The following is a 46,085-nucleotide window of genomic DNA, read 5'->3' as shown; positions in this document are numbered from 1 at the left end:
ATGGTGGGTGATGACGGGCTCGAACCGCCGACCCCCTCCGTGTAAAGGAGGTGCTCTACCAACTGAGCTAATCACCCTTCTCGTGTGGAGGTGCATTATAGGGAACCGACCAATTGAGTCAATTGTTTTTTCATTGAATATGATTGTTCGTCGTAAATTTAGTCAGTTGAGTCTAGGTTTTGAGTTTTAAATCACTTTTGATTGCGCCTTGAACGTTGAGGATTCAGCGCGTAGTGATAGAATATGGCTACTCAGGTTAAATTCAAATATCAAATTCAATTTGCCGACTAAATCTTGCAACAAGGCTAATGCTCAATGTCCATGAAAATAAAAACACGTTTTGCTCCGAGTCCGACCGGTGATTTACACGTAGGCGGAGCGCGTACTGCGCTTTACTCTTGGCTTTTCTCCCGTCATTTTGGCGGTGAATTTGTTTTACGTATTGAAGATACCGATCTGGAGCGTTCAACTCAGCAGGCGATTGATGCCATTATGGACGGGATGAACTGGTTAGGTCTGGATTGGGATGAAGGTCCATATTTCCAAACTAAACGTTTTGACCGTTATAACGGCGTGATTGATGAAATGCTGGCCGCGGGTACGGCGTATAAGTGCTATTGCTCTAAAGAACGTCTTGAAAAGCTGCGCGAAGAGCAAATGGCTCGCGGTGATAAAGCGCGTTATGACGGACATTGCCGTGATGCTAAATGTGCGCATGGCGACAATGAGCCGCACGTAGTGCGTTTTCGTAACCCTCAGGAAGGCTCGGTTATTTTTGATGATAAAATCCGTGGCCCGATTGAGTTTAGCAATCAGGAACTGGACGATTTAATTATTCGTCGTACTGATGGCGCGCCAACCTATAACTTTTGCGTTGTCATTGATGATTGGGATATGGAAATTACCCACGTTATTCGCGGTGAAGACCATATCAATAATACTCCACGCCAGATTAATATATTGAAAGCGCTAAATGCTCCGGTTCCTGAATATGCCCACGTATCGATGATTTTAGGTGATGATGGCCAAAAATTATCTAAACGTAATGGTGCTGCCAGCGTAATGCAGTACCGTGATGCCGGTTATTTGCCTGAAGCCTTACTGAACTATCTGGTTCGTTTAGGCTGGTCTCATGGCGATCAGGAAATCTTTACCGTTGATGACATGAAGCAGTTCTTTACGCTGGATGCGGTCAGTAAATCAGCCAGTGCATTTAACACTGAAAAACTTCAGTGGCTCAATCATCACTATATCAACCACCTGCCGCCAGAGTACGTTGCGGTGCACTTGTCATGGCATATCCATGAGCAAGGCTTTAATACTCAAAACGGCCCTCAACTGGTCGAAATTGTTAAGCTGCTTGGTGAGCGTTGTAAGACATTGAAAGAAATGGCCACCGCCTGCCGTTATTTTTATGAAGAGTTTGACGAGTTTGATGCTGATGCCGCTAAGAAGCATTTGCGCCCGGTAGCTAAAGAGCCTCTGGAAGCTGTACGCGCCAAGTTAAGCGCCATCAGTAGCTGGACAACAGAGAATGTGCATCAGGCTATTGAAGGGGCTGCAGCTGAGCTAGGCCTTGGTATGGGTAAAGTAGGAATGCCTTTACGGGTTGCCGTTACTGGTAGCGGCCAATCTCCGTCTATGGACGTCACCGTGCACGCTATTGGTCAGTCTCGCAGCTTGGCTCGTATCGATCGGGCTTTGGCTTTTATTGCTGAAAGAGAAGCTCAACAGCAATAATCATTGATTGGTAATGAAAAGTCGGGTGCATGTCTGACCCGGCTTTTGTTGGTTATAACCGTGTGATACCGGTTGTCCTTCACGCGACATCTTTGTTGGCTGTGCTTGCTCGCCCGAATCACTTACTTGAGTCGCCCCGATGAGGTCGCTGCATGCAGCGATGTAACTCAAATTATTCTGGGTATATTGATGATAACAGGCCTGAATTGCTCTCTTTTTCGACGCTCGGTCTAATTGTACTAATTAGCCGTTGACAGGCATCCCCTATGTTTCATATTATGCGCCCGTCCTATTTTATATAGTGATGATTTATGTTGTGGGGTTATAGCTCAGCTGGGAGAGCGCTTGCATGGCATGCAAGAGGTCGACGGTTCGATCCCGTCTAGCTCCACCAAATCTTCTGTTATCAGAAGTCGCTGCGAAAACAGCGTGTTTTATTCCAGTATTGTGGGGTTATAGCTCAGCTGGGAGAGCGCTTGCATGGCATGCAAGAGGTCGACGGTTCGATCCCGTCTAGCTCCACCACATTAGGTTCATTGATAGTTATTGGTCAGTGAATATAAAAAACCGGTTAATATAAATATGTTAACCGGTTTTTTTACGTCTGTTATTTGGTTTTTTCTTTGTGTCTTAATCGATCCGTTTTTCTTCGTTCCCTGATAATTCGTAGTTGTTTCAGTGCCCGTCGGGTCTGTTGGTTTGAGTAGCTAAGACCGGATACAGCCTGTTTTAACGTTAACATCTGTCGGCGATAGCCCCACATAACTAACTGCATCAACAGGTATCCATACCATTCAGTGATTTTTATCACCACATATGTATTTCGCAGAGCGTAGCATTTTTTCATTGTTGACTCCTCAGATCCAGAGATCTCAGGTAGGGCGATTCCCCGGGTGAGCCCGGGGAATGTCGTTATGATTAGAACCACTGACCGAAGCGGCGGATATAAAAACGCTTCATCATTTGAGCAACAATGCAGTAGCACAGGAGCGTACCGGCTAACCAAGGGAAATATGACCAAGGCAGCGGCTCCAGCCCGACGATATGCCCCAGAGGAGAGAAGGGGATATAAATACCGATAGCCATGACCAACCCCGTCATCAGCATGACCGGAAGCGCAGCCCGGCTCTGGATAAACGGAATTTTTTGTGTACGTAGCATATGAACGACCAGCGTCTGTGAAAGAAGACCTTCAATAAACCATCCTGACTGGAACAATGACTGCTGCTCAACGGTATTGGCGGAGAACACAAACCACATCAGTGCAAAGGTTGTGATATCAAAAATAGAGGACGTTGGTCCGACCCAGAGCATAAAGCGACCGATATTTTTGGCATCCCACTTACGCGGTTTACGTAAAAACTCCTTATCCATTTTGTCCCATGGTAGTGACAACTGGGAAATGTCATACATCAAATTTTGCAGAAGTAAATGAATCGCTAGCATCGGCAGGAATGGAATAAAGGCGCTGGCGACTAAAACTGAGAACACATTGCCGAAGTTTGAGCTGGCAGTCATACTGAGATACTTAATGATGTTACCGAAGGTCTCTCTGCCTTTAATTACCCCTTCTTCTAATACCATCAGGTTTTTTTCCAACAGAATAATATCTGAGGATTCTTTGGCAATATCAGTACCGGTATCGACGGATATACCAACATCGGCATCTCGTAATGCAGGCGCATCGTTAATGCCATCGCCGAGAAACCCTACCGTATGTCCGTTAGCCTGCAGCATCCGTAAAATACGGGATTTTTGCAGCGGTGACAGCTTCGCGAATATGGTGCGCTGCTCGGCCTCTATTGCGAGCTCTTTATCGGTGAGCTTATCAATATCAGCACCTAACAGTGGAGTGCCCGGCTCCAGGCCGACATCTCGACAAATTTTAGCGGTGATTATCGGGTTATCGCCGGTTAATACCTTCACTTCAACGCCATTTTCACGCAGCGCAGCAATGGCTTTTTCTGCACTTTCTTTTGGCGGATCGAGGAAAGTTAGAAAACCACGCAGGATTAGGTCGTGCTCATCACGAGCGCTGAATGGCGTTTGGCATTCTTGCTCAGTCAGTTCTCTGACCCCCAGAGCAAGTACTCGAAATCCCTGCTGATTATAGTCATTGGCTAAGGCGAGCAGCTCATTGCGGCGTACTTCACTTAACGGTTGAATTTGGCCATGCTCTTCTATCTGGCTACAGACCGAAATCATTTCTTCGACGGCACCTTTACAGATTAACAGCTGATTTTGTGCCTGATCTTGAACGACAATGGATAACCTGCGACGAATAAAATCAAAGGGCACTTCATCTATTTTGGTGTAATGGCGAAGGGCATCAATGCCGGGAGCCTGTTCACCAAAATGAACGATGGCCCGATCCATAAGATTTTTCATTCCATCTTGATGAAAACTGTTTAACCAAGCTAAATGCAATACTTGTTCATCGACATGGCCGTTCACATCCAGATGCTGTTCAAGAATGATTCTGTCCTGAGTCAGCGTACCGGTTTTATCAGTACACAGGATATCCATTGCGCCAAAATTTTGGATAGCATTTAAGCGTTTGACCACGACTTTCTGACGGGACATCGCGATAGCCCCTTTAGCTAAGTTAGCGCTGACTATCATTGGCAACATTTCTGGCGTAAGCCCAACGGCGACGGCTAAGGCAAACAGTGACGCCTCGCCCCAATCGCCTTTAGTAAAGCCGTTAATCAGTAAAACGATAGGGACCATAATCAGCATAAAGCGGATTAGCAGCCAACTGACGCTGTTCACCCCACGATCGAAGGAAGTTTGTGAACGAGTGCCCACAATCGATTTAGCCAGAGAGCCAAAGTAAGTTTTGTCACCGGTAGCGACCACGACTGCGCTTGCTGTTCCGCTAGTAACATTGGTCCCCATCAGACAGATGTTGGGTAATGCTAAAAGGTTACTTTCACCTTGAGCCATAGTATCACTATCAGATTTAGAGGCGACGGCACTCAGAACATCATATTTTTCAATCGGTAGTGATTCACCGGTCAGAACTGCCTGACTGATAAATAAGTCTCGAGATTCGATCAGTCTGATATCGGCAGGAACCATATCTCCGGCTGAAAGATAGATAATATCGCCGGGAACTAACTGCTGAATATCAATCTCATCTTTCTCCGGCAATGACGTATTCTGACGCCGGCGCAGCACGGTTGCCGTTGTGCGCACCATGGATTTCAGTGATTCAGAGGCTTTATTGGTGCGAAATTCTTGCCAAAAGCGTAAAAAAGCGCTGAGTAATACCATGACGACAATAATAATGACTCCGGTTAGATCGGTTTCCTCTCCCTGCTTAAGCGGCATCCAGTAGTCGGTATAGGTACTGATGGCGGCCAGAACGAGTAAGATAAAAATAAACGGATTATTAAAAGCCTGTAATAACTGGTACAGCGCCGGAGGTGCTTTCTCATGGACTACCTGATTTTTACCATAGAACTCCTGACGTTCAGCAACGGTGGCTTCATCCAACCCCTGACGGTCAGTCATCATGTTGGATAGCGTTCTTTCTAAGCTATTTTTAGACTCTGTTTCAATGATAAAAATAGGGGTGTTTTTATCATTACGTGCTGATTTTTTCAGCCCGCTGTCTTTATTTATATAGGTCATAATACGTATCTCATATACGATTTTTATATTTTATAGACGTAGCTATCCCGCCTTATTAAATAAGGTGAAATGCCTATATCTATGAATTTTCCTTTACCAGAGTAATTATTTTATATATACCTGATAAATTAAGTTGCGCATATCCTCGGTGGTTCAGTCATAGCTAACTCCTTATTCAGTTAGTTATTATTTTGATTTATATACTTGATGAATATAAATCGCAGAATTAGGTCATTATTATGCAGGCAGCTCAGAAACTACCTGCCACTGAATTGCGCTAACGCTTTTTTCTAGGCTAACCCGACAGACAATACCTTCTATTTCTTTTTGTGCTGCCGGTGTACCCATTATTTCCGCACATACGCTTAATAAGTCAGGCTCAACAAGATCAGCGCTATATAAAGATCGCAGGCGGATAGCCATATTATTCATGGCCTGTAATATTAAGGTCCTGACCAGAATCTCATCCTGAGAATGGCAGGTGACCTGAATCCGGTAACGCACTTCCAGGTCTACGGCATGCTGCTGAGGTTGTTGATTAATTCGTTGAGCGGCTTCGCGCAATAATATGTTGGCACTCAGGATTACCGAGGTACCAATTACCGCTTCCCAATATTGATTCAAGCCACAGAGCACGCCAATAGCGGCTGAACACCATAGCGTAGCTGCCGTATTTAAGCCGCGGATATTCATGCCTTCACGCATGATGACGCCTGCACCAAGAAAGCCAATGCCGGAAACAACCTGTGCTGCAATGCGACCAGGGCTATCGGGTGAGGTTGTTGCCGCGCTGAGAATAAAAACGGCGGCACCTGTAGAGACCAGGGCATTAGTTCGAAGACCTGCCATACGTTGGCGCCACTGGCGCTCAGAGCCAATCAATGCACCCAGGCTCATTGCGAGTAATAAATTTAAAACAAAAGGGGTCAATGCCATGATTCTCTCCAATAAATACAGGAAGAATAATCATGTGCTGTACACGCCATACTTCAGTTTCAGGTGCGCTAGCTGTATTTGATTACCGCAATCACTTACTTAATTGATTAAGCTTATCGGAATAATTTCTTGCTTACCGCTTTCCTGAATATCGAGTTATTTAGAGTATATATAGCACACAGAATAATATGCTCAGAAAACACTGAGTATTAAGCTGCGATATGGCCCGGAGGGAAAAGAGAATTATTGAAAAATGTCATATTAAATATCCGATAACATGCATGACGGATTTATTCCATCAGGCAAAAATATATTTTCGGGAATACAACATGTTAAAAGAGGTTGTGTGCCCGCCGAATTCGGCAAGCAACAAATCACGCAGGAGGAGTTAGCTTGCCTTACTTATGTCGCTATAGTTTGTACTGTCCAATTATTTTATTTCCTCACATGAATTTCCGAAGAAATATAACAGCGTATCTTTATGGTGTAAAGCCTTGATTCCTTAATAAGCAATCAATTAAGCAATATATGCATCTATATAAGGCATTTATAGGACGGATAATATAAATTCAAACACATTGAAAACAACCGTTTAGTGTTGATTTTAGGCATTTTTCTATCGGTATTATAATTTTGAATGAATCTGGCGGTAATTGAACGACTAGCTTGATGGGCTTCGCCGTTGTATGAGATCAATATTATCGTTACTTTTTATCGATATGATGGATAAAACTGATTCTGAAGGAACATTGATAATGGCAAGACCTACAGACAAACAGCAGCTTTTAGCATTGAGTGAGCAAAATTTTACTAAGATGTTATGCCTGATAGATTCCTTTCCTCCGGAGGCTATGGAACAAGAGTTTCCTTTTGAAGACAGGGATCGAAATATTCGAGATGTTTTAGTTCATTTATATGAATGGCATTTGATGATGTTAGGTTGGTATCGGTGCGGCATGGCGGGAGAAAAGCCGCTAATGCCGGCAGCAGGGTATACCTGGCGTACACTGCCTGAATTAAATCAGGTCATTTGGCAAAAGTATCAGGATATGAGCCTGTCCGTTGCACGTAACCGGCTGGATGAAAGCCATCATCAGTTACAATCGATGATGGCCGGTCATTCCGAAGAAGAATTATTCACTAAAAAACATTATCAGTGGACGGGTTCAACTTCGTTAGGCGCCTATTTTATTTCGGCAACGTCCAGCCATTATGATTGGGCATTGAAGAAATTAATCCGCTTTAAGAAAAGTAGATGATGATTTAGCGTGATAACAAAGCTCCTGTATGGAGCTTTGTTATACTCAGATGCTTTACCGCAACATGCTCGACATAGCCGAGAAGCAATTCAGTATTCTAATGGCTGATTGCACTGAGTCGGCTTCAAAACGCAGTAAATCGCCCTCTAGACGCTCTACAATAGGTAATTGACCGAACAGGTCGGCAAGGGCCGGCGTTTGGGTTTGAAGGCGGCAGGTAATCGGTGAGGTGATTTTAAACGGATGCCAACTGCTTGGGTTTTCTATCAGAATTCTGACGGCATCATAGATTGCTTCACACGATTGAGCCGGCGTCAGGGATAAACCGCCGTTCTGGCCTTCAGCCTGTTTTGTTTCAACAAAGGTTGTACCCGGGAACAGCGGCAGGGTTTCTTGAATAAACACATCATCGCCAGCAATCATGGCGACAGGTACATCAAACTCTCCGGCTAATGCGCCATAAAGCCCGGCTTCACCCAGTTCCATATCATTGAGCCAGATGCGCGAGAAGGCAAAGCTATTAATGGTATGGGCTAAAATCCCGCGGCTTTTAGATTTTGCATGATGCCCAATTAAAAATAGTGCATCAGGCGATCTTTCCACTCCGGAGACCATACTTAAATAACGCGGCTTCCCCTGAAGCAGCAAGGCGCGAGGGTCCATTTTGTCTGCAATAATATTGCGGAAGCTTCCGTGGGAGTCGTTCACCACCACCTCTTTTGCTCCGCCGTCAAAAGCGGCTCTAACGGCCGCGTTGGCTTCATTGGTCATCCAAACTCTGGCGCGTTCATATTCTCCGTTACCGGGGCGGACCTGCTCAGGATGAAATACACCGGCAACGCCTTCAATATCAGTAGAGATTAAAATTTTCATTGTATGATTCCCGTTTAGTTCATAACTCAGAGTAAATTACGTATATCTGGGGCAATATCTAACAGAGAGAAACGACGGTGGCCGTCACGGCCAACGGTTGTTTCTGCATGCCATAACGCATTGATAATAGCTTGTTCAACGCTGTCGGCCGTTGCCTGAAACAGCGGATCGATCAACGCATCATGGATAAATGAAATTGCGGGCATTGGCCTGTCAGTTTGCTGGGGAAGGGTATAAGCCGTCGAAAATGCTAAAGCAATATCGCCACTGCCATTACCAAAGAAAGCCCCGGTGCGTGATAAACCAACGCCGGCACGTAGTGACAAACGCTTTAACTGGCGAGAGTCCAGTGGAGCATTGGTTGCAACAATGATAATGATTGAGCCTTTTTCTTCCGTCAGCGGTTTTTGCGATGCCAGCCGTTCTTGCATTAAGGGGCCAAGATGTTTTCCTGCGATAGTCAGGGTGGGTAACCGGCCGAAGTTAGACAGAACTAAGGCTCCAACCGTATACGACTCACCGGATTTTAGCGTTACCCCTCTGGAGGCGGAGCCAATACCCCCTTTCAATTCGAAGCATGACATTCCGCGGCCGGCACCAACTGCACCCTGAATAAACTGGGCTTGTGTATTATTGAGTGCCTGTTGGTAATGTTCATCACCCAATACCATTGCTTGAATATCATTGAGATAGCCATCATTACATTCGAATACCAGCGGATTAACCGTAGACCATTCCCTGCCAATTTCAGGATTTTCTTTTATCGACTGACGAATCTGAGCCTGTGCCATGGCGCCGACGGAAAACGTATTGGTCAGGACTATCGGGGTTTCCAGCACGCCTAACTCTTCAACCTGAACTAAACCAATGCTTTTACCAAAGCCGTTAAGGACGGTTGCAGCCGCAGGGACTTTATCGCAAAACAGGTTTCCGCTATGTGGTTTGATTAAGGTTACACCGGTTTGGTGATCCCGGTTGTTTAACGTGCTGTGGCCAACGCTGAGCCCGGGAACATCGGTAATTAAGTTATGACGACCGGCAGAAAGCTGGCCGATAAAAGGAATGGAATCTGGGGCACTCATCGCGGGCATCCTTTTGGTACAGTGATGTGATGGAATGAATGATATCGATATTAAATTAGCCAGTTATCGTATCGCAACTTGGGTGAGCAGATTGCGATACGACACTGAGTTTCTATTATTTTCTGTCAATTTTCGGGTCTAATGCATCACGCAGACCGTCACCTAACAGGTTAAAGGCCAGCACCGTGAGGAATATGGCTAAGCTTGGGAAGATCGCGACGTGCGGCGACATCACCATATCGGCTCTGGCTTCATTCAACATCGCACCCCATTCAGGCATCGGCGGTTGTGCACCCATGCCTAAGAATGACAGGCTGGCAGCCGTGATAATTGAAGTACCAATACGCATGGTGAAATAGACGACGATAGATGAGATGGTTCCCGGCAGTATATGACGCATAATGATGGTCCAGTCTGACGCACCTAAGCTGCGAACGGCTTCTACATAGGTCAGTTGTTTAATCACTAGCGTATTACCGCGGACCAGTCGGGCAAATGCCGGAATGCTGAATATCGCAACGGCGATAATCACGTTGGACATGCCGTTACCCATAATTGCCACCACGCCGATCGCTAACAGAATACCCGGGAAGGCAAACAGAACATCAGAGATACGCATAGTGATGCGATCCCACCAGCCCTCATAATATCCCGCCATCAGTCCCATAAAGGTTCCGATTAGTGCGCCCAGAGCCACGGAAAAGAAGCCGGCTGTCAGAGATATGCGGGTTCCGGCCAGAATGCGGCTGAAGATATCCCGGCCCAATGAGTCAACCCCAAACCAGTGGAGGGCGGAAGGACCTTCATTCAATCGCTCATAATCAAAGTAGTTTTCCGGATCGAAAGGGGTAATCCACGGGCTTAAAATAGCAATAAGGACTAAGAACAGGACAAAAACTCCGGCGGCAACTGCAATATGCTGCTTCCGAAATTTACGCCAAAACTCACTCCACGGAGTACGGACATTTTTATCGGCAGAAGCGGACACGATGGTCGGTTCGACAGTGCTTGATGAACTCATATCTGCTCCTTATTTATATTTAATGGTTGGGTTTATCGCGGCATATAACATATCAACGATTAGGTTGATAAGAATAAATTCCAGCGAGAACAGCAGAACTTCTGCCTGAATAACCGGATAGTCGCGGGCTTCCACCGAGTCGACTAACAGGCGGCCAAGGCCGGGCCAGTTAAACACTTTTTCAACAACGATAGAGCCACCGAGCAGGAAGCCGAATTGCAGGCCCATCATAGTGACAACCGGTATCATGGCATTGCGTAATCCGTGTTTAATGACGATCACGCGTTCTTTAAGACCTTTTGCACGGGCGGTACGGATAAAGTCTTCTTGCAGAACTTCGACAAAAGAGGCTCTGGTAAAGCGGGCCATAACGGCGGCTACCGCAGCGCCCAAGGTAATCGACGGTAATATATAGTGTTGCCAGCTATCGGCTCCGACGGTCGGCAACCAACCGAGATTAACGGAGAATACCTGCATCAGCAGCATACCTAATGCAAAGGAGGGGAAGGAGATTCCGGATACGGCAAGCGTCATTCCTGCCCGATCGGGCCAGCGGTTGCGCCATACGGCAGAAATAATGCCGATCCCCATTCCAAAGATAACGGCCCAAGTCATACTGGTAACCGTTAACCAAAATGTTGGCATAAAGCGCACGGCAATCTCTTCACTCACTGGACGTTTGGTTCGCATTGACGTGCCAAAATCACCCTGGATGATATTGGTGAAGAAACGAACGAACTGCTGAGGAAGTGGTTGATCAAGGCCTAAGTCTTTACGGACCATATTGACAACGGTTTCGTCAGCCTCGGGACCTGCCGCTAAGCGAGCCGGGTCGCCAGGGAGCATATGAACGAATAAGAATACTAAAACCATGACGATCAACAGCGTCGGTATTAGTCCAAATAATCGTTTTATAAAATAACTCAGCATGATTCAGACTCAGAAAACTACGTACAACGACGTAAACAATAACCACTGCCGGTTTATATCAGTGATGAATATAAAGGGCTTGAAAGCGCTCTCTGCAGAGAGCGCTGATACTGATTGATCACAATATTGCAGCTTACTTCAGCTGAATATCTTCGTAGTTAAATGACCCGTCCAGCATGACATACATGCCGCTTAGGTCTTTGCTATGAACATACAGTAGCTGGTCGGTTAGCAAGAAGGCCCAAGGAGCATCAGCCCAAATTTGGTCCTGAGCTTCTTTGTATAATTTTGCTTTAGCTTCTCTGTCTGTGGTTTTCAGGGCATCTTCTAGGTTCTTATCCACCGCCGGGTTGCTGTAATAAGCGGTGTTAAACATTTTTGGTGGCCATGAAGCCGTTGCTAGCAGCGGTGTTAACGCAAAGTCAGATTCCATCGTCGATGATGACCAGCCAGCATAGTACATCCGCACGCCGGCTTTATCCGGTGACTGAATACTTTCGACTTTAGCAACACGTTGACCCGCTTCCATCGCTTCAATCTGGACTTTAATTCCAACCTGAGAAAGCTGCTGTTGAACAAACTGAATGACTTTTTGAGCCGTGGTGCTGTTACCGTTAGCCCATAATACGGTTGAGAAACCGTCCGGGTAACCCGCTTCTTTTAACAATGCTTTTGCCTTGGCCGGATCGTAGGGCCATGGACCGTAGCTGGTAGCGAAGTCTACGCCTTTAGGCACCACGCCCTCAGCCAGATTGGCATAGCCGGCAAAAGCGACTTTCGCCAGCGCTTCTTTGTTAATCGCGTAGTTAATTGCCTGACGAACTCTTACATCATCGAAAGGTTTTTGCGTCACATTGAAGCTGATATAGCGTTGAATGATTGACGGCGCAGAGACCATTTCCAGCTTAGGATTTTTTTCTAATAGCTTGGCTTGCTCATAAGGAATCGGATAAGCAAAGTGAGCCTCACCGGTTTGCATCATGGCTGCGCGGGTATTATTTTCAACTACCGGACGCCAAGTGATGGAATCGACCTTCGGCAGATCTTTCTTCCAGTAATTATCGAATTTTTTGACCTTCATATAGTCAGTGGCATTCCATTCAGCAAACTGGAATGGACCGGTGCCGACCGGATGGAACGCAATGTCTTTACCGTATTTTTGCAGAGCGGTAGGAGACATAATCACAGCGGCCGGGTGAGCCAGTGAGTTAATAAAGGCTGAGTAAGGTGCCCGTAGTGTCATTTTTACTGTGTACGGGTCAATCACTTCAGTTTTAGCTATGCGGTTGAACATATTAAAACGCTTAAGGTGATTTTCCGGATTAGTGACCCGATCAAAGCTGGCTTTTACTGCATCAGCATTAAAGTCAGTACCATCGTGGAATTTCACACCCTGACGCAGTTTGAAGGTATATTCCAAACCGTCTGGGCTAACGTCATAGCTTTCTGCCAGAACATTGACTAATTTTGCATCTTTATTAAAGCCAAACATTCCCTGATAGAAAGACTTAGAGACCGCCTGAGAGAGGGTATCGTTAGCATCATACGGGTCTAAGGTAGTGAAGTTCGAGGATACGGCAATAACCACATCCTTATCAGCAAAGGCTGGCATCGCGCTAAAGCTGGCTAGTGTAACAATACCAGCGGCGAGCAACGTTTTACGTGGAAGCGTAAGTTTAGACATAAATCGTGTTCTCCATACATGTTGTGTTGTTGATCTAGTTTTAATAAACGCCGGCAATCCGGTGGTGTGCTACAAAATGGTTCTCACTGACCTGAACCAGGGGTTCAACCTTAGGTTCATCATTTAATGCCCTGATAGGGCTGGGTATTTCATCCGACAACAGTTCACGTTTTAGATGTCTTCTGGCCGGATCGGCAATCGGAACTGCGGCCATCAGCTTTTTAGTGTAAGGATGCTGAGGGTTTTCAAAAATCTCTTTCCGTGGGCCAATTTCAACAATTTGGCCTAAATACATCACCGCAACCCGGTGGCTTACCCGCTCAACAACTGCCATATCGTGAGAAATAAACAGGAAGGCAATGCCGAATTCCCGCTGTAGATCTAACATCAGATTCACCACCTGCGCCTGAATAGAAACATCCAGCGCTGAGACTGATTCGTCAGCGATAATGACTTTCGGATTGAGTGCCAGGGCGCGGGCAATACAAATCCGCTGGCGCTGACCGCCGGAGAATTCATGAGGATATCGCTTAGCATGTTCAGGCAATAATCCGACTTTTTCCAGCAGCCATGCTACACGCTGTTCGGCTTCTTTGCCCGAGGCGACTTTATGGATCAGCAAGGGTTCCATAATGGAAAAGCCAACGGTAACCCGCGGGTCTAATGAGGCGAAAGGGTCTTGGAAAATAAACTGAATATCTCTGCGTAATGCCTGCAGGTCTTTACCTTTCAGACTGTTAATTTTTTTACCGCAGAACTCAATGCTGCCGCCTTGGCTTTCGACGAGCTGGAGTAAAGAACGGCCGGTGGTTGATTTACCGCAGCCTGATTCACCAACCAGCGCTAAGGTTTCTCCCGGGTAGAGATCGAAGCTTACTTTCTCTACCGCATGAACCCGGCGTTTAACCTGATTGAATATGCCGCCGCGAATGTCGAAACGGGTAATTAAGTTTTCAACTCGTAAAATCGGAGAACCCGAATGGTCTACGGTTTTTTGAGCTACCGGCGGAGTGCCGTCATCTAGGCCATCAACATTAAGTAATGGGAACTTGGCCGGGTAATTTGTCCCTTTCATTGCGCCAAGTTTAGGTACGGCAGATAGTAGTGCTTTGGTATACGGATGTTTTGGTGAGGCAAACAGCGTGTCAGAATCACCTTCTTCAACTTTTTCACCTTTATACATCACCAACACGCGATCGGCGACTTCCGCCACTACGCCCATGTCATGGGTAATAAAGATGACAGCCATTTCCATCTCATCCTGTAGTTCACGGATAAGCTGTAAAATTTGTGACTGTATAGTCACGTCTAACGCGGTAGTAGGCTCATCGGCAATCAATAGAGAAGGGCGGCAGGATAGCGCCATCGCGATCATCACCCGTTGGCGCATACCACCCGAAAGCTGGTGGGGATAACGATCCAATACATTTTTTGCTTCAGGAATTCGAACCCGCTCCAGCATCTTCAATGCTTCAGCTCTGGCCGTTGCTCGATCTTTTTTCTGATGTAAGCGAATTGACTCGGCAATCTGTTCGCCGACCGGAAAGACCGGGTTCAACGAGGTCATTGGTTCCTGAAATATCATGGCGATATCGGCACCACGAATGGTACGCATGGTTGAGCTATTCGCCTTCACCAAATCAAGCGTTTTACCATCATGATTAAATAGAATACTGCCCTGAGTAATTTTCCCTCCACCCTGTTCGACTAAACGCATCAGGGCCAAGGAGGTTACCGATTTACCTGAACCGGACTCACCAACAATTGCCAGCGTTTCTCCTCGCTTCACGCTAAAGGAGAGATTTTTTACGGCACTAACAGTATGTTCGGAGGTTTGAAACTGAACGGACAAATTATCAACCAGAATGGCGCGGGGATCTTGTTGGGCTTCCGGCGTGGAGGGAGCCTTATTTAAATTATTCGGGCTTGGAGTATGTTGTGTCACAGTTTTTCTTATCCCTGCCAATGTTTACTTTATTCAATGAAATTGATCCATTTGGATTTGCTTCAAAAAATAAAATAGGGCGTAATGGTTATATTAATAAATACGATATAAATAGCGGCTTCCCAAGGCGTGGGATGAATAAAACCTCTGATTAGATAATCGTTGCTTTTATTCTGTGGCTATATATTTTCTCTACCCGAGAATAGTCATCGGGCAGGTACGTTAATTATTAACGATAAATATCAACCGATGCTGACTGACCAACTTTAGCGACGCCGCGATACATGCCTTCGGTATTAAATGGCATTGCAACATTACCTTCACGATCAATGGCGATAATTCCGCCATGACCATCAATCGCTAATAGCTTTTCCATCACGACTTTATCGGCGGCAGCTTCCAGTGATAAACCGCCGTATTCCATCAGGGCTGATACATCATAGGCAGCAACGGCCCGGATAAACATTTCGCCAGTGCCTGTCGCTGATACCGCAACGGTACGGTTATTGGCATAACAACCGGCCCCGATAATTGGAGAATCTCCAACCCGCCCGGCCTGTTTGTTGGTCATTCCGCCGGTGGAAGTGGCTGCCGCAAGATTACCGTTAACGTCTAAAGCAACGGCACCGACGGTACCAAATTTTTTGTCCGGATCGATAGGATCGCCTTGAGGCTGTCGGGCGCTTAAGCTAGCGGCATCGTGATCCAACATGGTACCGCTTTGTTCCAGAATGGCTCTTTGTAGCTGTTCATAGCGTGCAGTTGTGAAGTAGAAATCAGGTTCAACCATTTCAACTCCACGGCTTTGGGCGAATTGCTCTGCGCCTTCACCAATAAACATAACGTGATTGCTATGTTCCATAACTTCACGGGCGGCAATGATAGGGTTACGGATGTGGGACACGCCGGCAACGGCTCCGGCATTTAGCGTGGCACCGTCCATGATCGAGGCATCTAACTCATTAGTACCTGCATGGGTAAATACCGCACCTTTGCCCGCATTAAACAGGGGATTTTCTTCTAGCAGCCGTACGGCTTCGGTGACTGCATCAAGAGCACTGCCACCGGCAGCCAGAATAGTTTGGCCAGCTGTAACTATGGCGGTTAAAGCATTCCGATACTCTAGCTCTTTTTCTGGACTCATTGACGATCGCGTGATTGCTCCCGCGCCGCCATGGATAGCGATTACTGGTTTGAATGTCATGTTGTGCCTAACGAGAGTGTCTGGTTTATTAAAATTTTTATCAGATAAAACACTGTCTGATAATTTATTTTTTATTTTCTAAGCCGTTATTTTATCCGTAAATTCAATCAATTCTTTTTCGGCTTTTTTCGACTATAGAATTTTGAACATCGCTCGTAAAGTAAAAAATTTACATCAATGTTCTTTTTGACTAATCAGATAAATGTACGCAAAAAAATAAAGTTAATTAATAACAAAAGTACAGTTATTAGATACAACATATATCAAATGTTATTTTTTAGATTAGTCTTCTTAATAATAGCGCGTTTATCAGATATAAAGTTGGGGCTGATAATTTATGCCAGTACTAATGGTGGTTTTTGTATTAAAAATCAGATTAATTAGTAGCCTTTTTTTTAGGCGTTTATGGTGGAAAACAGCCTGGACATGGATAAATTATATTATCCCGTATGATTTTCAGGGATAAGTATCGCTTAAGTTCTATACGCATTTTAAGTTAAAATCTAAATGCAATATTGTTGCAAAATGTTTCCTTATTGTTATTAAATTGATGCATTAGAAATGGGTGTATTATAATGACCCTATAAAAATCGTTGATAAGACGAGAGTCGACCTCTTCTGACCTAAGTAAATAGTGACCAGAATCGTTGTGTTACAGCATTTGAGCGATTTTCTTAACCCTCTTGTTATTTGAATGATAATCATTATCATTAAGTGGGTGATATTGATTAATATGGGAGGCGCAAAAATGTCGGATTCAGGTACTGTGGTACCGCCAGAGATTCAGCCAACGGCTGAATCAAATAGAGCGTCCCGAAAAATGCGCCTTTCTCTGATGGGGCCCGCGTTTATTGCCGCAATTGGTTATATCGATCCCGGAAACTTTGCCACTAATATTCAGGCTGGTTCAACGTTTGGATATCAACTGCTGTGGGTGGTTGTTTGGGCAAATATTATGGCTATGGTAGTTCAGCTATTTTCAGCTAAGTTAGGCATAGCAACAAATAAGAATCTGGCGGAGCATATTCGCGATCGTTTCCCTCGTCCGGTGGTTTGGTTTTATTGGGTTCAGGCCGAGCTTATTGCTATAGCGACTGATTTAGCTGAGTTTATTGGTGCAGCTATTGGTTTTAAACTGCTGCTGGGCATCAGCCTATTGAACGGTGCCATTATTACCGGTATCTGTACGTTCCTGATATTAATGTTGCAAAGCCGGGGGCAAAAGCCGCTGGAGATGGTTATTTGTGCCTTTCTGCTGTTCGTTGCTGGTGCCTATGTTATTGAACTGGCTTTTTCCCGACCTGATATAGGCAGTTTGGCTGTAGGAATGCTGATTCCCGGCCTGCCTAACAATGAAGCCGTTTTTTTGGCTGCGGGCGTTTTAGGTGCAACGATTATGCCTCATGTGATTTATCTGCACTCGGCATTAACTCAATATTCTAAAGGCACTCGTGAGCAACGTTATTCTGCGACAAAGTGGGATGTTGCCGTTGCAATGACCATTGCCGGATTTGTTAATTTAGCCATGATGGCGATGGCCGCGGCGGTGTTCCATTTCAACGGGCAGACCGGTATTACTGAATTAGATCAAGCTTATGTCACTCTCGAACCGTTATTGGGTAAATTTGCTGCCGTCACTTTTGGTTTAAGCTTGGTGGCTGCCGGGTTGTCTTCAACGGTGGTCGGGACTTTGGCCGGGCAAGTGGTGATGCAAGGATTTATCCATTTCAAAATTGCCTTATGGGTACGCCGTAGCGTCACCATGTTGCCATCATTTATCGTGATTATGCTGGGTATGGATGCCACTCGAATTTTGTTAGTCAGTCAGGTGTTTTTGAGTTTTGGTATTGCATTAGCCTTGATTCCTTTACTGAGTTTTACGGGCAATCGCCAATTGATGGGGGATATGGTAAATACGCGGTTTATGCAAGGAATCGGGCGGGTGATTGTAGTCTTAGTCGTCAGTTTAAATCTTTATCTTATAGTCGGTTTTTTTATTAGTTAGTCGTAATGAGTGAGGAGAAAACACTGCGGACAGGCTGCCCGCAGCATTGCTATTGTTAGCTATCCGGCCAGAATGTTCTCTATTTCACTGAGTTCCTGTTGACTGAATGTCAGATTATCCAGTGCATCTACCGCATCGACAATTTGACTAACCCGGCTAGCGCCAATTAGCGCTGAAGTTACTTTATCTCCCCGCAATACCCAGGCTAGTGCCATTTGAGACAGTTTTTGTCCCCGCTTTTGGGCCAGTTGATTCAATAGCTTTATTTTACGTAGCCTTTCTTGTGTTAATTGCTCTGTGGTTAATGAAGGGCTACTGCTGGCTATGCGTGAGTCATCGGGAATGCCATTGAGATAACGATCTGTCAGCAGGCCACCCGCTAGCGGAGAGAAAGCGATAGAGCCCACGCCTTCCTCCTGAAGTACATCTTGCAAGCCATCTTCAATCCAACGTTCGAACATGGAATATTTAGGCTGGTGAATCAGGCAAGGGGTTCCCAATGAGTTCAGAATACGCATCGCTTCTTTTGCCCGGTCTGCCGGGTAGTTAGATATCCCTACGTAAAGCGCTTTACCTTGGCGAACGATCAGATCTAATGCTGACATAGTTTCTTCCAGCGGCGTATTCGGATCGGGACGGTGATGATAGAAGATATCGACATAGTCTAAATCCATTCTTTTCAGGCTTTGATTCAGGCTGGAAATCAGATATTTCTTAGTCCCCCAGTCACCATAAGGACCCGGCCACATGGTATATCCTGCTTTGGATGAAATAATCATTTCGTCACGATAAGTACTAAAATCCTGTTTGAGAATTTTACCAAAGTTTGTTTCTGCAGAACCGGGAGGAGGGCCGTAGTTATTGGCTAAATCGAAATGGGTGATGCCTAAATCGAATGCGGTACCGATCATCTGGCGGCTGGTTTCATATTGAGTAACATCACCAAAATTATGCCACAGGCCAAGAGAAATTCTTGGCAACTGTAAACCGCTGCGCCCACAGCGGATGTATTGCATATTTTCATATCTTTTCGGATTAACATTGTGGGACATAACGTTTCCTTAAAATTATTCAGGTACAGTAACTACCATGGCTGAAAAAGATCACTCTTTAGCTATCTGAATCACTAGTTTTCCGAAATTCTTACCTTCCAGCAGGCCGATAAATGCCTGAGGTGCATTTTCTAGTCCGTCGACGAGATGTTCACGATATTGAATTTTTCCTTCAGCGACCCAAAAGCTCATTTGCTGGATAAATTCACCATAGCGGTGAGCATAGTCATCCGTGATGATGAAGCCTTGCATGCGGATGCGTTTTTTTAAGATGATGCTTTCAAGTAGCGGCAGGCGATCGGGGCCTTCAGGCAGGGATGTGGCATTGTATAGTGAGATAACCCCGCAGACCGGAATTCGCGCTTTAGGATTGAATAACGGCAGTACTGCGTCAAAAACTTTACCGCCGACGTTTTCGAAATAGACATCGACGCCTTTCGGGCATGCTTCGGCTAAACGCTTATTCAAATCAGATTGATAGTGATCGAGACAAACATCAAATCCTAAGGTTTCAATAGCATGACGACACTTTTCTTCACCGCCGGCAATACCCACTACCCGGCAGCCTTTTAATTTAGCAATTTGCCCAACGGTTGCTCCGACCGGGCCTGTTGCTGCTGCAACCACGACAGTTTCGCCAGCTTTAGGCTGGCCGATATCTAACAGCCCCATATAAGCGGTGAAGCCCGGCATGCCGAGAATGCCTAATGCATAAGATGGACGAGGGAATTTACTGTCGAGTTTAAGCAGGTCGCTGCCGTTTGAAATCGCATAGTCTTGCCACCCGGCCTGGCTGATGACCCAGTCACCGACCTGATACTCGGGATTATTTGATATTTCTATTTTGCTTACGGTGCCACCGATCATCACTTCGCCAATTTCCAGCGATTTAGCATATGAAGGAGCATCGCTCATTCGACCGCGCATATAAGGATCTAACGAAAGATAAATATTACGTAGTAATACTTCTCCTTGACCCGGCGTTGGGATTGGTTGCTGTTTTAATGTGAAGTTATCTGGCGTAGGTGCGCCGTAAGGTCGAGATGCGAGAACGATACTACGATTGACTTGTGGGCTCTGACTCATAATGACTTCCTTTAATTTACGGTGTTAAGGAGAAACTGAGTTTGAATGTGTATGCCGTCGTCGGTGAATGAGAAATGACCGCCTAATAATGACTGATGAAGAGCGGCCAGATTTGCCAAATAGAGCTGAGAAAATTAATGTTAGTCCTTAGGTCGCTGTTTAGCATCATCTTATCAAATAGTAGGTAATAAAACGCCGCTATTGAAGCGGCGTTTGAGGGAGGACTAATTTAATGCTTTAACCCATAAGAACTAATAGGTAAGCAAAGAACAATGCAAGGTGGGCGGTACCATTCAGTACGTTGGTCCGGCCGGTGGCGAAAGAGCTTTGACATAAAAGCAGTACGCTGACCAAAATAACAATGTTAGCCGGTTCAAGACCAAAGACTAACTCTTGGCCCTTCAGTAACGCGATAATAACAACGCAAGGAACCGTCAGAGAAATAGTGGCAAGGACAGAACCAAAGAATAGGTTCATCGCCCGCTGGACCTGATTTGCCATAACGGCTTTTAGTGCACCTAAACCTTCAGGCGAAAGTATTAATAGCGCGATCAGAAAGCCGGTAAATTGTTTTGGTGCATTTAATCCTGAAAGTAACGTTTCTAATGAGCTGGCATTAATCTTAGTTATGGCGATAACGGCAACCAGATGCACAACCAGCCAGAATCCATGCCATTTATTGCTGTGTGAAGAGGGTTTTCCGTGGTGGTCATCGGGGCCATCGCCGTCATCTTCGTGCTCATAAACAAAAAGGCTTTGGTGTGTTTTAGTCTGGATGACCAGAAACACGCCGTACATAGAGGCTGAAATTAGGGCAACAAAGATAAGCTGTACTGAGCTAAACGTACCGGATTCAAACATCGCCGGTAATACCAGTACAATAATGGCTAATGGCATTATTGCCATCAGATACTGTTTTATACCGGCTAAATTAACGTGCTGAGTAGCAAATTTACGCCCGCCCATAAGTAACGATAATCCAACTAATCCGCTGGTCACAATCATAATGACGGAGTAAAGCGTATCTCTCATTAATGTCGGGCCGGCATCTCCGGTTGCCATTAATGCAGAGATTAAGCTGACTTCAAGAATAACGACGGCCAGGCTTAAAATTAATGAACCATAGGGCTCACCTAAGCGGTGCGCCAAAACGTCAGCATGGCGAACGACGCTAAATGCGCTGCCTAAAATAGCGGCCAAAGCCAGAAGGTTAAGTAATATAACGACAATAAAGCTGGCGTTGTGTTGTAAAAATAGCAGTACAGGAATGGTGAACATCGCGAGAATCAGCGAATACTCTTTATGACGGGTCTTCGCTACGGGAATCTGTTGTGTGTTATCCATATTATTTCTCGGTGACTAAAACGATGGCCAGACAGCCGGACTAAGTTCTATCTATTGTCAGAAGGGACTAATCAGTTACCCGGACTTAAATTAATAGAACCTCGTAAATCATAGGGTAGTATCAGTCCGGCTGCTTAATCTGCCTGAAAATAATTAAGCAGTCCTAGAACTGAGATATTGCTATTGCCGGTTAAAACTGCCATCTCGCCCAAGTGAATAGTACGTTGCCATTATTATAAGTTCCTGGAATATAAGTGTTTTGCAGTGCGAATTTCTTATATTCAATCGAAAATAGCGGTAACGGCAATGGTATTGGAATATAGTCATAATCTTGGCGGGCTGTTATCGCCGCGGTAAAGCCTAAGCCTAAACGCCAATCGTTACCTTCACCGAAGTACCAGTTTTTTTGATAACCATAGCCAATAATAGGCTGAAACATATCATGGGAATCCTGAAAACCCATGGCATAAATAGAATGCCAGTCACCATCTTCATCAAATCGTGATACGCCATAGCCGATTCCCCAAGGTCTTTCATTGTAGGAGTCAGTTTTTTCTTTATCGTACATAAAGCGGGCATGCCAGGTATTTAACGGAACGTATAAGTCACGAGTTGGTGAGTTCCAAGTCGTTCGGACGTTATCTTTTATTCGATACCAAAGACCATTATCTGCCGCGTCACCGGCCATGACATTAAATGATAAAGTAGCAAGTAGGGCGGCAGCGCCGATAGTTGGTTTCATAAAGCTTAGCTTCTCTTCCTGTGTGTTATGTTGCGCATTTCCATACTCATAAAAGTAGCGCATTGTCTGAATATTGTTCACTCGATAAAAATAGTCGGCCATTGTAATGAAATTACAGCATTAATTCATTAAAAGATGTGTGTTAGCCACATATTGATAATTTGATTGTAGCCTAAATTGGGAGTAATCCGCTGAGCTGACAGCATTTTTTCTTTGTGAGATAAATGTAATAAATGGTGACATGTTGCGTTGTACTTAACGGGGTTTACCAAGGGAACTCTTTGAGCGACATTAATTTCGTTTTGCGATAAAGTAACCGACAAGTTTGCAATCTGTTATCTAAATTATATGGGGTCCGTCATGTATGATCGCTATCAGGGGTTGATCTTTGATATGGATGGAACGTTGTTAGATACGGAAGCCGGGCATAGACAAGCCTGGGATGAAGTTCTGGCAAAGTATGGTATGAAGCTCGATCTTGAAGCGGTTGTTGCGCTAAACGGTTCCCCATCATGGAAGGTTGCACAGTTTATTATTGATAGCTATCAAGTCGATATGGACCCTTATAAATTGGCCCAAGAGAAATTTGATATTGTTGGTGATATCGTTTTGGCTATGGTTAAACCTTTACCTATTGTAGAAATCGTTAAAGCCTATAAAGGTAAACGACCAATGGCCATTGGTACCGGCAGTATGCATGGTTTCGCTGACCGATTGTTACAGCACGTTGGCCTGCGCGACTGCTTTGATGCAATAGTGGGTGCCGATGATGTGCAAAACCATAAGCCAGCGCCGGATACCTTTTTACGCTGTGCAGAACTGATTAAAGTGAATCCGGGTTCTTGTGTGGTTTTTGAAGATGCTCCTTTTGGGCTTCAGGCGGCTAAAGCTGCCGGAATGGATGCAGTGGATGTACGTAATTTGTGAGTGACGGTTTAGCATTGCTGACGCTGTTTAGCAGTAGTTTTCTCAGCGCAACATTGTTGCCCGGCAACTCTGAAGTTCTGCTGGTAACGTTGTTAACAACGGTAGAAACAAACCCTCTACTATTGCTGGTGGTAGCAATTATAGGGAATACGCTCGGTGGATTGACCAATGTTATTATTGGTCGTTTGGCCCCGAGCCCAAAGCACCACCAACGTTTAGAATTAGCGATGACTTGGCTACAGCGTTACGGTTCTCCGGCGCTGCTATTAAGTTGGTTGCCCATTATGGGCGATCTATTGTGTCTGCTGGCGGGCTGGTTACGTTTGCCCTGGTGGTCTGTAACATTCTTTATCTTAGTTGGAAAATCATTGCGTTATATTGTTCTCACAGTGATTACACTTAAAGGTTTGTCTTTTTTTAGCTAAAAAAGACAGTATTACAGACGTGGTAGTTTGTCTTGGCAGGTTATATGAACATTGATAACGGGAGGTCGATTTGATCCCGGACGTATCGAAAGCACTTTCTTGGCTGGAAGCGCACCCTCAGGCTTTAAAAGGTATTCAACGCGGTATTGAACGCGAAACCCTTCGCGTGACGACGGATGGTCAGTTAGCCACCACGCCACACCCTAAAACCTTAGGATCTGCATTAACCAATCGTTGGATAACGACCGATTTTGCTGAGGCACTATTGGAATTTATTACTCCGGTTGACGATAATGTCGATCACCTACTGGCATTTTTGCGCGATATCCATCGTCATGTGAGCAGAGAGCTGGGCAGTGAACGAATGTGGCCATTAAGCATGCCATGTTTTATCAGCTCTGAAGATAAGATTGAGTTAGCTCAGTACGGTACTTCTAATATCGGCCGCTTTAAGACTCTGTATCGTGAAGGGTTAAAAAACCGTTACGGTGCGCTGATGCAGACTATATCCGGGGTTCATTATAATTTCTCGTTGCCATTAGAGTTTTGGCAAGCGCGGGAAGGGATTGCTGACGCTGAAAGTGGCAAAGAGAAAATCTCCGAAGGTTATTTCCGTTTGATCCGAAACTATTATCGTTTTGGCTGGGTTATTCCTTATTTGTTTGGCGCCTCTCCGGCTGTTTGTTCATCCTTTATTAAAGGACGGGACGTAAAAATACCTTTTGAAAAGCTCAAAAACGGAGCCTGTTACTTACCTTACGCCACTTCGCTGCGTATGAGTGATTTGGGCTATACCAACAGCTCTCAAAGTAATTTAGGTATTACCTTTAATGACTTGAATACCTATGTTGAAGGGCTGAAAAAAGCAATTTCAACGCCGGCAGAACAATTTAAGCCATTGGATGAAAAGAAGAAGGGCCACTATCAGCAGCTTAATAGCAACATATTGCAGATAGAGAATGAGTTCTATGCCCCTATTCGACCGAAACGCGTTACTCGTGATGGTGAGTCACCATCCGATGCATTACTGCGCGGTGGCGTTGAATATATTGAAGTCAGAGCGTTAGATATCAATCCGTTCTCACCGATTGGTATTGATGCCGATCAGGCGCGTTTTCTGGACCTGTTCTTGATCTGGTGTACTTTAGCTGATGCGCCAGAAATGAGTAGCGATGAGCTTCAGTGTACGCGTTATAACTGGAATAGGGTCATTCTAGAAGGCCGTAAGCCGGGTCAGACTATCGGGATTGGTTGTGATACCGCCCGAGAGCCTTTGGACGTGGTGGGTAAATCATTGTTTGCTGATTTACTGCGGGTTGCCGAGGTTCTGGACAGCTCGAATAAAAATTCGCAATATCAGGATGTGTGTAATAAATTAATATCATCCTTTGATAATCCTGAACTGACGTTTTCCGGCAGAATGTTACAGGCAGTAAAAGATGTGGGTATTGGCCGCTTTGGTTTGGCCTTAGCTGAACAATATCGTCAAATGTTACAGTCTGAACCACTGAGCGTATTGACTGAGAAAGATTTAGAAGCGGAACGAATTGCTTCACTTCAACGCCAAGAAAAGATGGAAATGCAGGATACTCAAAGCTTTGATGAGTACTTAGCCGCACAGAATCGCCGATAATTGGATAAAAGAAAGGCCACATATCTAGTGGCCTTATAAACATCTCTGTACGAGGGATGATAATAACGAGTGTTGTTCTAATAGTTAGGACTCGTGTATATCTAAAAGGTTTCCTGAAAAAGTAAAAAAAATTCATTTTTTTTGAAAGGTGACGAAAATGCCATTGTTAGATAGTTTTACCGTTGATCATACTCGTATGTTAGCGCCGGCCGTCCGGGTCGCAAAAACAATGAAAACTCCTCATGGAGATACGATTACCGTATTCGATCTTCGTTTTTGTCGCCCGAATATGGAAATTCTACCGGAGAAGGGCATTCATACGCTTGAACACCTGTTTGCCGGTTTTATGCGCGACCATCTGAATGGAAATGGGGTTGAGGTTATCGATATTTCACCTATGGGATGCCGCACAGGTTTCTATATGAGCTTAATTGGCACTCCGGATGAAACTCGTGTTGCTCAGGCGTGGTCTGCGGCAATGGCTGATATCTTAAAGGTTCAGGATCAGAAGAAGATCCCTGAATTAAATGAGTACCAGTGTGGTACTTATGAAATGCATTCGTTGGAAGAGGCTCACGCCATCGCGAGTGACATTATCAGCCGGGGTATTCGAGTAAATCAAAATGATGAGCTTGCTTTGCCAAAAGATAAGTTGGCCGACTTACATCTGTAAATTCGATGTCTATACCCGTCATACTTCAAGTTGCTTGGGGTATATAATTAAAAAGCCCGAATACCGTTAACCGGTTTCGGGCTTTTAGTTTTTTCTTGTTACTAAAACGCTTAATGCTTTATATTTTTACTCAATAAATCACCGTTACGCGGGGTGATTCTTACCTGTTTAATCATGTTATTACTTACCTGAATAATATCCACGATGTAGTGTTTCAGCTCAACATGAGTACCGGCAGATGGAATGTCTTCAAGGTATTCAAGCAGCAGGCCATTGACCGTTCTGGCGGCTGAGGTAGGAAGATTCCAGTTAAATGCTTTATTGAGTTCACGAATACTGGCGCTGCCATCAACTAATATTGAACCGTCGGCCTGTGGAATAACTTCTTCAGCCAGCGAAGGGGACATGGATGTCGTGAAGTCACCGACAATCTCTTCCAGAATATCTTCTACGCTGACCAGACCTTGAATATCGCCGTATTCATCAACAATGATGCCAACCTTTTCCCGATTGCGTTGAAACTTAACTAACTGGACGTTCAGCGGTGTGCCTTCCGGAATAAAGTAGATTTTATCCGCAGCCCTCAGCATGGTCTCTTTAGTGAATTCACTTTTTTCCATCATCAGCCGATAGGCTTCACGAACGCGTAGCATACCGATAGCATCGTCGAGAGAGTCACGGTACAACACAATGCGCCCGTGGGGGGAATGGGTTAGTTGTTTAAGAATATCCTTCCATTCGTCATTGACGTTGATACCGATGATTTCACTACGCGGCACCATAATATCGTCAACGTTGACCACTTCCAGGTCAAGCACGGATAACAGCATGCTTTGATAGCGATGAGAAATCAGCGGATTAGACGCATTAACGATGGTACGTAATTCATCTTTACTGACGGCGTCTGTTCCTCGTACGTCAGAGCGTAATCCGAACAGGTGCATGATAATCCGGGTAATGCCATTGAGCAGCCATACCAGCGGAGCCATAATCTTTTGTAATGGTTTAAGTAGCAGGCTGCTGGGAAACGCAATACGCTCAGGATAGAGTGCGGCAATGGTTTTGGGTAATACTTCTGCAAATACCAATATGATAAAGGTCAGTACGCCGGTTGCGATAGCGACGCCCATATTGCCATATAGGCGTAGGCCTACGACGGTAGCCAGCGATGAGGCCAGAATATTAACCAGGTTGTTACCGATAAGCACTAAGCTTATCAATCGGTCTGGGCGTTGAAGAAGTTTCTCGACCCGGCGGGCTTGGCGATTACCTTTGCTGGCTAAGTGGCGCAACCGATAGCGGTTTAGCGTCATCATGCCGGTTTCTGATGCTGAGAAATAGGCTGAAATCAGCACCATAACGATAAGAATAATGATAAGTGTACCGGTTGATACATCGTCCACCGATCTATGCCCTCAGTTAATTCATGGTATCAGTTAAGTGAAATATAAGGACTGATTGTCAAAAATCTAGCTTAATGGGCTAGAATTTCCTGAATCAACCGACTGCCAAAATATCCCAGAGTCAGTAAAAATGCGCCCGCCAGGCTAAACCAAACAACTTTACGACCGCGCCACCCTTTACGATGATGACCCCATAATAAGATGATATATACCACCCAAGCCATAATTGACAGGGTAGTTTTGTGGATGTTTTCCCGGCCAAAGATGTTATCCAGATAAACGACACCGGTGATTAGCGTCAGCGTCAGCAGAATTAGACCAACCTGAGTAATATGGAACATGATGCGTTCAATGGATAACAGCGGAGGCATTTCACTGTTAAAAAACATTTTTTTATTTTTTAGCTGGTAGTCGATCCACGCGAGCTGTATCGCATATAAGGCAGCAATAATCAGCGTTGCATAGGAGAATAGAGCGAGCACAATATGGATAAGTAGTGTCGGGCTATCTTCCAGATGGGTAATAAATTCCCACGGGCTAAAGCTGGCTAAAGCCAGATTAATAATAGAGAAGCTGTAAACGATCGGTAGCAGAACCCATCCGCGATCTTTTGATGCGACAAAGGTCATGATGGCGCTGATCAATAAGCTGGCTACGGAAGCCATATTGAGCAAACTTAAATTTTGTCCATAATCGACATTAAAAATGCTTTGCTGCAGCGTTATGGCATGAAAAATAAGCGCAAAAACGGCTGAGATCAACGTCCAGCGACGATGAACACTCTTTTTTCTAAGCAGGCTGGGAATCACAAGCCCCAGGCTGGTTAGATAAGCGATCAATGATAGTATGGCGAAAACAGGCATAATGTTGATATTTGCATAGGCCATGGAAAAAGTATCATCAGTATAGCGTTAGTGACGCCACCCTCCAACAATTCTCACGAAGTATCGATAACAGACCTACGGATTGTTCGTGTTATACTGGCGAAAATTTGTTGCCGCCTAGGCGGTTTATCATAACGTTGAGCATGAGACAGACGATGTTTGAAAACTTAACCGATCGATTATCGCACACGCTGCGTAATATCAGTGGCCGTGGGCGGCTGACTGAAGACAATATTAAAGATACTTTGCGTGAAGTTCGCATGGCTTTACTTGAAGCTGATGTGGCTCTGCCGGTTGTTCGCGACTTTATTAGCCGAGTAAAAGAGAGTGCGGTAGGGCAAGAAGTTAATAAAAGCCTGACGCCGGGGCAAGAGTTCGTCAAGATTGTTCGCCAAGAGTTAGTGGCGGCAATGGGTGAAGAGAATAACGAACTTAATTTGGCGGCTCAGCCTCCGGCTGTAATTTTAATGGCCGGTTTGCAAGGTGCAGGTAAAACAACCAGCGTTGCTAAACTGGCTAAATTCTTAAAAGAAAAGCAAAAGAAAAAGGTATTAGTTGTTTCTGCCGACGTTTATCGCCCAGCGGCGATCCGTCAGTTAGAAACGCTGGCTGAAGCTATCGCTATCGATTTCTTCCCGTCAGACGCTCAGGAAAAACCGGTTGATATCGTTAATAAAGCCTTACAACAGGCTAAGCTAAAATTTTATGACGTTCTGATCGTCGATACCGCAGGTCGCTTGCACGTTGATGAAGCGATGATGGACGAAATTAAACAGGTCCATGCAGCCATTAACCCGGTAGAAACGCTGTTTGTTGTTGATGCAATGACCGGTCAGGACGCGGCTAATACGGCTAAAGCCTTTAATGAAGCGCTGCCGCTTACCGGTGTTGTATTGACTAAAGTGGATGGTGATGCCCGCGGCGGTGCGGCATTGTCTATTCGCCATATTACCGGTAAACCGATTAAGTTTTTGGGCGTCGGTGAGAAGACCGAAGCGCTGGAGCCTTTCCATCCTGACCGTGTTGCATCACGCATTCTCGGTATGGGGGATATGCTCTCGCTGATCGAAGACATTGAAAGTCGTGTCGATCGTGAGCAGGCTGAAAAGCTAGCCACTAAGTTGAAAAAAGGCGATGGTTTTGATCTGACCGACTTCCTCGACCAGTTAAAACAAATGCGTAATATGGGCGGCATGGCCAGTATGATGAGTAAGTTACCGGGGGCTGGTCAGATTCCGGATAACGTTAAATCTCAGATGGATGACAAGGTGCTGGTGCGCATGGAGGCAATCATTAACTCTATGACCTTCAAAGAGCGGGCTAAGCCTGAAATTATCAAAGGTTCCCGTAAGCGTCGGATTGCGGCCGGTTCAGGTATGCAGGTACAGGATGTTAACCGCCTGCTTAAGCAGTTCGATGAAATGCAACGCATGATGAAAAAGATGAAGAAGGGCGGTTTAGCTAAAATGATGCGCGGCATGAAAGGTATGATGCCACCGGGATTCCCGGGCCGTTAACTTTTAATTTTTTGTGATGATTAAAACCCCCTTTAACTGATAGGTTAAAGGGGGTTTTTATTAAAGCCGGGTAATGAGTTCGGCCAGTAGCGCAGAGCGCTTTGGCAGATCTTCAATAATAATATGTTCGTATTCGGCATGAGGACCCGCGCCGGTAGCGCCTAATCCATCCAGCGTTGGGATTCCCATTGCTGCGGTAAAGTTACCGTCGCTACCTCCGCCGACTGATGCCTCTTCTACTTCAAATCCTAGCGCCTTGGCAGCCTGCTGAGCGATACCGAACAGTTTACCAGCAGCTTCATTACGTTCCATTGGTGGACGAACCATACCGCCGGTGATAGTTAATTCAATACCCGCAAGCTTGGCCTGTGAACCGTAAATCGCCTTATGGATTCTCTCTGCTTCATCTAAACGGGTAACGCGAACATCAATGCTTAGATTGGCCTCTTCAGCAACGACGTTAATTTTATTACCGCCGCTGGCAACGCCAACGTTGACCGTAGTACCGTTTTGAGGGGCATTCAGCGAGTGGAGATATTGAATCTGATAAGACATTTCTTGAATCGCGCTAATACCGTCTTCAGGATTGTTTCCTGCATGAGCCGCACGGCCTTTAATATGCACATAAAAGCGGCCAGTACCTTTACGCCCGGTCTTTAACGCATGATTGTTGGCAGTGGTTGGCTCGGCAACTAATACCTGTCTGCAATCTTTTGCCTGCGCTTCAATCCATTCGCGTGAACTTGGGCTACCGAGCTCTTCATCAGCATTACACAGGAAACGAATATGATGATCTGCCAGTAACTCCAGCTCTTTAAGGGCTTTTACTGCCCAGATAGCCTGAATAAGCCCACCTTTCATATCGAGTACGCCGGGGCCATAAAGTTTGCCATCTTCACGGCGAAGAGAGAGCCGGCCAATATCCCATACGGTATCAAAGTGGCCCATAATTATTGTCTTTCGCGTTCCGTTGCCTATATCAAATGCCAGATGGTTGCCATATTCGCTACGGGGAAAAACTTCAGCCTTTACGCCTAAATGCCTGATAAACAGCTGTTGTAATACTTGCCCGCAGGCGTCTACCGCAGATTTATCATGTGAAGGTGATTCCGCTTTGGCCAGTAACTCCAGGTCGGCCAGAATATCATCCTGATGCTGAGTGAGATAAGAAAGGATTGCAGACATAATAATTGCCTTGTTTTTATAAAGGATTTTTGAGTATAGCGTCTGTGTAATGGAAAGATAAAACGCTTTAGGTGCTCTTTTTATATTTAATTATGCATCCCTGATGTTGCTTTTGCATCGGCTTCATTTTATTTGCATTGTTGCTTTTTGACCGGGGTTGTTAGTCTTAGCGTTCAGGCTAGTGTGTGCGGCGAACACCTTAAAATAACGACAAATAAGAGCCAGAAGTTGATGCCGGTAAGTTGGTAATGGTAAGGAGCGAAGTATGTATCTTTATGATTTAGTGATTAAGCAGGTTGATATTAAAGATCCGATTAACGGCGTTGATGGCGTGGCAGATATCGGGATTTCTGACGGACTTATTGCGGCTATTGAAGCGGATATTCCGATGCATCAGGGGCGTAAGCTTATTGACTTATCCGGGTACACCGCCATTCCGGGAATTATCGACCCGCATACCCATGTCAGTGAGTTTTGGGGAAGTCATAACGGTCAAAGCATGCTTGCTAAAGCGGGCGTATGTACCACGCTGGATATGGCCGGGCCGCTGGACGATATTCTGAAATCTATTCCTGAACATGGGGCGGGGCTAAACGTTGCCATATTACAGTTTGCCAGCCCGCCTTACACCTTTACCTGCTCTAATCCATCTCAGGAAGAAATTCACTCACTGGTCGAATCCAGCCTGCGGAATGGGGCTTATGGCGTTAAATTACTCGGCGGACACTATCCGCTGACGCCTGATGCTTCCGGACTATTGATTGCCGAAATAGCCAGGCAGGGCGGATATGTTGCCTGGCATGCAGGAACGACCGAGCATGGTTCAAATATAGAGGGGATGCGCGAAGCCATCGCTATGGCTGACGGGCATTTTTTACATCTGGCTCATATCAATAGTTATTGTCGTGGTACGGTGATCAGTGAGTTGGAAGAAACTTATGAAGCTATCAATTTATTGTTGAAACATCCTCATATCTATAGTGAATCCTACATTTCCCCTCTAAATGGAACCAGCCTTGCCTGTAAAGATGGCGTTCCTATCAGTAAGGTGACATGTAATAGTTTGCTCAAGCTAGGGTTTGAGGCGACAGAAGTCGGAATGGAAAGTGCATTTCGAGCCGGTAAAGTCGGTTGTGTCATTAATGGCGGCAGTGAGAGTGTTCGCATCAGCGGCGAGCAGGGAATAAAAATTTGGCGTGAAAACGGCACATCGTTGGGCGGCATGTTTCCGGTAAACCCGCCATTGCCCAGAATTATGTTGGCCGAAGCTAAACGCCCTGAAGGTGACTTTGTGGTTGATTGCCTTTCAACCGACGGCGGATGTCTTCCGCGTAATGTGTTAGTTGAAAAAGGCCTGGGGTTAGTTTTCTTGGATGTTATTACGCTAAATGAATTTATTCTTAAAACATCTTGGAATCCGTCCCGCATGTTGAGATTACCGAATAAAGGTAGTTTAGGGATTGGAATGGATGCGGATATTACCGTATTAGATGTTGAAAGCCGAACGCCGGTAGCCACGATTGTGGGTGGTAACATTGTGATGTTTAAGGGCTTGGTATGTGGCAGTGGCACCACAATAATCTGTACTTCACAGGGTGAAGATGCGTTAAAACGGCGTGGTATTAAAACCTATCTGGCGGATCCGTCACAAAAGCCACTGGCGATGAGTCAGACCCGATAATTAGCCATGATTATTAGGTTTAGGCTTTTAATTTAATTTATTACTAAGTTTAAAGCTCAATAGATGAGATACTCCTATATTGGCGATTGAATTTTAGAGTCAGTTTGTTGAATTATCAGCAATGCCGGTTAAATTCAGGCTTTCTTTTAAAGCAGAATCACTAATATCAGGCGCTTTAAGTTGCTTTTTGCGCCAGAATGAGTAAACTTTTCGGGCTTTTTATATTGCACCGGACCCCGTTCCTCGATGGGGTCCGTGTGTTTTATTAACTAAAGAGGATGTTATGGTAACAATTCGTTTAGCTCGTGGCGGCGCAAAAAAGCGTCCGTTTTATCAAGTTGTTGTGACCGACAGTCGTAATGCACGTGACGGTCGCTTCATCGAACGCGTAGGCTTCTTCAACCCGCTAGCAGCTGGTCAAGCAGAACGTCTGCGTTTAGATCTGGACCGTATTAGTCATTGGACTGGTCTGGGTGCAACCGTTTCTGATCGCGTTTGTGCGCTGATCAAAGACGCGAACAAAGCAGCATAATTTGTCTGGGTGGCAACAATGAGCAAACTACTAAATCCAATAGTACTCGGGAAACTGGGCTCTACATATGGTATTCGGGGTTGGCTCAGAGTCTTCTCATCCACTGAGCAGTCTGAAAGTATTTTTGATTATCAGCCGTGGTATATCCAGCAGGCTGGTGAGTGGCGCGTTGTAGAGCTGGAAGGCTGGAAACGCCACAATCAGGATCTGATTATCAAGCTGAAAGGTATTGACGATCGTGAGGTTGCTAACGGGTTAACCAATCGAGAGATTGCCGTTGACTCTGAGCAACTGCCTCCACTGGAAGACGGTGATTACTACTGGAAAGACCTTATGGGCTGCCGTGTAGTAACAACCGAAGGTTATGAACTGGGTAAAATCACAGACATGATGGAAACTGGTTCAAATGACGTTCTGGTGGTCAGGGCTAACCTGAAAGATGCTTTTGGCGCTAAAGAACGTTTAATCCCGTTCTTGGATGGACAAGTTATCAAGAAAGTCGATCTCACTGCTCAACTTGTTGAGGTAGATTGGGATCCTGGTTTCTAGCTCCGTAGTTAATGCATTTAGCATCAAACGGTAGTAGCGGATGGAACGTTAACTATGTGGATTGGTGTAATAAGCCTGTTCCCCGAAATGTTTCGCGCGATTACTGATTATGGAGTAACCGGCCGAGCAGTAAAGAATGGCCTGCTGAGTGTAGAGTTCTGGAGTCCTCGCGATTTCACGCACGATCGGCATCGCACAGTGGACGATCGGCCTTACGGCGGTGGTCCCGGCATGTTGATGATGGTTCAACCCTTACGGGATGCCATACACGCAGCAAAAACAGCGGCAGGCGAAGGGGCGAAAGTCATTTATCTTTCGCCACAGGGGCGCAAACTTGATCAACAAGGCGTTTGCGAACTGGCGGCTAATCAGAAGTTAATTTTGATTTGTGGCCGGTATGAAGGAGTGGATGAGCGCGTAATCCAAACCGAAGTCGATGAAGAATGGTCTATCGGCGATTACGTACTTAGCGGTGGTGAACTTCCCGCGATGACATTGATTGACTCAGTTTCCCGTTTTATACCGGGTGTTCTGGGGCATCAGTCGTCAGCAGAGGAGGATTCGTTTGCCGACGGTTTGTTGGACTGTCCGCACTATACTCGCCCTGAGGTGTTAGACGATATGGAAGTACCGGCAGTTCTGCTTTCGGGAAACCATGAACATATTCGCCGCTGGCGCATGAAACAGTCGTTGGGTCGAACCTGGCTTAGAAGACCTGAGCTTCTAAAAAGCCTAGCTCTGACTGATGAGCAAGCAATGCTGCTGAAACAGTTCCAACAGGAACACTCGCAGCAAGACTAATAAGGGAAGGTTAATCGTTCCCGCAGTTTCAGTTTACCTAGGGTAAGAGAGAAATTATGAGCAACATTATTAAGCAAATTGAACAAGAACAGATGAAGCAAGACGTACCTGCATTCCGTCCGGGTGATTCCCTGGAAGTTAAGGTATGGGTCGTTGAAGGTAGTAAGAAGCGTCTGCAGGCATTCGAGGGCGTGGTTATCGCTATTCGTAACCGCGGTCTGCACTCTGCATTCACTGTTCGTAAGATTTCTAACGGCGAAGGCGTAGAGCGTGTGTTCCAAACTCACTCTCCAGTTATTGACAGTATTACTGTTAAGCGTCGTGGTGCCGTTCGTCAGGCTAAACTGTACTATCTGCGTGAGCGTACTGGTAAGTCAGCTCGTATCAAAGAGCGTCTTGGTAGTAAAGCTTAAGCAACATCCAAAAGCTATTAGTTATATCGGGGTTTGGCTATTGCCAGACCCCTTTTTTTTATCGGCCTATAATGTGGTTATAGCTGTCACTAAACCCAGCCTTTAGCTCGAAATTCCGTCAGTACGCTAACGAAAGCCGTCATCTCTTCAGGTGTACCCAACGTCAGTCGGTTCCATCCTTTAGCTGGCAAAAATTCCCGTCCGACAAATACGTGATATTCCTTCATTCTGTCCTGATAGGTTTTAACATCCCCACTGACCTTATGAAAAATAAAGTTTGCCTGCGATGGTAAATAAGCCAGACCTAGCTTATCCAGCGCATTAGTGACAATTTTTCTCGATGTCTCAATTGAGGTTCGGCTAATGGTCAGGAAGGTCTTATCTTCTAATGATGCCAACGCTGCGACGGCCCCGGCAGTATTGGTATTATCCATAGAAACAAAGGGTTCAATCTGCATAATAATATCGGGATGTGCTAGCGCATAACCGATACGTAATCCGGCCAATGCATAGATTTTTGAGAATGTACGGGTCACGATAACATTCTTGTGATCTTTGGCAACTAACTCAATTCCGCTACGGAATCGAGGGTCAGTGACAAATTCAGCATAAGCCTCATCGAGGATAAACAGTACTCGCTCAGGAGCAGCCTTGATCCATGGTTCAATCAAATCTGCTGGCGTAATCGTTGCGGTGGGGTTATTTGGGTTACACAGATAGACAATCGAATAGCCGGGAAAGTCCTCTGCGGCTTTTTTCATGGTATCGATATCAAACGCCAGCTTCTCCGTCAGAGGGACCTTAATCGTTGGTACGCCCGAGGCTTTGGCATACAGTTCTGCATAATTAAAGGTTGGATCGGGCGCAATGACCTGAACTTGCTGACCGGCTTTTTGTGCGCGGTAAATGGCCATTTGTATGGCGGCTTGAATTGACTCTGATGAACCATTGCCCAATGATATTTGGTTAGATTCTAATTTATGAGATTCAGCAATTTTTTCTATCAGCTGTTCTCTTGCGGCATCAGGATAACGAAATGCATTAGGCAGGGCATCAATTACCGCCTGTTGTGCTTTTGCTGACATTCCCAGTGAATTTTCATTGAAGTTGAGCAATAAGGGTTGCTCTTTGGTTGGTTGAATCAGTAATTTTGTTGCTTTGTCAGCCGTCTGATTATCAGCACTGGCTTTCGCTACATTAGTGGCTAAATTGCCTAATGTTAGACCGCCGAGCAATAGGCCGGAAGATTTTAATAGGGTGCGCCTGTCCATTAAGTTTCTCGCTGTTGTTGGTTTTATTTTTAGCCGCAGATCGCGGTGTTAATAAAATTAACCAGTTCTCTAGACAAAGTAAATAAGGATTAGCGGTATAACGGGGAGTTGAATCAGAAGATAGGCTTGATAAATAAAAATACCGAAATATATCAATCACTACGCAGGAGGTAGTGATTGATATATTGTGATTAACCGACGATTAGTTTTTGATATTATTAGTTTCAATAATTCGTTTAACTTTATCGGCCTGAGCAGGTAAATTTAACTGGCGATAAGCATTTTCCATTAATGGTAATGCTTCACGGGTTGCTTCAGAGTTAGGGAAGTCACGTAGCATTTGCTCAACGCGATTAACTACTGCAACATAAGCGCCGCGCTTAGTGTAATATTGTGCAACTGAGAGTTCGTAGTCAGCTAAACGGTTATGTAAGAATATTAAACGTTTTTGAGCATCAGCGGCATAAGCACTTTGTGGATAGTTTTGTACTAATTGAGTGAAGTCACGGAATGCGTTACGTGCGTGCTGTGGATCGCGGTCAGAACGATCGATACCAAAGAAACTTTGTAAGGTATTATCGTCAAACGCCATATCGGTCACGCCGCGCATGTAAAGTACATAATCGATGTTTGGGTGAGTTGGATTTAAACGAGCGAATCGTTCTATGGTTGCTTGAGCTAACGGTAAATCGTCTGCTTTATAGTAAGCATAAATTAAATCCAGCTGGACTTGCTGTGAATAAGGGCCAAACGGATAGCGGTTATCTAGCGCTTCTAATTGGGTAATGGCTGCACTGAAATTACCGCTTTGTAATTTCTCTTGGGCGGTAGCGTACATTTCTGATGGTGGATTATCAGGGATAGTATCCGACGAGCAACCTGCCAACGCCAGGCTCAATGTGGCAGCAACCACTAAATATTTCATACGCATCATGACGTTTTGCTTATCCTCAGAATGTTGTTCGGGGAGACTATCCATTAAGCTCCCGATAAGTACAAGGTACAATACCATATTATTTTAAACGGCTTTACCGTCAAAACCCAACTTAAAACTTAAGAAGTTATTTATGTCACAACAAGTACAACTTGAAGCAACAGTTGCCGAATCGCAACTCGGACAACGATTAGATCAGGCTTTGGCCGAATTGTTCCCTGATTATTCACGTTCTCGCATAAAAGAATGGATTTTAGAAGAACGTGTTACCGTGAACGGGCAAATTATAGCCAAACCTAAAGAAAAAGTGTTGGGGGGAGAGTGTATCTCAATTAACGCGCTGATCGAAGAAGAAGCCCGTTGGTTACCCCAAGATATTCCATTAAATATTGTTTATGAAGATGACGATATTATTGTTATCAATAAACCAAGAGATTTTGTGGTTCATCCCGGCGCAGGGAATCCTGATGGAACCGTGCTGAATGCGTTGTTACATCATTACCCGGCCATTGTCGATGTGCCGCGAGCGGGCATTGTTCATCGCCTAGATAAAGATACTACCGGATTAATGGTGGTAGCGAAAACGGTTCCTGCCCAGACTCGGTTAGTTGAGGCTCTGCAGGCTCGTGATATTACCCGAGAATATGAAGCCGTTGCTATGGGTACCATGACTGCCGGTGGAACGGTTGATGCCAATATTGCACGTCATCCGACCAAGCGGACGCATATGTCTGTATACCCGATGGGCAAACCGGCGGTGACGCACTACCGTATCATGGAGCATTTCCGTGCACATACGCGTTTACGCTTGCGTTTAGAAACCGGAAGAACGCACCAGATTCGTGTCCATATGGCGCATATTACACATCCACTGCTTGGCGATCCTCTATATGGCGGCCGCCCTCGTTTACCGAAAGGGGCTTCAGAGGACTTTATTCAAGTACTGCGTGGTTTTGACCGTCAGGCCTTGCACGCCATCATGCTGCGCCTGAGCCACCCGATTACGGGCGAATTGATGGAGTGGCACGCCCCACTGCCTGATGATATGGTGCAATTAGTTACCGCTTTGCGGGCAGATACCGAAATATTTAAAGATGAGATGAACTGGTAATGATACCGCTACTCAAGCCAGACTGGATAATCCCTGGGCAGGTTCATGCCTGTAGCACAACGCGTAATGGCGGTGTTAGTCAGGCGCCTTACGATACGCTGAATCTTGGCGATCACGTTGGTGATGATGCCGGGTTAGTATTGCAAAATCGCCAGCGGTTAAGTCGCCAGCTTGGATTTGGCAATGATGTTGTCTGGCTTGAGCAAGTGCATGGTACCGATGTTTTAACACTGGATAAGGCTTGGCCAAATCAATGTCGTGCTGATGCCAGCTATAGCCGAACGCCGGGGCAAGTCTGTGCCATTATGACGGCGGACTGTCTGCCAGTGCTTTTTTGTTCTGTTGAAGGGAATGAAGTTGCAGCAGCGCATGCCGGGTGGCGTGGGCTTCAGGCGGGCATTTTGGAGCAAACGTTGGCGCATTTTGCCGCTGAACCGGCAAATATTGTCGCATGGCTTGGTCCGGCTATCGGGCCACAGCAGTTTGAAGTTGGCGGTGAAGTTCGTGAGGCCTTTATAAACGTCAGTCAGCAGGCTGAACGTGCATTTATTGCCAGAGGTGATAAATATTTAGCTGATATTTATATGCTGGCACGCCAACGATTGAATGCTTTAGGGATAAAACAGGTGTATGGCGGTGATTACTGTACCGTTAGCCAGCCTGAATTATTCTTCTCTTATCGGCGTGAACAGACCACGGGCCGAATGGCCAGTATGATTTGGTTTGATTAACCGATTGAATATATTCTCTTTCCTTATCCCCTCTGATAACGTCAATAATATATATTGACTTTAGTCTTGAAAAACGCATTAACAACCTCATATATACGACATAGCAACATGTTAATCATATTTTGGAGGTGTTATGCGTTTGGATCGACTTACCAGCAAGTTCCAACTCGCCCTCGCTGATGCTCAATCATTAGCTCTCGGGCGTGATAACCAGTTTATTGAGCCAATCCACTTAATGAGCACTTTATTGTCTCAGGAAGGTGGAAGCATTCGCCCGCTGCTGACTTCTGCGGGTGTTAATGTTAATCGTCTGAATAATGATTTAGACGATGCATTAAGCCGTACCGTTCAGGTTGAAGGGACAGGCGGAGACGTACAGCCATCGAATGAACTGGTCAGGATTCTTAACCTTTGCGACAAATTGGCGCAAAAAAGAAATGATAAATTTATTTCGTCAGAGTTATTTGTACTCGCTGCATTAGAAGAACGAGGCCAGTTGGGTGACTTACTCAAAAAGGCCGGAGCAACCAGTGAGAAAATGACTCAGGCTATCGATCAATTAAGAGGTGGTGATAACGTGAATGATGCCAATGCTGAAGATCAGCGTCAGGCTTTAAAGAAATACACTATCGACCTTACCGAGCGGGCAGAGCAGGGCAAATTAGACCCGGTCATCGGTCGTGATGAAGAAATTCGACGTACCATTCAGGTATTACAGCGTCGTACTAAAAACAATCCGGTATTAATCGGTGAACCCGGCGTAGGTAAAACGGCAATTGTTGAGGGTTTAGCTCAGCGCATTATTAATGGCGAAGTACCTGAAGGCCTGAAAAATAAGCGCGTACTCTCATTAGATATGGGGGCGTTGATTGCCGGTGCCAAATACCGTGGTGAATTTGAAGAGCGCTTGAAAGCGGTACTGAGTGATTTATCTAAACAGGAAGGCAGCGTTATTCTGTTTATTGATGAACTTCATACCATGGTGGGTGCCGGTAAAGGCGACGGTGCAATGGACGCAGGTAATATGCTGAAACCTGCTCTGGCTCGCGGTGAGCTTCACTGCGTTGGTGCTACAACGCTGGATGAATACCGTCAGTACATTGAGAAAGATGCCGCTCTGGAGCGCCGTTTCCAAAAAGTGTATGTTGCCGAGCCGACTGTTGAAGACACCATTGCAATTTTGCGTGGGTTAAAAGAGCGCTATGAGTTGCATCACCACGTGCAGATTACAGACCCGGCGATCGTTGCTGCGGCTACTCTGTCACATCGGTATGTCTCAGATCGACAGCTACCTGATAAAGCCATCGATCTGATTGATGAAGCTGCATCCAGTATTCGTATGCAAATTGACTCTAAGCCTGAGCCGCTCGATCGTTTAGAGCGCAGGATTATCCAGCTCAAACTGGAACAGCAGGCGTTATTAAAAGAGTCAGACGATGCCAGTAAGAAACGTCTTGAAATGCTTAACGAAGAGTTAGAGCAAAAAGAGCGTGAATATTCTGAACTGGAAGAAGAGTGGAAAGCTGAAAAAGCAGCATTGTCCGGAACTCAGACGATCAAAACTGATTTAGAGCAGGCTAGAACAAGCCTGGAGCAGGCTCGTCGCATTGGCGATCTGGCCCGCATGTCTGAGCTGCAATACGGCCAAATTCCTGAACTGGAAAAACAGCTAGCTTTAGCCATGCAGTCAGAAGGCAAGACCATGAAGCTGTTGAGAAATCGGGTTACAGATGCTGAAATCGCCGAAGTTCTGGCTAAAGCAACGGGAATTCCGGTTGACCGTATGCTGGAAGGTGAACGTGACAAATTGTTACGCATGGAACAGGAACTTCATCAGCGCGTTATCGGCCAGAATGAAGCCGTTGAGGCCGTGTCTAACGCGATTCGTCGTAGTCGGGCTGGCTTATCGGATCCGAATCGGCCAATTGGTTCGTTCTTGTTCCTCGGCCCAACGGGTGTCGGTAAAACAGAGCTAGGTAAGGCGCTGGCAAACTTTATGTTTGATAGTGACGATGCCATGGTGCGTATCGATATGTCCGAGTTTATGGAAAAACATACGGTTTCTCGCTTAGTGGGTGCACCTCCGGGATACGTTGGTTATGAAGAGGGTGGTTATTTAACTGAGGCTGTTCGCCGTCGTCCTTATTCAGTCATCTTGCTGGATGAGGTCGAGAAAGCTCACCCGGACGTATTTAATATTTTATTACAGGTATTAGATGATGGCCGGTTAACTGACGGGCAAGGCCGTACGGTAGATTTCCGTAATACCGTGGTTATTATGACTTCTAACTTAGGGTCTGATTTAATTCAAGATCGTTTCGGCCAGTTGGGCTATAGCGAAATGAAAGACTTAGTTATGGACGTTGTTAGTCATCATTTCCGCCCGGAATTTATTAACCGTATTGATGAAACGGTGGTATTCCATCCGTTGGCAGAAAGTCAGATTATGTCGATTGCCCGCATTCAACTGGAGCGTTTGTATCAGCGTCTGGAAGAGCGTGGTTATATCGTCAGTATTACTGATGACGCGTTAGCATTGTTATCGAAAGAAGGTTTCGACCCGGTCTATGGTGCACGTCCGTTAAAACGTGCTATCCAGCAGGAGATCGAAAACCCTCTGGCACAACAAATTTTGTCAGGCAAATTGTTGCCTGGTGCTCCGGTTGTGCTGGACGTTGATGGTGATAAAATTGTCGCTATACAGTAATAGCTAGCGGTAAGAGTATAAAAGGGTGGCATATTGCCACCCTTTTATTTATCTGAATTTTATTATTCAGATGATGTTTTGATTTTTTCCCAACTGAGGCCAAATCGGGCTAAATATTTTCTTAATCGATCGGCATCATTAGGATTCTGTTTTAGCTGTCGGGAGATAGCAAATAATTTACGACCGGCTTCTGACAGGCTGGAACTTGCCCGACAAACGTCTAAAACCGATTTCAATTGGTAGCGATCAAACAGATCAATCGGTTGTTCCAGTTCAGGCAATGGCTCTTCTTCCGCGCCATATCCCCAGCCATTTTGTAAACGCGCTATCTCATCGCAGACTACCGAGTCAGTAATTCGCCCTGATTCAGCCAGCGTAGCCATTCTGGTTACCGATGCTCCTAGCTCACGAAAATTTCCTGACCATAAAGCGCCCGGTGACGTGGCAAATGATAGGTACTTGCGCCTGGATTCTACATTAAACCGGTTTTGCTCCCCTTGTTCGCGGGCAAATTTCGCCAGTTCATAATCAAGATTAGGTTCAATGTCTTCACTGCGCTGAGCCAGTCCCGGAAGATGGTAGGTCCATAAATTTATACGGGCATAAAGATCTTCGCGAAATAGTCCTTCGCTCACCTGTTTACGCAGATCTCGGTGAGTTCCTGCGATTAACTGGAAGTGGCTTTGTACTTCTTTATCACCACCAAAAGGGAAAAAGCGTTTTTCTTCAATAGCCTTAAGTAACATGGCCTGTTCATCAAGGCCTAATTCTCCAATTTCATCCAGAAACAGCATTCCGTTATCTGCCATCCGAAGCAATCCTGAACGATCGTTTTGAGCGCCGGTAAATGACCCCTTAACGTGGCCGAATAACGTCGACATGGCACTGTCTCCGCGCAAGGTCGCGCAGTTTACTTCAACAAATTGACCGCTGATTTGGTGCCTGTCTAACTTTAACTCATAGATTCTGTGGGCAAGGAATGACTTACCTGCTCCAGTGGGGCCAATCATTAATATCGGGGCTTTTGAACGAATGGCGACGCGCTCAATTTCTTCAATTAACCGGTTGAATGTGGCATTACGGGTTGCAATACCGGCTTTCAGATAAGAAACCGAGTTCTCACTTAGCTGCCGAAAGCGGGTTGAAATCTTATCGTATCGGCTAAGGTCAAGATCGATAATTGAATAATTTCCGGCAGGAACGGCTACTTGCTCTTCCTCTTTTCGTTCTCTGACCGGCATCGTCTGAATCAGCTTTGCCGGCAGGTAGTGGGCTTCAGTAAGTAGAAACCAGCATATTTGTACAACATGAGTACCGGTAGTTATGTGAATTAAATACTCTTCGTTTTCGGGATCGAAAGTGTAGTGTTCAGCAAAATCTAATAATGTTGTATAAACCTCTTCAATATCCCAAGGGTTCTTCAACTGGACAGGAATAAGTTTTACCTCTGTCGTTGGTGAAACCTGAATGATATCTTGAGCGACCTGTTCAGCCATTCCGCGGTCTCGGGGCTGGTGAAGTAACTCTAACCGATCAATTGGAACATCAGGCTGCTGGCAAAGGCCTACGGTCGGGCGCCATTTATTCCAGCGGTTTTCACGTTTACCACGCTTATCTAACACAGTGCCTAAAACGCCGATAACGACCCGTTTCATAACTTATCCTTAAATATAAAAACTATCTCAGAGAATAAGATATTTTGTAATTAAGTTCGAGCGCTTAGGTTGAAATATCGCTGTTTATTAAAAATAGTCATATTTATCATTGCATTGATTTTATTAGCAGATTGTTGGCATGATATTCGCTACCTAATATGACTCAGGACACTATTGAAAGCCTGAAAACATTCAAGAGGAATAAATATAATGAAAACGGATTTACTCTTAGGCCGACTGAGTTTACCTGCCAGCAATCATCCTGTTTCGGATGAAATGCGCAGCCGAATATTAGATGAGCTAAAGGTTATCGAAGAAAAATATGAGGTAGACGTTCTTTATGCCTGCGAATCGGGGAGCCGAGGGTGGGGATTTGCCTCGACGGATAGCGATTATGACGTACGTTTTATTTATGTTCACAAAGCAAGCTGGTATCTGACCGTTGAACCGGGCAGGGATGTTATTGAACGTCCGCTTGATGACGAACTGGATATCAGTGGTTGGGAGCTGCGTAAAACTTTAGGCCTGCTTAAGCGGGCAAACCCAACGCTACTCGAGTGGTTAGACTCACCGATTATTTATCGTGAAGATAAATTGTTTATGTCAGAGCTTCATACGCTAGCTAACGTATTTTTCTCAAGCATACGCGCCAGATACCACTATTTATCTATGGCGAAGAAAAACTTTCGCGGATATTTACAAGGCGATACCGTCAGGCTAAAAAAGTACTTATATGTATTACGCCCGCTGCTGGCGGTGAAATGGATTGAGGAGCGGGCCAGCGTGCCACCAATGCCATTCTCTCTATTGTTGGATATTCTTAATCCTAAAGAATACGAGGAGCTATTAGCTGAAATTGACTATTTGCTGAAAGTTAAGCGAGCGAATACTGAATCTCAGTATGGCGATAAATTGTGGCATATACATAATTTCATTGAGGGTGAGTTAGACCGCTATGCGTTAAGTTCTTTCGAGATAGATAAGGATGAACATCTGCCAGAAGTATCGAAACTCGATGATTTATTAAGACGCTGCGTTACATTGTAATTTCAATATGCTCATTCAAAGCGCCTGTTAATTTTTAACAGGCGCTTCTTATCTTCAAAATGAGGGGGGTAATGACTAACGCTATCATCAGCGCCGATAAAGTAGTGACGACGACTATGCCCAATGAATAGCTTGGGTAAATAAAAATCATTCTGGTAGTCACAATTGTGACAGACAGATAAGTAACAACGAGCCAGTATTTCAGTGAAATGTCAGGTTGTGTTGGTTCAGACTGCGGCATTAACAATATATAACAACAAATGACTAACCCGCCGACGATGGTACTCGTATGTTGTAACACTTTATACAAAGGGACTGACATGTGGAATAAATCGAGGGTGACTAAAGAATAGTGAAAGTATTCGACGAAAAATGCACCCTGATGAGTGAAGCTGTCCCAGAGCAGGTGAGAGATAACGCCGAACATAATAGAAAGCGTTAATGCGACTTTGTGGTTTTGCATATAGACCAACCAATCTAGCTGGGCCAGATGGGCTAAGCGGCGGTATAGAAAACTAGGCAGGTTATTAATTAACGCATTTCTTATCGAACAGTGAAACAGCACGGTTAATAACAAAGCTACCGGGATATCGAAAAGAAAGATGCCTGACAGCGTGTGGCTGTAGAGACTTTTAACGTCCATTCTAAAAAAGTATTCAAAATCCGGAGCCATGCTTCCGGCAATCATTCCTGACATTGAATACCTCTTGGCTAACACTGAACTGAAAGGTAAGACAGCGGCCGGATGAGCAAAAGTAAAGGGCATAGTAGGGCCGCTTTTGGAGAATAAATGATATCGGCAATCTATCCGCACTGTGTGAAGATAAAATGAAGTACAAATAGTTAGTGTTTTTGGCCGGGTGAAACCTCAAATATTTGACGAATCTCATCTCTGTGGCGAATAAATGAGCGCTTAGCATGTTTTTTAAAATTAACACTTGCCAGATAATTTTGAGTCCCTATAATGCGCAACCTCTGACACGGCAAACAGCCGCGCAGACCGAGATGTGGGTGAATAAATCTGAGATTTAACACTTGACTCTCTAACGGGTTAGCGTATTATTCGCAGCCCGTGTTGCAGGAAGTTTTCTCCCTACAACACCGCTCTTTAACAATTTATCAGACAATCTGTGTGGGCACTCACAAGACGGTATCAAAGCTGCTATTTATTCACGTAAATGGTGGCAAAAAAATATACTAAGTCTTAAAGAGTGACCAAGCAGTAATTCATTTGTAATTTATTACAATAGTTTTATTACGAAAGTAATCTTTGAGCATCAAGCTTTTAATTGAAGAGTTTGATCATGGCTCAGATTGAACGCTGGCGGCAGGCCTAACACATGCAAGTCGAGCGGCAGCGGAAAGTAGCTTGCTACTTTGCCGGCGAGCGGCGGACGGGTGAGTAATGTCTGGGGATCTGCCTGATGGAGGGGGATAACTACTGGAAACGGTAGCTAATACCGCGTA

Annotated in this window: 39 protein-coding genes, 3 tRNA genes and 1 rRNA gene; 21 read left to right on the top strand and 22 right to left on the bottom strand. The window is 45.3% G+C overall.

Translation table 11 applies throughout. The features are described 5' to 3' along the window. Position 1: 1 nt before the first annotated feature. Positions 2 to 77 (bottom strand) — tRNA-Val (locus tag YWE_RS0124055). Positions 78 to 321: 244 nt separating this feature from the next. Between YWE_RS0124055 and gltX the strand changes: the two genes are divergently transcribed. From gltX to YWE_RS0124040, 3 genes are all read left to right on the top strand, one after another. Continuing rightward, a complete protein-coding gene (gltX, locus tag YWE_RS0124050; protein ID WP_029096729.1) occupies positions 322 to 1,740 on the top strand; it encodes a glutamate--tRNA ligase in 1,419 nt (472 codons plus the stop codon). A gap of 318 nt (positions 1,741 to 2,058) precedes the next feature. Next, positions 2,059 to 2,134: transfer RNA gene (locus tag YWE_RS0124045), tRNA-Ala, on the top strand. Positions 2,135 to 2,189: 55 nt separating this feature from the next. Beyond that, a tRNA-Ala gene (locus YWE_RS0124040) sits at positions 2,190 to 2,265 on the top strand. Between the two features lie 82 nt (positions 2,266 to 2,347). Here the strand turns inward: YWE_RS0124040 and YWE_RS0124035 are convergent. From YWE_RS0124035 to YWE_RS0124025, 3 genes are all read right to left on the bottom strand, one after another. After that, positions 2,348 to 2,587, bottom strand: a complete 240-nt coding sequence (locus tag YWE_RS0124035) for a hypothetical protein (protein ID WP_029096728.1) — start codon at positions 2,585 to 2,587, stop codon at positions 2,348 to 2,350. A 71-nt stretch (positions 2,588 to 2,658) separates the two neighbouring features. Next, positions 2,659 to 5,376 (bottom strand): magnesium-translocating P-type ATPase, encoded by a 2,718-nt coding sequence (gene mgtA / locus YWE_RS0124030; RefSeq protein WP_029096727.1) that lies wholly within the window; start codon positions 5,374 to 5,376, stop codon positions 2,659 to 2,661. Positions 5,377 to 5,613: 237 nt separating this feature from the next. Beyond that, a complete protein-coding gene (locus YWE_RS0124025; RefSeq protein ID WP_029096726.1) occupies positions 5,614 to 6,312 on the bottom strand; it encodes an MgtC family protein in 699 nt (232 codons plus the stop codon). 755 nt (positions 6,313 to 7,067) lie between these two features. Between YWE_RS0124025 and YWE_RS0124020 the strand changes: the two genes are divergently transcribed. Next, a complete protein-coding gene (locus YWE_RS0124020; protein ID WP_029096725.1) occupies positions 7,068 to 7,571 on the top strand; it encodes a ClbS/DfsB family four-helix bundle protein in 504 nt (167 codons plus the stop codon). 54 nt (positions 7,572 to 7,625) lie between these two features. Here the strand turns inward: YWE_RS0124020 and YWE_RS0124015 are convergent, their stop codons facing one another. The 6 genes from YWE_RS0124015 to YWE_RS0123990 all read right to left on the bottom strand — a co-directional run bounded on the left by YWE_RS0124015 (position 7,626) and on the right by YWE_RS0123990 (position 15,028). Then, positions 7,626 to 8,444 (bottom strand): M55 family metallopeptidase, encoded by an 819-nt coding sequence (locus tag YWE_RS0124015; protein ID WP_029096724.1) that lies wholly within the window; start codon positions 8,442 to 8,444, stop codon positions 7,626 to 7,628. A 26-nt stretch (positions 8,445 to 8,470) separates the two neighbouring features. Continuing rightward, entirely contained in the window at positions 8,471 to 9,526 is a 1,056-nt protein-coding gene (locus YWE_RS0124010; RefSeq protein WP_029096723.1) for a DmpA family aminopeptidase, read from the bottom strand. Positions 9,527 to 9,641: 115 nt separating this feature from the next. After that, positions 9,642 to 10,547, bottom strand: coding sequence for a glutathione ABC transporter permease GsiD (gsiD, locus tag YWE_RS0124005; RefSeq protein WP_029096722.1), 906 nt, complete (start codon positions 10,545 to 10,547; stop codon positions 9,642 to 9,644). Positions 10,548 to 10,556: 9 nt separating this feature from the next. Beyond that, a complete protein-coding gene (gene gsiC / locus YWE_RS0124000; RefSeq protein ID WP_029096721.1) occupies positions 10,557 to 11,477 on the bottom strand; it encodes a glutathione ABC transporter permease GsiC in 921 nt (306 codons plus the stop codon). Positions 11,478 to 11,610: 133 nt separating this feature from the next. After that, positions 11,611 to 13,161 carry a glutathione ABC transporter substrate-binding protein GsiB gene (gene gsiB / locus YWE_RS0123995; RefSeq protein WP_029096720.1) on the bottom strand — a complete coding sequence of 517 codons (1,551 nt, stop codon included), beginning with the start codon at positions 13,159 to 13,161 and terminating at the stop codon, positions 11,611 to 11,613. Positions 13,162 to 13,201: 40 nt separating this feature from the next. After that, complete coding sequence (locus YWE_RS0123990) at positions 13,202 to 15,028, bottom strand: dipeptide ABC transporter ATP-binding protein (protein ID WP_051323576.1); 1,827 nt, start codon at positions 15,026 to 15,028, stop codon at positions 13,202 to 13,204. A 71-nt stretch (positions 15,029 to 15,099) separates the two neighbouring features. Between YWE_RS0123990 and YWE_RS30855 the strand changes: the two genes are divergently transcribed. Further along, positions 15,100 to 15,261 carry a hypothetical protein gene (locus tag YWE_RS30855; protein ID WP_154661461.1) on the top strand — a complete coding sequence of 54 codons (162 nt, stop codon included), beginning with the start codon at positions 15,100 to 15,102 and terminating at the stop codon, positions 15,259 to 15,261. Positions 15,262 to 15,335: 74 nt separating this feature from the next. Here YWE_RS30855 and YWE_RS0123980 read toward each other — a convergent pair whose 3' ends face one another. Beyond that, positions 15,336 to 16,310 carry an isoaspartyl peptidase/L-asparaginase family protein gene (locus tag YWE_RS0123980; RefSeq protein WP_029096718.1) on the bottom strand — a complete coding sequence of 325 codons (975 nt, stop codon included), beginning with the start codon at positions 16,308 to 16,310 and terminating at the stop codon, positions 15,336 to 15,338. A 748-nt stretch (positions 16,311 to 17,058) separates the two neighbouring features. On the opposite strand from YWE_RS0123980, the gene YWE_RS0123975 reads away from it, so the two are divergent. Then, entirely contained in the window at positions 17,059 to 18,315 is a 1,257-nt protein-coding gene (locus tag YWE_RS0123975; protein WP_051323575.1) for an Nramp family divalent metal transporter, read from the top strand. A gap of 59 nt (positions 18,316 to 18,374) precedes the next feature. Here the strand turns inward: YWE_RS0123975 and mgrA are convergent, their stop codons facing one another. The 4 genes from mgrA to pagP form a co-directional block, all read right to left on the bottom strand. After that, positions 18,375 to 19,367 (bottom strand): L-glyceraldehyde 3-phosphate reductase, encoded by a 993-nt coding sequence (gene mgrA / locus YWE_RS0123970; protein ID WP_029096716.1) that lies wholly within the window; start codon positions 19,365 to 19,367, stop codon positions 18,375 to 18,377. A 51-nt stretch (positions 19,368 to 19,418) separates the two neighbouring features. Then, on the bottom strand, positions 19,419 to 20,453 hold the full coding sequence (locus tag YWE_RS0123965; protein ID WP_029096715.1) for an NADP-dependent oxidoreductase: 1,035 nt from the start codon (positions 20,451 to 20,453) through the stop codon (positions 19,419 to 19,421). Between the two features lie 237 nt (positions 20,454 to 20,690). Further along, positions 20,691 to 21,797 carry a sodium-potassium/proton antiporter ChaA gene (chaA, locus tag YWE_RS0123960; protein WP_029096714.1) on the bottom strand — a complete coding sequence of 369 codons (1,107 nt, stop codon included), beginning with the start codon at positions 21,795 to 21,797 and terminating at the stop codon, positions 20,691 to 20,693. Positions 21,798 to 21,987: 190 nt separating this feature from the next. After that, the gene (gene pagP / locus YWE_RS28600) at positions 21,988 to 22,485 is read right to left on the bottom strand and encodes a lipid IV(A) palmitoyltransferase PagP (protein ID WP_282705674.1); all 498 of its coding nucleotides are present in this window, start codon (positions 22,483 to 22,485) and stop codon (positions 21,988 to 21,990) included. A gap of 414 nt (positions 22,486 to 22,899) precedes the next feature. On the opposite strand from pagP, the gene yqaB reads away from it, so the two are divergent. From yqaB to luxS, 4 genes are all read left to right on the top strand, one after another. Then, entirely contained in the window at positions 22,900 to 23,466 is a 567-nt protein-coding gene (gene yqaB / locus YWE_RS0123950; protein ID WP_029096713.1) for a fructose-1-phosphate/6-phosphogluconate phosphatase, read from the top strand. Continuing rightward, on the top strand, positions 23,463 to 23,891 hold the full coding sequence (locus YWE_RS0123945) for a YqaA family protein (RefSeq protein ID WP_029096712.1): 429 nt from the start codon (positions 23,463 to 23,465) through the stop codon (positions 23,889 to 23,891). Before yqaB ends, YWE_RS0123945 begins: the two co-directional genes overlap by 4 nt. Before the next feature lie 70 nt (positions 23,892 to 23,961). Next, entirely contained in the window at positions 23,962 to 25,524 is a 1,563-nt protein-coding gene (gshA, locus tag YWE_RS0123940) for a glutamate--cysteine ligase (protein ID WP_029096711.1), read from the top strand. A 157-nt stretch (positions 25,525 to 25,681) separates the two neighbouring features. Then, positions 25,682 to 26,197, top strand: coding sequence for an S-ribosylhomocysteine lyase (luxS, locus tag YWE_RS0123935; RefSeq protein ID WP_029096710.1), 516 nt, complete (start codon positions 25,682 to 25,684; stop codon positions 26,195 to 26,197). Positions 26,198 to 26,307: 110 nt separating this feature from the next. On the opposite strand, the gene YWE_RS0123930 is transcribed toward luxS, so the two are convergent. Both YWE_RS0123930 and YWE_RS0123925 read right to left on the bottom strand, forming a co-directional pair. Further along, positions 26,308 to 27,600, bottom strand: a complete 1,293-nt coding sequence (locus tag YWE_RS0123930; RefSeq protein ID WP_029096709.1) for a CNNM domain-containing protein — start codon at positions 27,598 to 27,600, stop codon at positions 26,308 to 26,310. 71 nt (positions 27,601 to 27,671) lie between these two features. Then, positions 27,672 to 28,463 carry a cytochrome C assembly family protein gene (locus tag YWE_RS0123925; RefSeq protein ID WP_029096708.1) on the bottom strand — a complete coding sequence of 264 codons (792 nt, stop codon included), beginning with the start codon at positions 28,461 to 28,463 and terminating at the stop codon, positions 27,672 to 27,674. 176 nt (positions 28,464 to 28,639) lie between these two features. Here YWE_RS0123925 and ffh point away from each other — a divergent pair, with 176 nt between their 5' ends. After that, on the top strand, positions 28,640 to 30,001 hold the full coding sequence (ffh, locus tag YWE_RS0123920; protein WP_029096707.1) for a signal recognition particle protein: 1,362 nt from the start codon (positions 28,640 to 28,642) through the stop codon (positions 29,999 to 30,001). Between the two features lie 60 nt (positions 30,002 to 30,061). Here ffh and YWE_RS0123915 read toward each other — a convergent pair whose 3' ends face one another. Next, entirely contained in the window at positions 30,062 to 31,186 is a 1,125-nt protein-coding gene (locus YWE_RS0123915) for a M20 family metallopeptidase (protein ID WP_029096706.1), read from the bottom strand. 265 nt (positions 31,187 to 31,451) lie between these two features. Between YWE_RS0123915 and YWE_RS0123910 the strand changes: the two genes are divergently transcribed. The 5 genes from YWE_RS0123910 to rplS all read left to right on the top strand — a co-directional run bounded on the left by YWE_RS0123910 (position 31,452) and on the right by rplS (position 35,162). Then, a complete protein-coding gene (locus YWE_RS0123910; RefSeq protein WP_029096705.1) occupies positions 31,452 to 32,867 on the top strand; it encodes an amidohydrolase family protein in 1,416 nt (471 codons plus the stop codon). Positions 32,868 to 33,150: 283 nt separating this feature from the next. Continuing rightward, entirely contained in the window at positions 33,151 to 33,399 is a 249-nt protein-coding gene (rpsP, locus tag YWE_RS0123905) for a 30S ribosomal protein S16 (protein WP_029096704.1), read from the top strand. 18 nt (positions 33,400 to 33,417) lie between these two features. Continuing rightward, positions 33,418 to 33,948, top strand: coding sequence for a ribosome maturation factor RimM (gene rimM / locus YWE_RS0123900; protein WP_029096703.1), 531 nt, complete (start codon positions 33,418 to 33,420; stop codon positions 33,946 to 33,948). A 54-nt stretch (positions 33,949 to 34,002) separates the two neighbouring features. Continuing rightward, entirely contained in the window at positions 34,003 to 34,749 is a 747-nt protein-coding gene (gene trmD, locus YWE_RS0123895; RefSeq protein WP_029096702.1) for a tRNA (guanosine(37)-N1)-methyltransferase TrmD, read from the top strand. Positions 34,750 to 34,805: 56 nt separating this feature from the next. Continuing rightward, positions 34,806 to 35,162, top strand: a complete 357-nt coding sequence (rplS, locus tag YWE_RS0123890; protein WP_029096701.1) for a 50S ribosomal protein L19 — start codon at positions 34,806 to 34,808, stop codon at positions 35,160 to 35,162. Between the two features lie 89 nt (positions 35,163 to 35,251). Here the strand turns inward: rplS and YWE_RS0123885 are convergent, their stop codons facing one another. Then, on the bottom strand, positions 35,252 to 36,433 hold the full coding sequence (locus YWE_RS0123885; RefSeq protein ID WP_029096700.1) for a pyridoxal phosphate-dependent aminotransferase: 1,182 nt from the start codon (positions 36,431 to 36,433) through the stop codon (positions 35,252 to 35,254). A gap of 202 nt (positions 36,434 to 36,635) precedes the next feature. Continuing rightward, the gene (gene bamD, locus YWE_RS0123880) at positions 36,636 to 37,367 is read right to left on the bottom strand and encodes an outer membrane protein assembly factor BamD (RefSeq protein ID WP_029096699.1); all 732 of its coding nucleotides are present in this window, start codon (positions 37,365 to 37,367) and stop codon (positions 36,636 to 36,638) included. A 133-nt stretch (positions 37,368 to 37,500) separates the two neighbouring features. Between bamD and rluD the strand changes: the two genes are divergently transcribed. From rluD to clpB, 3 genes are all read left to right on the top strand, one after another. Further along, complete coding sequence (rluD, locus tag YWE_RS0123875; protein ID WP_029096698.1) at positions 37,501 to 38,478, top strand: 23S rRNA pseudouridine(1911/1915/1917) synthase RluD; 978 nt, start codon at positions 37,501 to 37,503, stop codon at positions 38,476 to 38,478. Beyond that, a complete protein-coding gene (yfiH, locus tag YWE_RS0123870; RefSeq protein WP_029096697.1) occupies positions 38,478 to 39,209 on the top strand; it encodes a purine nucleoside phosphorylase YfiH in 732 nt (243 codons plus the stop codon). Before rluD ends, yfiH begins: the two co-directional genes overlap by 1 nt. Before the next feature lie 133 nt (positions 39,210 to 39,342). Then, the gene (gene clpB / locus YWE_RS0123865) at positions 39,343 to 41,916 is read left to right on the top strand and encodes an ATP-dependent chaperone ClpB (RefSeq protein ID WP_029096696.1); all 2,574 of its coding nucleotides are present in this window, start codon (positions 39,343 to 39,345) and stop codon (positions 41,914 to 41,916) included. 62 nt (positions 41,917 to 41,978) lie between these two features. Here clpB and rtcR read toward each other — a convergent pair whose 3' ends face one another. Beyond that, positions 41,979 to 43,571, bottom strand: a complete 1,593-nt coding sequence (gene rtcR, locus YWE_RS0123860) for an RNA repair transcriptional activator RtcR (RefSeq protein WP_029096695.1) — start codon at positions 43,569 to 43,571, stop codon at positions 41,979 to 41,981. Positions 43,572 to 43,781: 210 nt separating this feature from the next. On the opposite strand from rtcR, the gene YWE_RS0123855 reads away from it, so the two are divergent. Next, positions 43,782 to 44,618 (top strand): nucleotidyltransferase domain-containing protein, encoded by an 837-nt coding sequence (locus YWE_RS0123855; protein ID WP_029096694.1) that lies wholly within the window; start codon positions 43,782 to 43,784, stop codon positions 44,616 to 44,618. A gap of 34 nt (positions 44,619 to 44,652) precedes the next feature. On the opposite strand, the gene YWE_RS0123850 is transcribed toward YWE_RS0123855, so the two are convergent. After that, entirely contained in the window at positions 44,653 to 45,384 is a 732-nt protein-coding gene (locus YWE_RS0123850) for a DUF4184 family protein (RefSeq protein ID WP_029096693.1), read from the bottom strand. A 520-nt stretch (positions 45,385 to 45,904) separates the two neighbouring features. Between YWE_RS0123850 and YWE_RS0123845 the strand changes: the two genes are divergently transcribed. Beyond that, positions 45,905 to 46,085, top strand: a 16S ribosomal RNA gene (locus YWE_RS0123845); the annotation flags it as partial.

This window comes from Budvicia aquatica DSM 5075 = ATCC 35567 (genome assembly GCF_000427805.1).
In the GTDB taxonomy this organism is placed as follows: Bacteria; Pseudomonadota; Gammaproteobacteria; order Enterobacterales; family Enterobacteriaceae; genus Budvicia; species Budvicia aquatica.
The sequence above is the reverse complement of the archived record's forward strand: the minus strand, read 5'-3'. Positions and strand labels throughout refer to the sequence as shown.

Excerpts from the sequence above, each read along its gene's own strand:
- yqaB (WP_029096713.1), top strand. The coding sequence starts at position 22,900 with ATGTATGATCGCTATCAGGGGTTGATCTTTGATATGGATGGAACGTTG.
- rluD (WP_029096698.1), top strand. The coding sequence starts at position 37,501 with ATGTCACAACAAGTACAACTTGAAGCAACAGTTGCCGAATCGCAACTC.
- YWE_RS0123965 (WP_029096715.1), bottom strand. The coding sequence starts at position 20,453 with ATGAGTCAGAGCCCACAAGTCAATCGTAGTATCGTTCTCGCATCTCGA.
- bamD (WP_029096699.1), bottom strand. The coding sequence starts at position 37,367 with ATGATGCGTATGAAATATTTAGTGGTTGCTGCCACATTGAGCCTGGCG.
- YWE_RS0123910 (WP_029096705.1), top strand. The coding sequence starts at position 31,452 with ATGTATCTTTATGATTTAGTGATTAAGCAGGTTGATATTAAAGATCCG.
- rimM (WP_029096703.1), top strand. The coding sequence starts at position 33,418 with ATGAGCAAACTACTAAATCCAATAGTACTCGGGAAACTGGGCTCTACA.
- gltX (WP_029096729.1), top strand. The coding sequence starts at position 322 with ATGAAAATAAAAACACGTTTTGCTCCGAGTCCGACCGGTGATTTACAC.
- YWE_RS0124015 (WP_029096724.1), bottom strand. The coding sequence starts at position 8,444 with ATGAAAATTTTAATCTCTACTGATATTGAAGGCGTTGCCGGTGTATTT.
- trmD (WP_029096702.1), top strand. The coding sequence starts at position 34,003 with ATGTGGATTGGTGTAATAAGCCTGTTCCCCGAAATGTTTCGCGCGATT.
- rpsP (WP_029096704.1), top strand. The coding sequence starts at position 33,151 with ATGGTAACAATTCGTTTAGCTCGTGGCGGCGCAAAAAAGCGTCCGTTT.
- YWE_RS0123925 (WP_029096708.1), bottom strand. The coding sequence starts at position 28,463 with ATGCCTGTTTTCGCCATACTATCATTGATCGCTTATCTAACCAGCCTG.
- pagP (WP_282705674.1), bottom strand. The coding sequence starts at position 22,485 with ATGGCCGGTGACGCGGCAGATAATGGTCTTTGGTATCGAATAAAAGAT.
- clpB (WP_029096696.1), top strand. The coding sequence starts at position 39,343 with ATGCGTTTGGATCGACTTACCAGCAAGTTCCAACTCGCCCTCGCTGAT.
- mgrA (WP_029096716.1), bottom strand. The coding sequence starts at position 19,367 with ATGTCCCACAATGTTAATCCGAAAAGATATGAAAATATGCAATACATC.
- YWE_RS0123915 (WP_029096706.1), bottom strand. The coding sequence starts at position 31,186 with ATGTCTGCAATCCTTTCTTATCTCACTCAGCATCAGGATGATATTCTG.
- yfiH (WP_029096697.1), top strand. The coding sequence starts at position 38,478 with ATGATACCGCTACTCAAGCCAGACTGGATAATCCCTGGGCAGGTTCAT.
- mgtA (WP_029096727.1), bottom strand. The coding sequence starts at position 5,376 with ATGACCTATATAAATAAAGACAGCGGGCTGAAAAAATCAGCACGTAAT.
- YWE_RS0123975 (WP_051323575.1), top strand. The coding sequence starts at position 17,059 with ATGTCGGATTCAGGTACTGTGGTACCGCCAGAGATTCAGCCAACGGCT.
- chaA (WP_029096714.1), bottom strand. The coding sequence starts at position 21,797 with ATGGATAACACACAACAGATTCCCGTAGCGAAGACCCGTCATAAAGAG.
- rplS (WP_029096701.1), top strand. The coding sequence starts at position 34,806 with ATGAGCAACATTATTAAGCAAATTGAACAAGAACAGATGAAGCAAGAC.
- YWE_RS0124020 (WP_029096725.1), top strand. The coding sequence starts at position 7,068 with ATGGCAAGACCTACAGACAAACAGCAGCTTTTAGCATTGAGTGAGCAA.
- ffh (WP_029096707.1), top strand. The coding sequence starts at position 28,640 with ATGTTTGAAAACTTAACCGATCGATTATCGCACACGCTGCGTAATATC.
- YWE_RS0123850 (WP_029096693.1), bottom strand. The coding sequence starts at position 45,384 with ATGCCCTTTACTTTTGCTCATCCGGCCGCTGTCTTACCTTTCAGTTCA.
- YWE_RS0124025 (WP_029096726.1), bottom strand. The coding sequence starts at position 6,312 with ATGGCATTGACCCCTTTTGTTTTAAATTTATTACTCGCAATGAGCCTG.
- gsiD (WP_029096722.1), bottom strand. The coding sequence starts at position 10,547 with ATGAGTTCATCAAGCACTGTCGAACCGACCATCGTGTCCGCTTCTGCC.
- YWE_RS0123855 (WP_029096694.1), top strand. The coding sequence starts at position 43,782 with ATGAAAACGGATTTACTCTTAGGCCGACTGAGTTTACCTGCCAGCAAT.
- YWE_RS0124035 (WP_029096728.1), bottom strand. The coding sequence starts at position 2,587 with ATGAAAAAATGCTACGCTCTGCGAAATACATATGTGGTGATAAAAATC.
- gsiB (WP_029096720.1), bottom strand. The coding sequence starts at position 13,161 with ATGTCTAAACTTACGCTTCCACGTAAAACGTTGCTCGCCGCTGGTATT.
- YWE_RS0124010 (WP_029096723.1), bottom strand. The coding sequence starts at position 9,526 with ATGAGTGCCCCAGATTCCATTCCTTTTATCGGCCAGCTTTCTGCCGGT.
- gsiC (WP_029096721.1), bottom strand. The coding sequence starts at position 11,477 with ATGCTGAGTTATTTTATAAAACGATTATTTGGACTAATACCGACGCTG.
- luxS (WP_029096710.1), top strand. The coding sequence starts at position 25,682 with ATGCCATTGTTAGATAGTTTTACCGTTGATCATACTCGTATGTTAGCG.
- YWE_RS0123885 (WP_029096700.1), bottom strand. The coding sequence starts at position 36,433 with ATGGACAGGCGCACCCTATTAAAATCTTCCGGCCTATTGCTCGGCGGT.
- YWE_RS0123980 (WP_029096718.1), bottom strand. The coding sequence starts at position 16,310 with ATGACATTCAAACCAGTAATCGCTATCCATGGCGGCGCGGGAGCAATC.
- rtcR (WP_029096695.1), bottom strand. The coding sequence starts at position 43,571 with ATGAAACGGGTCGTTATCGGCGTTTTAGGCACTGTGTTAGATAAGCGT.